We start from the raw sequence: 57,671 nt of genomic DNA, 5'->3' as shown, positions 1-57,671 counted from the left end.
TTACATATTCAGGAGCAAAATAATCGACATCAGGATAGCGGTATGGGTTTTCGCCAGAGGCATGATGGTAGATATCTTCTTCGCTATAAAGTGGTTCCAGTCCATCGTTAACTCTGGCTTCGTTGTATAGTGTCATGTATTCGGCTGAGCCCAAATATTTAGGGTAGCTTTTAGGAGTGTAAATCCCGGTATTAGCTCTTACTCTTACCTGCTGTTTCTGAACCTTGCCATGCTTGGTGGTAATAGAAACCACCCCCTTGGCACCACGACTACCATATAAAGCTACTGCAGCAACACCTTTTAAAATGGTAATTTGGTCTATTTCTGTAGGCATGATGCTGCCAATGTCTCTTGGCACACCGTCTATAAGAATAAGGTTATCATCCATACCCCAAATATTGTCACTGGTGTATCCACCAGCGAAAGCTTCAATACCATCTAAGGGGGCGGTCATGTAATTTTCCTGCATAATGGAAGAGAGGTCTACTACAGATACACCTCCAGACAGTTCATCGTCATCAACATTTCTATAGGCGATTTGAACGGGTTTTGCATTAAGATCTAATTCCATGGTGATTTCCTGCATGCTAGCCGAAGCGATGATGGTCTGGGTTTTAAAACCAAAGGCCTTAATGGTGATCTCACTACCAGTGGAAGCCGGTAAGCTAAATGAGCCCTGACTATCAGTGAGCGTTTGCGTACTATCAGTGGCACTAGCTATAACGGCACCCGGAACAGCTTCACCATCAGCACCTTCTACCCTGCCTTTTACAGTGAATTTTTCAGTATTCTGGGCCAAAAGTATCATGGGGAAAATCATGAGCAGCACAGCGATACCTATCTTTATATTTATTTTTGTCATTGTTTTTGCGTTTATCATTGTACTGTTTACCACCCTGGGTTTTGAGGAAACTCGGGATACAGGTTGACGTCAGAATTTTTCAGCGGCAGCCAGTAATGTTTGCTACTGAAATGTCTTTCTAAAATCACCTCTTCTCTAATATTTACCACTCGGTTGAGAGAGGGATCTTCAGTATTGAGATCATCAGCTCTATCGAATTCAATAGATGTTTTAAGTGTATAAGGCTTTTCGATTAATAATAGCCACCTTCTCAAATCGTTGAAGCGATGCCTTTCAAAAGCCAGCTCTACTGCTCGTTCCCTTCGCACCTCGCCCATAAAATCATCTAGAGATCCAAGGAATTTGGCCGCAACATGGCCGACCCCAGCCCTATCTCGCACCACGTTGATAGCGTCTGCGGCAGTACGTGAATACCCCGGAGACTGCCCCGCCGAAGAACCATAACCTTGTGCTGCGGCTTCGGCATACATCAGGTAAACGTCAGACAGGCGCATCCACGGCAAGTGAATGTTCAGGTTGTTACCCCAGCCATAGCCATCATCATATTTATTGGCAGTAATAGGAATAAACTTGTAGAGTAAATAACCTGTACGGCTTCCTGTGCCAATGTTTCTGTAGCTTCCGCCAGAGTAAAGGTTAGCATAACGATCTTGTGCTACATCATCAGGCATAGAGCCTTTTACACATTTCACACCATCGAATACTATGTCGTTATAAAACCTTGGGTCTCTATTTTTCCATGGGTACTCTGGGTCGTAGCCAGATTCTGCATCTGCCTGGGTGATATCTTTTATGGGTAAGCCATTGGCCATGCCGTAATAATCGACATAGTTGGCAGTAGGTAAAAATTTCACATCGCCATCGGCTAGTACAGGTGCAGGCTGGTATTGCTTACTTGTGCCCCAGTTAGAGCCATTGGCACCGTAGTACGGGCCTCTGAATATCGCTTCAGTTCCTCCAGGTATTTGCCAATTCTGACCAGTGGTGTAGAAGTTTTCATGATAATCTTCAAAAGGTAAAAGCGAGTAACGTGCTTCACCGCTCTCACATAGCTGAAGTAGCTCCGCAAATGCATCCGCCGCTCTTTTACAGAAATCGGCATTATAAGTAGGGCTGCCTGTAGATTCTTCATTCATGAGCGGGCTGCCAGCCCATAACAGATTCTTACCCAGATAACCCAGCGCCATGATTTTATTTATTCTCAGGTCATTCTTACCGAGTGTACTCTTACCCACAACGGTGAGGTCCCAATCAGTAGGAAGCAGGTCTGCGGCTTCTCTAAAGTCCTGTGCGGCCTTTTCTGCACAGGCCTGATAGCTGAGCCTTTCCATGGCCATGCTCTCTCCTGAGCTGGGGATTACCATATCTATATAGGGTAAACCTCCAAAATACTGCATGAATTGAAAGTGAAACCATCCTCTAAAAAACAAAAGCTGACCTTTTATCAGGTTCTTTTCCTCTGGAGTGGCATCAATTAGTTTTTCCATGTTTTCCAAACCCAGATTAGCTTTTCTTATGCCATACCAGCCCAGGGTCCATAGGTCTTTGTGAAAGCGATCATCATCTGTAGCGGCATCCGGTTGATTCATCCACCCTGCGTCCCAGCCATCAAACTCATTCTGCCAGCCCCAGAAGTTACCATCGTCTATTTTGCATACAAAATGAAAATTGCGTGCGGTAGATTGGATCTCATCGTCACCCCAATTCCAAGAGTTAGTCCAGTAGGCATTAGTAAAATCAGGAATGCAATGGTATAGCTCTTCAGTATAGCCTTGAAAGTTTCTGAAATTCTTAAAAGCCTCATCTTCAGAGATAATGCTCTCATCAGTTTTATCTAAATAATCTTCGCATGCCGTAATGATGAAAAGTGAGCATAAAACAATACTGCATTTTTGTATAGTTGCTATAAGTTTATTCATGATTAATCAGGTTTAGAAAGTGAGGTTAAGGCCCAAGTTGTACCTTTTTACCGTGGGGTATGCTCCTTGTGAGGCCCAGCCGGTACCCGCAAAGTTAGATTCTCGGTCATCTGGCATATCTGTCCATAGCCATAGGTTATTTCCATTCATGTAGACCCTTAATGATTCAAAACCAATCTTACCTATCCAAGGAGATGATATTGCGTCAAACGTGTAGGCAAGTTCAGCATTTTTCAGCCTCACATAAGAGCCATCAAACATGTACTGGTTGGCCCTGGTGTATTCACTGGGTGTGGATAGCCACCTAGGCATAGGAGCATCAGGATTGGTGTTATATTTAGACCAGTAGCTACCTTCCTCATATACTACATGGTTTTGGGAGCTCAAGCTGGTGAGTACCACCTGGCGAGTAACATTATTAGAACCATAAAATTGCACAAAGCCACTAAGTCCCTTCCATTGAAAGCCCAAAGTGGCGTTATAAGTATTTTGTGGGGCACCAGAGAAGCCATAAGGAATGTTATCATAAGAGTCTATAACCCCATCTCCATTGTAGTCGATAATGTTATAATTACCGGGAAGTTTCTGATTATCATTGGTATTATGTTGAGTGCTGGCATATACCTCATCCCAGGTGTTATAATATCCATGACTTACGTGAGAATATACTTGACCAATTTGCTTGCCGGCCCTTTTTTGATAGTCAGGCAGCAGCTGAGCATCATCGGCAGCCAATATCTTGTTTTTAGCGTGAGTAAGGTTGAAGTTAGACCATAACTTTAGGTTTTGACCAATCTGATGATTTAAACGTACCTCAATCTCATAGCCTTTATTTTCTATTTTACCCAAATTGGCCACTGGTGCAGTGGTGCCGAAATAAGAAGGTATAGCTCTATCTGTAATTAATACATCCGTTCTGGTATCCTTAAAGAAATCAATATTACCTTCTAAGAAGCCATTGAAGAAACCATAGTCAAAGCCAAAGTTTACCTTTTTTACTTTCTCCCATTTTACTTGAGGATTCCCCACTGAGGCTTCTTTGTAATATATGTAAGGACTTTGTGGCGCACCCTCACCTGATAATCCGAGCCTGGCTTGCCCTCCATATGCCCATTGGTCTAAATAGAGCCATCTGCCATTGACATTATCATCACCTATTTCTCCGTATGATGCCCTTAGTTTTAATAGATCCAGATGGGGTATAGACTCCATGAAAGATTCTTTTGAAATTATCCAGCCTAGCCCACCGGAAGAGAAGAAAGCAAAGCGATTATCCCTGCTAAACTTCTCAGAACCATTATAGGCCCCGTTATATTCCAGCATATACTTACTATCAAAAGCATAAGTAGTTCTAAATACCCAGTCTTCTCGGTAGTGTGGTATTTCACTGCCTGTTGCATTCTCGTTTCTGTTGAAAAGTCCCATCAAAGTGACGTCATGGCGGTCAGCCAGAGTAACTTTATAGTTTAACTGTAACTGATAGAATAACTTCCTATAAGAAGCATAGTCCAACACTGTGCCTGGTGCGGCAGACCATTTCACACCTTCCTGAAAGTCAAAACGGTTATTATTATCATAACTATTTTTGAAAGTGGCCAGACCGGTAACAGGATCTATCCATTTTTGCTGATTATCATTATTGAGGTCATTTATACCACGATCTCCTTCCAAAAAGGAGTTATCTAAAGCGATGGTAGCCCTTATATCTAAGCCTTTTAATAACTTATCAAGATCTTGCTCTAAGGTGAAGTTGGTATTCAAACGTGTAGTAGTTCTATACTGAACACCACTGATGGCCAAGGTTCGTACAGAGTTCTCCGCCTTACCCTGGTTGGGAGCATAATAGCCCCAGCTACCATCAGAATATTGAGGAAGGAAAGCATCTGGTGCATTACTATAAGCAGCTATCCACATGCCATATTCTGATCCTATAGCTCCCCAGGGGCTCTTTTTTACGCCATATGATCCGGCCAGGCCTACGCTGAGCTTAGTAGAGCTGGTCAGCTGAAAGTCCAGGTTAGACCGAACATTCAACCTATTGAAACCATAACCGGGGTCATAGCCTCTGTTATTATCAAATTTCCTGAAGAGATCACCTTCTTTTTGGAAATCAGCCCCGGCAAAATACTTGACGAATTCTGTACCACCACTTATGTTTAAGCTGGCGTTATAAGACATGGCATAATCTTTAAATAATGTATTAGCCCAGTCTACATTCGGATACCTTTCTCTTTCTTCCTGATTGGCAGGGTTACGGTACTTATCTATAATGTCCTGAGGCAGGTAATCATTCCAGCTAGAGGGATTCATGGCCAATTCGTATTCTATTACCTCGTTTCGAACCTTCAGGGCATCATAAGCATCATATTTACCGGGTAGTTTGGAGGGGACTTTAACGGTAGTGTTTACACGAGCTCTGATGAACGCCTTTCCTTCTTTACCTCTTTTGGTGGTGATAAGGATAACACCATTGGCACCTCTTACACCATAAACGGCTGTGGCTGAGGCATCTTTGAGTACAGAAATGCTTTCTATGGAGCTGATAGCTACGCTGGACATGGGTCTTTCTACCCCATCTACCAATATCAGTGGTGAGGCATTATTCAGGGTGCTCATACCCCGTATGTAGATCATAGGGTCTTCCTCTCCCGGCATACCTGTACTGGCCGTGGTAATCACACCGGGCACGTTACCTGTGAGGGCTGCTCCTACGCTGGAAACACCTCCTGTACGCTCCAGGGTCTTGCTGCTGGTTTGGGTAATAGCAGCCACCACACTTTCCTTTTTTTGCTCTCCGTAGCCAATAATAACTACTTCATCTAAGGACTTTACATCTTCTTCTAAACTTACATTGATTTCTGATCTGGTGCTTACTGGTATCTCTTGGGTAATGAAGCCAACGAAACTGAAAATCAAAATAGCGTCTTGAGTGTTGATTTTAATGCTGTACCTACCATCTATGTCTGTAGTAGTACCTCTACCTGTTCCTTTTATGAGTACCGTAACTCCTGGAATTCCTTCAGAACCATCGTCTGAAGTTACTTTTCCAGTTACTGTTCTCGCATTTTGATAAAGGGATGTCTTTAAAGTAGCGTTTGAGGTATGGTTGCTGTATTCTGGTGAGTATGTGCTGATTAGGGTTTCTATGCTATGCTTCCCTTGAGTAGTAGTAGTGTGCAGGGTAAAGCATAGCATGCAAATCGTTAGGATACTCACCTTAAAGTATGGCTTAAATAAAAGTTTTTTCATACAAATTGAGTTAATGGTTCAACATTTCATTAAGGTGAAGTTGTACAGCCATTAGCCAGGTCTCAATTGCGGATGGTTTCTGTTGTCTTGTTTAGGATTGTTCATATTTAGCAAGTTTTGTTTTCTGTTTATGCGATTGATTTTCAAAAAACCACTAGCAGATTACATACTGTTAGTAGCATACATGCCTACCGTAGTACCGGTAAAGCCAAATGAATTAGCCGTTGATAAATATTGTGCACTGATATTTTCAGCAATGTTTTCCCACTTCTCGCCATCGGTAGTGCAGTAAAAGTTGAAATGGGTGCCATTAGAAGTGATTTTCAGGTCTACCTGATCATTTGTGGGAGTTATCATTTTGCTACTTATTTCTTCAATTCCTTTATCAGATATCTTTTTAAGAGCTACCTTTCTCTGATTATTTTCTTGCTGAATAGCGAGAAAGTATTGGTGGCGTTCATCCTTATAGAGCAGTAGCCCGGCAGCATCTTTCTCCGTAGCTGGTTTAAAGTATACTGTGGAGTTAATCTCAAATTGATGATGCTGAATTCTCCTGGCGATAAAAGCTAATTCTTTCTTTTCAGTTGAGGCTACCGGAGCACATTGCAAGGCCAGATAGCCCGGGGTTTTGGTTAAAGAATAATACTGAAGAGCCTTTCCTCTCATAGTGAACCACTCTTGGTTAAGTTCTGGGCTTTCAAATGATTCTAATTTGTTGAAGTTGCCAAATGTCGGTTGCTCTGAGCGCTGTAAACCATTCATTTGTACAACCCTAGGCACTTCCTCATTATCATGAGTTAGGTAGGGGTATCCGTCTTCACTCCACTTTACAGGCATCAGAAAAGTTTCTCTACCCAGGTTTTCAAACTCATTATTGATTGGGCGACAGCCTAAAAATACGGACCACCACTCACCATTCGGTTTTTGTACCAAGTCAGCATGTCCAGCACAGGTGATGGGTTTCTTTCTGGATGGGTTAAGATGCTTCTGAGTGAGAATAGGGTTTTTATCCCAGGGCTTAAAGCTGCCCATGGGGCTGTCTCCTTTGAATATTACTTCCCGGTGGTTTACGGAAGTACCACCTTCGGCACACATGAGAAAATATTGGCCTTTGATTTTATAAATATGTGGCCCTTCTATCCAAACGGGCTTTTCAGATATATCTACTCCGCCATTGATGAGTACCTTTCTTGATCCAAAAGTCTTTTCAGTCTCTACATCAAACTGTTGAACTCTAATGGCTCGGTGGCCACTATAAGTAGATCCTTCTTCAGGCTCATCATTATTCACAATATAAGCCTTTCCATCATCATCAAAGAAAAAGGAAGGGTCAATGCCCTTCACCTCTGGTAACCATACCGGCTCTGACCACTCTCCAAACGGATCTTTGGTTTTTACAAAGAAATTACCCTTTCTAATATTGGTGGTAATCATATAATATGTCTGATTATGAGGGTTATAGCTGATGGCAGGAGCGAAAATACCTTCGCTGGTATGCTGTCCTTCCAGGGGGAGCTGAGAAGGTCTGTTGAGTACATGGCCGATCTGCTTCCAATTTACCAGGTCTTGGCTGTGGAAGATAGGAACTCCCGGAAAGTAAGAAAATGAGGATGTGACAAGAAAGTAATCCTTACCATTAGCGCAAATGCTTGGGTCTGAATACCATCCTGGTAAAATAGGGTTATAGAAATAATCCTTACCTGGCAGCGGATTTTCATTATAGAAATTATCGTTGCCTTTGTAATTGAAAGAATCAAAATAGGCAACAGATTTATCCTTCTTCTCTGGGCCTTTCGACTGTTTACCGTCTAGCTTTGAGCTACATGACAATATACAAGGAATAAGAGAACAAGTAAGTAATAGGTTGCGTATACTAGGTAATTTAAACATTTGGAAAAGCTATAAAATAAGTCACATTCAATTTCGAAAGTTAAATGCCGCCTGAAGTGGAGAAGAAGTGAAGATCTCTCGCTTAATACGTACATTTTAGGATTGCAATCGTTTGTAAATGTATATTTTTAAGCTTTTGTCGCTATCCTAATTTGTTACAAATGCTTTATAGCTGGTAACATTTAGGTTTGTTAAGACATAAAAAGGTTTGATTATATGGACTTTATTGCGATTGAATATTTCTTTATTAATATTCAATCATTTGAAGATGGGATTTGGTCTTTCGAATTGATCATTTTCAAAGGATACATGATAATCAGATGCGAAAAGTGTACTTGGCACATAATAATCGGTGGTGATTATCTGAGCTCCTGACTGCTTGGCTGCTTCAAAATCAGAATAGTCATTATTTCTGGCTTGCAGAGTACCTGCATCGGCCCTGGTTCTTATAATGTAGCCTTCTTTTACCAAATCAGGAATTCTGCTATCATGAGGGTCATTAATGATCATGGCCGCTGCTTCAGGCGAGCCTTGAGATGCGTTGATAAACAAAACCCTGTTTTGTAGACTGGGATGTCCTTGTCTGTAAATTTCTTTCTTATCTCCATCATTATCAAGAATAAACATAAACTTACCTTGAGCTTCGACAAGTCCAGGCCAGTTTCCTGCTGATACGGCTTCTTCCAAAGTTTCATAAGGGCCACGAACCATGTCCGGAGTGATGAGGTGCTCCTCTCCCAACCCGTCCCTAATCTCTTTATCCAGATCATCGAAGGCAGTAGAAGTATAGGGCTCTGGTGTGGTGCCCCACCTATTGGGCGGGCCGTCTTTAGGCTCCAGCGTAATAAATACCGGAGAATGATCAGGATGCTGTTCTGACCACGATTTAAGCGCCGAAAGGCAATTATTTAAAGTGTAATAGGAAGTTCTGAAATCAATATCTGCTATGTGCAACATTTTAAATCCAGGTTTCATCATCTTACCTTCCGGATCATAGTTGCTTCCTCCTTCTAACAGTTCAAGGCCCTGAGGGTGAGCATATTTTCCTCCTTCAGAATCTATATAGACATCAATTTCCAGATTCCTGAGGCCCATTCTTAGCTGTTCTGGTATAGGTAGGTGTGTATATTGTAAAGTTTTAATCCCTCCGGTTGTATCTCGCTCTTCCAAAAATTGATATAAATCTGGCTCTATCGCTTGCTTATAACTATTATGAGATCCTATAACCTGCATTTTATTGATTTTAGTCGACGCTGATTTTGAACAAGATAAAATACTGAATATCAAAAAGATATATAGGATTTGCTTCATTTTAGTTTTAGTTGAATACCGAAGAGGGCAAAGTTGTTTCGTTATGAAAAAACAAACACAGTTTTTATGTAATGATTTAATCAATTAAAGATTATCAAGATGTTAAGCGGTGTAATTCTCTATTCTCTAACCGCTTATAAATCATACTAAATGTTTAAATATTTTATGAATTATACCTTGGAAGAAGTGACTTAATATTTCCTTAATGATATTGTAATATTAGTCTTCTGCATGTGTGAGAAAGATTCTATTAGCTTAGCGCCAAAATTACCAGGCTGGCATAACAAACCTTTTGAAATACAACCTGAGATGAATAACTAGTTAAGCTAAAACGTTTTATTGAGCTTACTTGAAAGGAAATCAAGTAAAATTAAAATACAATTTATGATAGAGAATTGATACCACCCCAAGATCAAAAAAAGTAAACCGTAGTTGCGGCAACAACCACGGCTAAGCCTTAAGCTTTACTCACTAACACTTAAATTAATGAACTTTAAAGATACTTATTTAAAGCTAGAAAACATTGCTTTTCTGGCCACTATAGCCTTTTCCTTAACCATGGGACAAGCGCGTGCAGAAGGAATTCTGCACAATGAAAACAGCAGTAAAATTGCTTCATACTTACAGGCTACCCAGCAGACCGTAAAGGGAATAGTAAGAGATGAAAAAGGAGATCCTCTGCCTGGTGCTACAGTGCTGGAACTAGGAACTAATAACGGTGTAATCACTGATTTTGATGGTAAATTCACCATAAAGGTTACATCTGGTGCATCACTGCAAATATCCTATATAGGTTATAAACCTCAACAGATTTCGGCTTCTTCTACCAGTATAGATGTGCAGCTGGAAACAGATGCTTCTCAGCTGAACGAAGTATTAGTCATCGGTTATGGTAACCAGACTAAGGCAGATGTTACCGGATCGTTAACTAAATTAGACAGAGCTGATTTTAAGGAAGGCATTAACATCTCTCCTGATAATTTATTGCAAGGTAAAGTGGCGGGGGTACGCGTGGTTAGTTCAAGCGGTGAGCCTGGTGCCGGAATAGATGTGACCATAAGAGGTGTAGGCTCTATCAGAAGTGGTAGCACTCCCCTATTTGTGGTTGATGGTGTGCCTTTGGCTAATGATAATGTTAGCCCTGGAGGAACGAATGTAGGATTTGGTTCTTCTGGTGCTAAAAACCCTTTAAACTTCCTTAACACCAGTGATATTGAATCTATCAACGTATTGAAAGATGCCTCGGCAGCAGCTATTTACGGAGCCAGAGGTTCTAATGGTGTGGTGATCATCACTACCAAAAAAGGTAAGGTGGGTGAGCCCACTTTAAATTTTGAGTCTTCTGTTGGTTTTTCAAATGTAGCCCACAAGCTTGACATTCTAAATGCTGACGAATACCGAAAGGCGATTAAAGACCCTGCTTTTGATCATGGAGGAAACACTGACTGGCAAGATGAGATTTACCGAACAGGTGTTACTTATAACAATGCTTTGTCTTTTTCTAAGGCTACTGAGTCAGGCAATTACTATGTGTCTTTAAGCAATATAGACCAAGAAGGCATTGTAAAACAAAGTGATTTTAAACGTACTACAGGTAGAATCAACGCTTCTGAATCTTTTTTTGATGATGATAGGCTGAACTTACAGGTAAACCTTACAGCTTCTGAAACCAAAGATAATGGGGTGCCTACCAGTGATGATGGCGGCTCTGATGGTCAGTTGATTATTCATACCCTCATGGCTAACCCTACCTGGCCTTTAAAAGATGCTGATGGTGAGTATACTAACTTTAACATGAATGCTCACTATAACCCAGCTTATTTGCTAAGTATTTATGAAGATCAAACCCGCACGTTAAGGGTATTGGGTAATGCCCAGCTATCATTCAGAATATTTGATAGGCTAACTTATAAGATGAATGTAGGTGTAGATAGGTCTACTTCCGAAAGAAATACCACTATCTACCCTAACCTCACAGACAGAAGCCCTAAGGGTATGTATGTACAGAATAATTTTGAGACTACTAACAGTCTTATAGAGCATTATCTCACTTATAGCTTACTTAATAGTACCCATAAGTTAGATGTATTAGCGGGCTTCTCATATCAGAAATTTGAGCGTTCAGGAACTAACTTTGGTTTTGATAACCTATCGCCAAAAGGTGAAGGTGTAAAACCAGTGAACAATCCTACACCAAGCAATTCATTGATTAATATTTCCGGTTTTGCTCAGGAAAATGAATTGCAGTCTTACTTCGGGAGGATTAACTATGCGTTTGATGGAAAGTATATGGTTACTGCTTCTATGAGAGCGGATGGCTCTACCAGGTTTGGAACTAATAACAAGTATGGTTACTTCCCCTCATTTGCCTTAGGCTGGAACCTTACCAACGAAGATTTCTTAAGCAACAACAATACCTTCAATAACCTGAAGTTAAGAGCCAGCTGGGGACAAACCGGTAATCAGGAAGTGCAAAATAAAATCACCCAAGAGAGCTATTCTCTTTCAGGGTCTGAAGGCTATTATTTGTATGATAACCTCGAATTAGTAAACGGAGTAACTATCTTAAGAACACCTAATCCTGATTTGAAATGGGAGGTAGTAACTCAGTTTAACGTAGGTTTAGACTTTACCCTCTTCAATGAGAAGTTGTATGGTACTTTCGACTTCTTTAACAAATCTACCACAGATGCCATTCTCAACATTCCTTCTAGAGTGCTTAACCCCACTACAGATGTTTGGGTAAATATGGATGGTAAGATAGTGAACACAGGTTTTGAACTCATGTTAGGATCTACCCTGATGAAAACAGATAACTTCTCCTGGAATTTAGATGTGAATGGTGCTGCTATTCATAATGAGATAAAGGATCTGCCTGTTTCTTATATTCTTTCTGGCAATGTTTCTGGTCCGGGTATGTCTGGTGTACAGGCTAATATCTTTACTAACGGACATTCTGCAGGCTCATTCTATCTGTATGAGCATGCTGGTTTTGATGAAAATGGCTTTGATGTTTTTACAGATCAAAATAATGATGGCAGTATAAACATTCAGGATAAAGTAATCTATGATGGTGCTTTGCCTAAAGTTACCTATGGTTTAAACAGCCAGATGAAGTATAAGAACTTAAACCTTTCATTATCATTCATCGGGCAAGCAGGAGGCTATTTATTCAATAATACGGCTCTCAATGCTTTGAATATTAATAACTTGGCCTCTGATCGTAATGTGGCTACAGACTACTATGAGTCAGGCGCTAACCCTGCTAACTCTCCTTCGGCAAGCTCTTATTACCTAGAAAAATCAGACTTTTTCAGGTTGAATACAGCCAGGCTAGGTTATAACTTTAATACCACTAAAATCGATTGGGTGCAAGGTGTGAACTTGTTTGTAACAGGCACTAACCTGTTTACCATTACCAATTACAGTGGTTATGATCCTTTAATTAACAGTCCTAAGTCTTCCGGTGGTAACCAATCGATAGGTATAGATTATACCAGCTACCCTACTGCCAGAACCTTCATTTTAGGCGTAAATGTTAAATTCTAATCAACAATGAAAACTAACAATATATTTAAAAAGACCACTGCTGCCCTGATGGCTGCTGGTATGTTTTTCTCTAGCTGTACAGATTTGAATGAAGACGTACTGGATGAAGTACTAATAGACAACAGCGTTACTAATCCAGAAAGAACGCTGGCGGCTGCTTATGACAGACTTGGTGACGGTACTTTCGTAGATAACAGTGGCATGATCGCCATGCAAGAGTATACTTCTGATATTGCCCTTTTGCCTACCCGTGGTAGCGACTGGGGTGATGGAGGTAAATGGAGGGCTTTTCATGAGTTTACTTGGTCTCCTTATAACGAAGTAGTTTTAAATAACTGGAATAGACTCAATAATGGTATTGCCAGGTCGATCACGGCCATAGAAACTACTGAGAAGAGTGATTTTGCTGATAAGGCTTTATTTGTAGCAGAAGCCAAAGCCCTGAAAGCGTTCTACACCTACACCATGCTAGACCTGTTTAATCAGGCCCCGGCTATGGAAGGTGATGAAATAGTGGCTTTAAATGGTGCGGATGACATAGACAAACTCATCAAGGAAGTAGAATCATTAGTTCCTGATTTAGCTTCACTAGGAGAAAAGTCAACCCACAGTGGGCGTTTTACTAAAGAGGCTGCTTATGGCTTTTTGGCTCAGATGTATCTGAACCGTGCTGTTTTTAAGGATAGATTTAATGCTGCTTCTCAGTTTAACTTCAACGAAAACTCCTTAACTACTGGTAAGTCAGACATGGATATGGTGATTGAATATACTTCAAAGCTTATTGACTCTGGAAAATTCAATCTGGCAAGCAATTTCTTTGAAAACTTCTCTATCAATAATTCTGGTGGATCAGAAATGATTTTTACCGTGGTGCAGCAAATAGACGGAGCAAGATCAGGAGACAATGATTTAGGCTATGTAAATATGGCAAGAAATCAGCGACCCTCACCAGCGAATAGAGGAACCAATGCTACATGTACCACGCCTGAATTTTTCCATAGCTGGGATGGTAATCACGACGACCCTCGCTTCTCGAGAAAATATCAATACAGAGATGGCACCTGGTTTATGAACGATGGCACCGATATAAGCGTGCCCGCAGAAGATGTGGTACCTAACACCAGTGATGTTTGGTTTCACTTTAACAGCGGCATCTTATTCGGGCAGCAATATGGCCCTGTTTTAGAAAAAGGCAATTTTATGATGACCGATGAGGGAAGAATAAAAGTGTTGCCTTTAGTGATGGAAAAAAGCTCTGGCACCCCTATGGACTTTACTCCTGAGCTTAACTTTGATAACCCAAGTGAGTCTGTTTTTGCTCAAAATCAGATCAACAGAGGGGCTAGGATATTCAAGTTTGAACATGACCCGATGAACGGTAACGGTAGCAGCCGGGTAGATGTGCCTATTTACCGACTAGGTGGAATCTATATTATGAGAGCGGAAGCTTACTTCAGAAAAGGTGATGAAGTTAATGCACTGGCTGATGTGAACATGCTCCGTACCAGCAGAACCAGAGAAGCCCTTTATGGCAGCGTACCTGGTGAAGCTTTAACTACTTTGGATGAAGCCCAGCTTTATAAAGAATTAGGTTTTGAGTTATACTGGGAAATGCAAAGAAGACCTCAGATGATCCGTTTTGGTAAATTTGATGAGGCCTACACTGCCAAGCCGAAAACTCAGCCTTTCAGAAGAGTATTCTGTATTCCTCAAGCAACACTTGATGTAAACGGAACACTTTTTAAGCAAAATAATGGGTACTAACCTCCCTTGGTTTGAAAATAGAAGCCTGCTAGAGATAGTGGGCTTTTTTATGGAGAAAAAGTGGTAGTTATTCTTTATGGGTTGTAAATCATCGATCATAGTCCTGTTATTTAATTGGTTAAACTTATATCGCACAGGAGTAGAATGTCTTATGGCAGTACTTTTTTTAATTAAGTAAAGATCACTGCGGGTTGCTTGATGAAGACCTAATATATAAAGTTTTGGAATCACTCAAATTCCTTATTTTTTTTAGGAATCAAAATTGATCTCAATCTTTTGGTAAGCTAAGATCACCAACTGGTCGTAGTATCCATTTCGATTCATGTATAGCTTGAGCGTCCGCTCAAATTCCTTTAGTTAAGAAGGAACTGGTATTCATGAAATACTGCCTGTGCAAAGTAGTTATAGACATCTGCCAGTTCCCCATTCTGTTAAGATGCTATCCGCTTCTTCAATGGTCAAGTTTTGTCTTTCTGAATTATAATAATTTTTGTAATCACTATTATTATTTAAATATTCTTTTGCGGTAAGTTTTAAAGATCTTTCATCAACCGTATCATAATATATATTTGTGAATTGATGTTTTTTTAAGTTACCATGAGTCAAAATTGCTATAAACACAAAGGTGGAATCATTGATTCGTTTCCTGAAAATATCATCTTCCTGAAGAATTGAATCATGATGGATGTAAAAACCTTTTCCTGCATGAAAACCAATAGAAATTGTATCATGCATTGTTTGTGGTGCTCTCCAATTCTCGAAATCTGTATCGGCTATTCTAAGTCTCATGTAATCATGAATTACGGGAGATCCGTATTCCATTCGAATAGCATTGTATTGTTTTCCAAATTGAGTGTCATTGGTGTATTTGCAACTCAATAAGGCTAAAAGCATTAAATAAATTAACATTCTACATTTCATTTTTATCAATAATAGGTGTGAGAATTAGGATATTTAATCAATAATGCATCTTTATTTATAAATTTAATATTAATTATTTCAATGTCATGTGTGGTGCTATTCTAAAAATTATAGGGAATAGAGATTAGGCTACCAATAAACTTGGATTGAAGGGCGAGCGCTGTTGAGATCCTGCTAACAGAACAGTAACATTTACTTTGAGTTAATTCTATTGCTAAAGGCCCAATGAATTTTTATGCGATTAAAGAACCCATTTGCAATGAAACTATCTCATTAAAAGGGAACTTCAATCGCATAGCTTTAAGAGGAGCTTGCCTGAACTAAAACTGTGCCTGGTTTAGTCTTTTGCCGCTATGAAAGATATTTCTACCCTGGCATTTTTATACAACTGGCTCACAGCCACACATGCTCGTGATGGGTATGGAGAGCTAAAATATTCGATGTAAATACTATTGAATTCTTCAAAATTGTCCATATCATTCAGGTACACAGTTACCTGAACCACCTCCTTAAATTTCAGTTTGTTTTGCTTTAATAAATCAGCAATTCTATTCATGCATTGGCGCACCTCGGTGTTAAAATCTATATCTGCCGGGCCTTCGTCTTTAGATAATCCTAGTTGGCCTGAGAAATAATAGGTCTTATTGTTTACCCTAAAATCACTAAAAGGCTTTTGGTTTAATGTTTTGTTTTGGGCATAAACTTGTGATGCTGAAAGTAGGCAAAACACTGCCACAGCCATGTATTTTAAATATTTTTTCATCTTTTATAATCCGTATTTTGATATTAAGTAAACTAATGAAGTCATAGCGCCAGTACCAAGGTTAATTTCACGCTTGTTTAATTTATCCATGGTATCTAATGCGCTATGATGAATGTTGAAAAAACGATGGTCGCTACAATCCAGACTAATAATAGCCTTAGCCTGCTCTCTCATGGGAGCGATGTCTACACCGCGAGGATCATGTTCTATTCCACTACAGTTATAGGGGGCAAATAGGCCCATCATATCTTTGAGAGATGCAAGTGCTGCTGAGTCTCCACTCATGCGAAAACCAACGGGAACAAAACCGCCTGCATCTGATTCTATACAGGCTATATGCCTCTCTTTAAGCCTTTTGGCTTCTTCAGCATAGGTAAGACCGCCAGTGGCACTTTGTTCTTCATCGGTATAAATTACGGCTCTAATGGTTCTCAGAGGTTTAGTTTTCATGTGACTCAGTATTCTAATGGCTTCAATAGCCTGAACTACGCCAGAGCCATTATCACTTGCACTTTCTGATAAGTCCCAAGAATCAATATGAGCCCCTACGGTTATGATTTCATCAGAGTATTGAGAACCACTTATTTCACCAATTACATTGTAAGAAACCGTATCAGGAAATGTTGCACAGGTCATTTTAAGTCCTATTTCTAAATCGGGCGAGGATTTTAACAGGCTACTCAATAGATCTGCACTGTTGGTACTAAGTGCTGCTGAAGGTATTTTATTTACCTTATCGTTATACTGCATGGCTCCGGTATGAGGATAATCATGTATACTTAAGGTTAAAGATCTTATCAAGGCTCCTATTGCCCCCTTTTTGGCTGCTTCTATTGCTCCAATGGCCCGCTGATCAACGGCTTTTAAATAAGCATTAAAACTTTCCGCGTCTGTAGGATCCATGGCTCTGTTGAAGAAAACATATTTTCCGCTTACTTCTTTTTTAGATAAGGCTTTTAATTCTTCCCATGACTTAATCTCTACTACTTTAGCTTTTAGATATCCATTGGTGGCAACCGATCCTCCCAATGCACATACTGATAATGAAAGCGTACTGTCTTTAACATGAATGGCAGCATATTCCTTGCCTCCTCGCTCCCAATGGGGTACCATCACCGGCTGTAAATATACCTTTTCTAGCTGCATGTGACTAAGTTCTGCCTTTGCCCATTCTATGGCCCTTTGTAGTTGTGGAGATCCATTGATTCTCGCTCCTATATTCTTAGATAAATAGCGGAGGTTCTCCCAGCCTTTCTGGTCATCTAATGACTTAGAAAAAATGCTCTTTACTGCTACTGAATCTTCTTTTGTTGGCTGAGCATTAGCCGATGATGTACACAGCATGAGTAAAATCAAGATTATACATTCAAGCGGTCTCCCTGCAATTTTCAAATTCTTATTGTAAATCATCTTTTGAGTCTTAAGTATGATATGCAACTCTGTCTATTGTCCTGAAGAATAGGTGCTGTAGTTAATCGGCACCCAGACATAATTTTTCTTTTCAGCTTTTACGTGGCCTATACCTGGAAATGAGATGTGATCTGAAGCCACCCAATATCCTTCATTAGCAGCCTCATGGTAGGCTTTCTTTCTGGCTATGGCAGCCTTTTCAGAGTCTACATCAAATGCTATGGTTACCGATGGATTAGCAAACTGTACGGATTCAACGTGCATGAGATCTCCCCAAAACAAGATTTTTTCTCCATGGTTTTCCAGAGCATAAAATGTATGGCCAGGCGTATGACCAGGGCTAGGAATGGGCTTAATACCTGGAAATAACTCTTTGTTAGAATCAAACGCCTTTACTTTTCCAGCTTTCAAATAAGGCCCCACTTTGGCTTGAGCATCTGCAAAAGATTTTTTCAAATCGGGTCTTTTACTCGCTCCTTGAGGATCTAGCCAGAAATCTATCTCACCTTTGCTTATATAAATATCAGCATTAGGAAAAACCATTTTACCCTCTGAGACTAACCCTCCTGTATGATCTGCATGAATGTGAGTAATCAGTATAGCGTCTATTTGCTCTGGCGTATAGCCTGCTCGTTTTAAGCTGGTACTGATATTTCCTAACGTGGGGCCATATAATTCTGCGGCGCCACAATCAACCAGTATTAGCTTATCTTGCAGCTTGATGAGGTAAGCATTTACTGATACAGCTACTGGATTGCTTTGAAAATTATCAGCAAGCAGTTCATTAACTTCTTTTGGAGTTGTGTTAGTTAAAACCTGCAATAGATCAATGGGCAACGTTCCATCAGATACCGCAATCACTTCAATCTCTCCGATAGCCAAGCGGTAATATCCTGGTTGGTCCAATTTCACTCCGTTTGCTTGCCCGTATACCGATATGCTAACGATCGCTGTAAGTAAAAAGACCGTACCGGCTGACAAAAACCAATGAATTACACTATTTTTTAAATTTTTCATATCATTCAAATTATTGCATAGCTTTCATGCAGGCGTGCAGAGATTCACTCTTGAGCAACCTTACAAAAGCTATTATATTATTCTGTTACTATTAGTGGGTATGGCCTACCGCTTACGATCTGATCTTCTGCAAAAATTGGATAGAATGATTATTATTGCAATAACGCACTTTCGGAACACATAGGAACAAATTTGTCCCTACTGGACGTTTTGAACGTATCGGTGTTTTTTCTTTTTAAAAAAAATTGTGAAATGAATAATGCAGAGGTACCCGAATCAGTGGATTGCGGAATTACAAAGTGTTTGGAGATTATCGGGGGCAAATGGAAACCTTGCCTTATTCTTAATATCAATAGAGGTTATATAAGACCTAGCCAACTTCAGAAGAGCATTCCTAATGCTTCAAGAAGAGTACTTAATCAGCAGCTGAAAGAATTGCAAGAGCATGGGATGATTACCAGAAAAGTATACCATGAGCTGCCTCCCAAAGTAGAGTATTACCTTACCGATTTGGGTAAATCACTGCTCCCGATTATATCGGTGATGGACGAATGGGGCGATCAATTTTTTGCAAAATCCGAAGTCTATTCCGACGATTGGATGAATACAAGTTGCAGTGACGGAATCTCAAATCTTTTCCTGTTTTTAATGCAATTCTAATACAATATTCTTTAATCGATTATCTTTAATTATTGTCACCCGATAGATATGTTGTTTGTTGATTTATTTAAGAGGTTGACAGTTAGAAGTATAATAGCGGCTAAGCTATATGCAATGTTATTGCATTAGTGAGCTGCGCGTGTTAATATTGCAACTTTATTGCATTTACAAACATAACTTATGACTGACAAAAAAATATTATCTGGGCTGATGCTTATTTGGTTTTTGATGGCTGGTGTATACGGACAAGCGCAGGTAAAAAGTTTTGATTTTGCCGGAGAGGCTGTATCTCCTGGTAGTAAGAAATCCTTTATGCTGCCTATTATTAGTGGGCAAGACAGTACTTTTATTCCGGTAACGGTATTTCATGGCGCGGATAAGGGACCGGTGCTGACGATCACTGCGGGAGTCCACGGCTATGAATACCCTCCTATAATGGCAGGACAACGGCTTATTAAGCAACTTGACCCTAAACAAATGAGTGGTACTGTGCTTATTGTGCAGGTAGCAAATGTGGCAGGTTTTTTAGGGAGAAGTATCAATATTAATCCCCTAGATGGAAAAAACCTTAATCGTGAATTTCCGGGTAAAAAAGACGGTACCCTTACAGAGCAGCTGGCATGGACGATCGCTAATCAGATTATTGCACGTAGCGATTATATGATTGACGTGCATGCCGGAGACGCTTATCAAGATCTAAGATCTTATGTGGGCTATTATAATTACTACAAGACACCAGAATTATCTGAAAAAGCAAGGCAAATGGCAGTAAATATGGGCTTTGATTATGTTGTGCAGTTTGGTAATACGGAGAGCATCGATGCACCTTCTATATACTGCTCTCGTGAGGCTATAAAACGAGGTATTCCTGCTGTTGACATAGAATGTGGGCGCATGGGGTTGGCGGAAGAGAAGTATATCCAAAAGATAGTTTCTGGACTTTTGAGCCTAACCCGACATTTGGGTATTATGCCTGGAGCACCAGACAAAGTTGAAAATCCTGTGATGATTGCGCAGCGTACAAGTATTGATGCTCCTGAAACAGGTATTTTCTATACAGAAGTAAGCGCCGGAGATTATGTAAAGAAAGGAATGAAGCTTGGTTATCTCACAGACCTGTTTGGTGAGCACATCACTGACATCATTTGCCCGGTAGATGGTTTTATTCTTTATAACACCACTACCCCTCCCACCTATAAAGACGATGAGTTATTTAGTATCGGGCATATTAAAGAATAGTTTTAATGAGTGACTTGGCCCTAGCCAAGTCACTCATGCTTTAGGAGCATGCAAGAAATTGAAAAACCTTGATCTAATTTAAAATGAGAATCCCATGGATAATTCGGTTTAAATTAGGCCTGTCTAGTTTAGGTGTAACGGGCTGCTAGCCATTACCTCAATGATTTTATTCTAGATTACTTATTATTTTAAATGTCAAATGATGACTTCAGGTTCCTCTTCTACTATCTTAATTATCCAGCTCATATTCTACCGATACATAGTTTTTATCATATCTGGTCACCCCATAATAGCCAGATTCTGAATGGGATATAAATTCTAATATTTCATAATAGTCATTAAACTGGTCATAATCTTCAAAATTTATTGAGCTACTGTGCTCTGATTTGAGAATATTTAAAAACTCTAAATTTTCAGGTAGTTCTATCTCTGGTACTATGCGTTCGGTAGCTTGAGGTAATGTTACAGTCCAATAGATTACCTTTTCATTGATATCACCCCAGATATCATAAAAAGCTACGTCGAAATCACCAGTAGCGGAATAGGAAAAACCTTTGTCTTTAAAATGAAAGTCAAAATCATGATTAATCTCCTTTAATTCAAGGTGATCAAGGCCATATATGTATTGACTATAATTATAATTATCTTTAGACCAGTTAAATTCTAATCGATAGTTCTCAAAGGATTCTCCAGCATATGATATTTTTGTAGTTGTAACACCAGCTTCAGAATTTGACTCATAATCGACCTCAAAATCCTTTGCTGATTTCCCCTCACCATCAATTCCATATAGGAAGTAATTATAAAGATCATAATCAGGTAATTTAATTTCTATTTCATCAAAGGTTTTGTTCACCTGGCTTAGATCTACAATATTTTCGCCTTCATGAATACCCTTGAAGAGATTATAGCTGATTGGCTGATGTGCGTCATCAAATTTGACAGTATATAAGTAACTAGGGCTACGACTCAAACTAAGAGATTCTTGGTGTCCTAAATCACCAATTATGTATGCACTATCATCTCCATTGGAGTACGCTCTGAAATAACCATTTTCAGAGACGTTTGTAAAAGTTATATCAGCTTTTAGAGTATTACTGCTAAATTTTCCTGTATTGCTTATATTCCAGTGGCTGCCTCTTTTTACATCAGAAAAAGTTTGTATGAGGGCATATTCCCTGGATTGACTATCGTATAACTCCGTTAGGAAAAAGATAGAATCCTGGAAGTTATTATTTTTTAGGGTTATCTCTTTGCCAGCTATAAGTGGTTCGCTAGCTATTAGCTTGCCATTTCTATCCGACAAAAAAATATATCCTTCTTCCCCATAACGTAACTCATAGTCAGGTACTTGAAGTGTTATTAAGTTATTCTTCACCATTACTGTTATTTCTTTTTCAGTAGAATTTTGGGAAGCATTAGTTGCTATCACTTTTAAAGTATGCTTACCATCCTCTGTATTACTGGTGTTCCAATCGCTACTTATGACTGCTTTGTTGCTTTCAGAAGCTAAAAGCTGGTCATCTACAAAGAGCTGAAGAGATGTTATGGAAATTCCATCTTTAGCGGAAGCCTGTATATTTACTGTATTCCAAAGTTCTTCCCCTTCTTTTAAGTTGGTGAATTCTAGTTCTGATGTCACATTGTCTAACCCATCAGAATCATCTGAACAAGACTGTAATAAAAAGGGAGTTAAAAAAATTAATAGCTTAAGGCTATTCAAAAAATAATTATTCATACTTTAATTAAATGAGATATATAAATTTATAGGCCTCTTATCGTTATTTAATGCAGCATAATTTGTAAGAGTCTTCAAGTTTACAAATTTTATGGATTTATCTAGTGTTCATGCTGGGTGATTTAAATTTAAGGCTTATTGATTGTTGGCCATATACCCCTTTGAGTTATACCGAAAAAATTACAATTAACATCAGCAGAAGGGCCACGAGAGCAGGTAATGACTGTACAAAAAATATTTTCTTATCGGCTGTAATGGCTCCAAATATGCCTGCAGTTGCCACGCACAATAGGAAAAATATCCTAACATTGATCGCCCAGTTAATGTCAGAAATAAGGAAAGACCAAATCAATCCCGCAGAGAGGAAGCCGTTATAAAGCCCCAGGTTAGCAGCTATACCTTTTGTTTTAGGAAATATATCTTTAGGAATAGTTTTAAAAGTCTTTTTCCCTTTTGTTTCCCAAGCAAACATTTCAATCCATAAGATGTACAAATGCTCTAGAGCCACTAATGCTGTTAATATATGTGCTATAATCTTTATCATAGAATAGGTACGTTACAGTATAGGTGTACATGAAATTGAAATTCATTTATACAGCTTGAAGATAGCCGAATAATTAAATTTATATCTACAACGAGATAGTCTATTACTAATTAAACGCATTTACGGATATAAATTGGAATATCAATTCTCAAATTTTTCTTTAGCTATTTTGGTGAGAACTTGCTCATTGATTCTCATTTCTCTTGTTATTAGGTATATACCCACTGTGAGAATAAGTATGCAACTAATGAATATGCCAGGACTTAGCCATTTGCCTAATACCCCTGAAACTAGATATTGAACTGAAAACATCCAAAGACCGATAACTGTGAATGTGCTCAAGCGATGTTTGATCTTTAGCTCTACATGTTCTCCTTGTTGGTCAATTTGCCATTTAGAGTAAATCTTAGGAAATAGTTTAAATATGGCATTTCTGTATCGGGCAACAGTGACAGTTCCGTCATCATTTTCTTTCCCTACAAATAGTCGGTCAGGAAAGATTACCCATGAGGCCGTATTTGTTAATGATAAGCTGTGTTTTTTGGAGATTCTACTTCTTATATTCGATTCGGCGGTTTGCTTCTGAATTGACTCAATGGGTATGATTGATTCTTTTAATGGTATCATTAATTATTTAGATTCTAAGCTATCAGAAATTTGTGCTGTTTAATGAACAATGATCATGTTTAATTATTGATGACTTGATAACCATTATTCAGATCTATTAATTGTGATACTGGGCAAGACCAAAGTTATGCTAACATTATGATTTCTCATGCTACCTGATCACTGTAGATTAAGGCGGTAGCTCTGTGAGTTTTGGCTTTACAGAGCTTACCATCCATTCAAATGTTTATGAACGCTTTAATTGCAAATATTGATTATATCCAATGGATACGAAGTATAGAGGATATAGGAAACAAAATCCTGCGATTACTAAAAAAATGAAACTTTTAGTGAGCATAAATAGCGCTGCAAGCATCATAATTACAGCTTTCGCTACATTTTCATACTTAAAACTAGCTAGGGTGAACTCACAAATTTCGTCGCTAGTAATATTTATTGTTAGTTTTTCACTTCTACACCAAGCGGTTCTTGCGTAGATAATGTGCTGGCCAGGCTCTAATTCATATTCCTTTGTTTCCTTTTTGATAATACCAACGTTTTTTTCGTCAATATAGACTTTAGCAGCGTAATTACTTACGATTTTGATTTTTCCCATTTCTTAATTCTTTTCTGTTTTCATGGCTTACATCTTATAAGATGCATTTGGCGGCCGGGCTAAAAATTATTCCTTTAATCGAGGATAGCCATTGATTATTACCGCCTTTATTAGATTTAATTATTGATTACTCGTTTTAAAAAAATTCTCTCCGGTCGATAAGCTACGCCTACATTCTATGCCTTTTTTTATCATTGATGTCACCATCTAACTGATTAGAGTTAGGGTAATCAGAACAGCTATTGAGGCTAAAAATGATTATTCCTATAATTAGATTCAATTTGGTCATTCCAGTTGACACTAATCGCCGAATATACTCATGGTGGCAAATCCGGTGATTAATAAATTTTTAGTTTAAAAAATTGACCTCCAGCGGAAGAAGTTAAAAAAAGTTATTATCTCTTATAAATTGAAAAGATTCATTTTTAATCAGATCTCAAAAGTAATAATTTTAATAAAAAATAGTTTAAATAATCGAAAAAGTTCTCAAAGTGATGGAAAATTCATTCTCTTTATCATCTCACGGAGTAAGAAAACTATAAATTGGAGAGGCTCTCCTACCCCATTTTTCCATAGAATATGAACAGAGTGGCTCTTTTCGCCTATCTTTAGACAAATTTTGTGAGCATGAGTAATAACAGCAATAACGATCTGAAATTGGTAAAATCATTCGCTATGATTGCTATATTGGAAGCAATCTCTTATCTGGCTTTACTTTTTGTAGCAATGCCTTTGAAATATTTTATGGATATGCCTGAAGCTGTAAAGTATACCGGGTGGGCTCATGGACTGTTATTTGTTCTTTATGTAGGCATGCTTCTGGCCTGTTGGATAACCTACCGATGGGGTTTTTTAAGAGTAGTGATGTTCTTTGTAGGATCTCTCCTTCCTATAGTTCCTTTCTTAGTAGAAAAGAGACTAAAGAAGGAGTATAACCTCTAAGTTAAGGTACTGTTAATGCCCAAGTGGCAGTACTGTATTCACAAAGGTGATCAGCATCTTACCAGGCTCTTCCACAGGGATTAAATGAGCTGAATTTTCAAACCAAACTATCTTTTTTTTCGGAGCATTTAGCTTTTTCATCCATTGTATGGTAGGTAACGTTGGTGTAGTATAATCATGTCTACCACAAAGCATAATCACGGGAATAGGTATTCTTCGAATATTAGATAAATCCACCGTAGCTAATTCTTTCATGACACAGCCGAGGGTGAAAAAGGTACCGTTATCTATGGCCATTACATCCTGCTCAGAATAATCAGGAGACAATAAGGCGGCATTAAAATAGTAATCATTATTGGCTCTATAGGCACTTAATCCTCCGTAGTATTGCGCCCACTTTCTGGCTACAATTATATGCTCTACGGGTAAATCATGCCCATTGGGGTATGGAGCTATTGATTTTAAGGCCTTCATGGCTTGAACGTTATGGTCTTCAGAAGCTTTTTGAAGGGCATATTCATAACTTATTTTTTCATTTTCAAGCACATTAATTACTTGCCCTATACCCACATAGGCATGGAACAGTTCTGGATGTTTTATAATGGCTTTAGTAGCTATTACTGTTCCCCAACTGTGCCCTACTATAACTACTTTTTCTTTCTTATACTTTTTGCATAATAACCTGGTGATGTCTATCACATCATTCACAAAATCCTCTATTTTCATGTTTTCCCTAAGGTTAAGCGTACCGTTAGCGGCAAAGGTTTTTCCCGTGCCTCTCTGATCATAATTTACTACCGTAAAATACTCCTCTAAAGGCTTCTGATAGATCCAGCTTACAGGGTTTAAGGGAGAGCCCGGTCCACCATGTACAAAAAGTAATATGGGCTTGCCCTTATCTTGTCCTTTAACAGATATCCATTGCTTCAGCCCTCCTATTTCTGCATAAAAACGTTCATCTATACCATTGGGCGTAACTACCGTGTCAATACTAGAGATGATGCTTCTTGCAGCTACATAGTTAGGATCCAAATGGTCATCTTGTGAATAACCAATATGGAAGATAAATATTAAAAAAAGTGATAGGTATAATTTCATGGTTGTATTGAGGTTAAAAGTTATAGCTGATACCAATAGATGCATATAATGAGGTGTTGAAATAGTAATAGTCATGATCTGTAGAAAACAGCGATTTTAATGATCTGTCGCTGTAAAAAACGGGTCTGTAGGCACTTATACCGAGAGTGAAGGGAATTGATAAGGCCAATTTAGGGATGTTGATCTCTGGATGTATACCGGTGATAATATATTGATGGTAGAATATTTTGTCTTCCCCATTTTTATTGACAAAAGCAATTTGACCATTCAACTCTGCCAGTAATGAGGTGCTGAAATAATCACTGAAATTATAGCCAACCTGTAGCTTCACTCCTTCTCCTATGGCAGCGTTCACCTTTATCTTTTTCTCTATGTTCCAGTCGAGATAAACGGATGGCAAAGCCATTACATGTTTGAAGATATTATTCACTGACAGGCCTATCCCAAGGTCTAGGTTAGGCTTTATATGCCTTATGAATGTAGTGCTAATACTACCAATAACCTGCTTGTTAGAAATTTCAGAAGGCTTTGCTGATGGGGAAAACACACCGCCACCAGCCGTAGCCAATAAAGACCATTTTTCACTCAGGGGTTTTAAGTAATAAAAACCAGCTTGCACATTCAGTATTTCTTTTTCAAGAGCAGCTGGTGTGGCTGTATCTTTGAGTTTATGATCTAAGGATGCGTATGCACCACTTATACTTACACCATAGCTGATTGGTAAGCTGTTAGTGTCTAATTGTTGGTAAAAAGGTATAGTGAGGTCTCCACTGTATACCATGGTATAGCCTTTACCTTCTCCCACCTTTTTGGGAACTTCGCTATCATTGACCTCTTCTATATAAGAAGATTTACCAAAATATTCTGTCTTTAGGTTCACTTGCGCCTTTGCCTCAAAGGTTATGATACCAGCTAAAAATAATAGCTTATAAACTACTGCTTTCATGTTTTTTAATGTTCATATTGTTTTAATTCGGAGGTAAATATCTGTTGAAATAAGAGGGGCAAAAATCTTATTTGGTCAATGGTAGAAAAGCATTGACGGCATGTTATAAACTGTCCACCAAAAACAAACGCTGAATAGAAATAATATGAGGAGATAAGGTACCTTTGATGGTACAAATCACACTTTTTTAAGAGGAGCTGATCATATTCATTTTTTCATTAAACTAATTGATAATAGCGCTGATCAGGTCAATTTTTAGCGAGCATGAAAAATTCAGTTTTGAAATATTACCAATTATTCATTGTGGGCATGTGGATTGTTTTTGCGTTAATGATCTATACCCAGTTTTTACATGTTAGCGCTCCTTTAGAAGCACTGCTATTTGTTATAGCAGTACTCATGATTACCTATCCTCTCACTACCTATGTTAGTGGAGTAGTATTACCTAAAGCCATTGAAAAGAAGGAGTTTGCTTTTTTTATAGTCCAATTCATATTGTTTACCCTTTTATTGTCGTTTTTATACACTATACTTATCAAAGGTTTTGTAAAACTGGAAAACAATGAGGTGTTCCCTGCCTCTACTATGTTCATGGGAATCGATAGGCCTTTTTACATCGATTTTTTAGGAAATATATTGCCTGCCTTTGTGCCTAATATTGTATTCTGTGCAACTCGTTTCTTTAAAGAGCATTATTACGTTCTTCAAGAACAGGCGAGGTTACGGCAAACTCACTTAGAGGATCAGCTTTACCTACTGAGAGATCAAATTAATCCTCATGTGATGTTCAATGTACTCAATCACATTCATATTCTGCTTAAAAAGGATGTGGCTCTGGCAGATGAGTTATTATTGAAATATTCAGATGTATTGCGCTATCAACTCTACGAGTGTAACCTTGAAAAGGTACCACTGGGTAAAGAGATTAACTACCTTAAGGATGTGGTGGAAGTGGAGAAAAAAAGGTGGAGCCATGAGCTGGAGGTAAATTGTTCTTGGCATATAGAAAATCCTGAAAAGGTGATCAGCCCTCTTTTACTTATTCCTTTTGTAGAAAATGCCTTTAAGCATGTCGCCAGACTTCCTTCTCAGGTAGGGTTTGTGCATATAGATGTCTCTCAGAAGAGAGATGAACTCACGTTAAATGTAGAGAATAGCAAAGCCAATTTTACGTCTAGAATGAATGTTTCTGGCATAGGACTAGAAAATGTAAAGAAACGACTGAATATACTTTATCCTGATAGGTATGAACTAGCAGTTAAAAATACCGAGGCTATTTATAAGGTAACACTATGTATTAATCTATAATTATGATAGTAACTAAAGACTCCATTCGGCCTTTACATTGCCTTGTAGTAGATGATGAGCCTATTGCCAGAGATGGTATAGTTGATTTAATTGAGGGAACAGATTTTTTGAGTGTTACGGCCACTTGTAGTTCTGCTATGGAAGCCATTGCATTTATTAAAAACAATCCCATTGACCTGCTTTTTTTAGATGTAAATATGCCGTATCTGTCCGGCATGGATATGTTAGAAACTTTAGATACTCCTCCTTTAACTATACTCACTACGGCCTATTCTGAGTATGCTGTAGAAAGCTACCGTTTGCAGGTGGTAGATTACTTATTAAAGCCTATTTCTTTTAAACGTTTTTATCAGGCTGCGTTAAAAGCCAAAGATCTATTTAATTTAAAGAATACTCCGTCTACTGAAAATAAACTCAGTAACCAACCTTATGTGTTTGTAAAACAAAATGATGGCTTCGTTAAAGTAGACATGAAAGAAATTTGTTACATTGAGGCTATGGAAAATTATGTAAAAGTAATCACCAGTAACAAGAGCTTTATTGCACATCAAACCATGCAATCTATGGAGGAATTACTGTCAAGTGACCTGTTTTTTAGAATCCATCGATCATATTTGGTCAATCTGAATCATATACATTCCATCACGGCCGGCCACGTAGTCATTAACAATTGTCAGTTGCCGATAGCTCGTAATCGCAAAAAGGAATTGATGGAATCTATAGTATACAGAAATTTATTAGGCAAATGAAAAAATCTCTATAGTAAGGAAGAGCCGGACACCCCGGCTACTAAAACAACTTTACTTCCTCTCCTAAATTCTTGAAATACCATCGCATTAAAGCAGAAAAAATCACTCCTTACCATGTACTCTGTCATAGAAAAAATCAGCAAGTCTATGGTTTCCATAAGGAGTGGCAATGTTATCCATTCCCATTATAGTTAAGAAAAATTCTATTGGTCCGTAAGTTTTAGAAGAAGTAAAAGTTCTAAGTAAGAAGATAATGGCCTTTCGTATACAGTCACTCAAATACATGATTTTAACCGGTTTTTTCCAAGCTTTTAGAGCTAGCGTAGCTAATTCATTATGACTAAAAATCTCTGGTCCGCCCACGGTCTCTTCCATCACTTTATTCTCCATATTATCTACACATACTTTTGCTAAATCCTCACCATGAATGGGGTTCAATGCTAGTGTGCCATCACCAAACAGAAACATACGTCCTTCTTTGGCCATCTTTAAAAAGTCTTCCATATCAGAAAAAAAACCATTTGGTCTAACAATGGAATAGTTTAGACTTGAGCTTTTTAACTCATCTACGAACTTTTCCTTGGCTTCAAAAATTTTCAAATGGCGAAGTCGGTCTCCATTGATAGCAGAGATATATTGAAAAACTTCCACTCCCGTTTTTAAAGCCTCTTTTAGTAAATTGAGGTTTCCTTGGTAATCAACATCTTGATAGGTGAGTCCATCTTTTTGCCTAGTAATCCCTATTGATGAGAAAACCCAATCTATATTTTCAGTTATTCCTACAATGGTTTCTGGTTTTACTATTTCACCAATAAAAAACTCATCTACTGATTGGAACACTTGCTTTTGAGATGGCTTCCTTATTAAGACTCTAACCCAATAGCCTCTCTTTTTAAGCTCCTTAACCACATAGCCTCCTAAATAACCTGTAGCTCCTGCTACTAAAACCCTTTTTTGTATCATTAACTTTTTTTGACAAACATAGGCCTGTGGGTATTCAGGAGTCGTTGACGATCGTCAAGATTTCAATTTCTTATATACTCTGGCTTTTATTCTGCTTAAAGTTTCTGGAGATACCCCAAGAAATGAAGCAATGTAGCGCTGAGGTACCCTTAAGAATAAATCGGAGTGTGTATCTAATAAATCTACATATCGCTCTTCTGGTGATTTTGTAACAAAAGAAGCTATCACTTTCTGACTTGTAATTAGCTCATTTTCTACAGCCACGCGAGCAATAAGCTCAAATTTAGGAGACTTGTTGAGTAGGTATTCAATTTCATTTTTTCCGAAAACCAGTATTTTAGAAGGCTCAATAGCTTGATAATTTTCCCTAGCCTCAATATTATAAGTGTAGCTCTCTCCTGCGCAAATAAATTGACCTTCTGTATAAAAAAAGGCAGTCTTGTCTACCACATCAACGTTGTAAAACAGCCTTACACAGCCCTCGAGTACGTAGTAAATTTCATCTGAAATATGACCTTCTTCAAAAAAGATTTCATTCTTATTGATCTCACGAACCTGAACTATTTCTTTTAAAATCTTTTTGTCTTCTTCTGTGAGTGGAAGATATGCTTTAAGGCTATTATAAAAAATGTCCATTTTCATAATTTAAAAACGGTAAAATAAGCAAGTTAATGTTATAATGAATGATTTGCGGTAAGCTATGTTTTCAAAGGTAAGACGATTATATTACTTTATTTTCTCTTTGAAACATTTTCAATGAGTAGAATTCGGTACATAAGAAATGCGCACCCTCAATGCAGAAAATTGATAGTGCTGGTGACTATAACCGCATATGTAATCAGGCTTCAGCTAAAACCTTAGCAGCAAATAGATTATGTTTATTTAGACTAAAAATTATAGTTTTTTATATTGTTAAATAGAATAACCTCTAAAAATCTTATTATGAATTATTTATATCTCCAAATTCATATCACATTTATTTGTAGTCAAGAATTATAATATGATCATGACTGTTATTTTTTATAGATTTAATTAAATTCAAAGCGTCAACCTAAACTAAATGCAAAATAACTACCTATTAAAAGGAAAATGTTGTCTATTAATTTTGCTTTTTCTTCAATCGTTTGCAATTCGATGCATAGGGCAAAAGGCCCGACTTTTTTCTTCTGATCGTGAATTATCCAGCAGTTTGATAGAGGATATACTACAGGATCATAAAGGAATTATATGGATTGCAAATGACAATGGTATTACCAAATATGATGGGGCCAAATTCACTCATTACAATGAGCAAGATGGCATACTGAATACTTATGTACGTACTGCTTATGAAGACAGTAAGAAAAACCTGTATTTTGGATTTTTTAACGGTCTGCAGATCTATAACCGCTCCACAGATTCTTTTACAGAAATACCTTTAATACTTGCCCATGAGGAAGTATTCGCGGCGCATGTTCTGTGTATGCTAGAAAGGAAAGACGGATCTCTTTTGGTGGGAACCTCAGGCCATGGACTATTTAAAATTTACAATGAAAAGGGTCGGCTTGTGGCCAGGCAGCAGCTGGATTTAATACCTAGCTTTTTCACCAGCTCTCTGCATGAAGATAAAAGAGGAAACCTTTGGGTTACTACCCAGGATAAAGGCATTTTTTGTCTCAGAAGAAACGGCAAAATTAATCAATACTTTAACCCTAAGGAAAACATAGGTATTAATGTAAATAGTATCTGCGAAGATGATTTAGGAAATATATATGTAGGAAGTTTGAGTCAAGGGCTATTAAAGTATAATAAAGATCAAAATAGATTTGATATTATTAAACATAAAGCGGTATCCCCTCCTCCCGTTAAAGCCTTGATGTTTCATCAGGATCAGATTTTAATAGGTACAGATGGACAGGGAATGAAAGCCTATGACCCTGCCAATGATGAAATCAGTGATCTTAATTTCCAGGTATTTAATTTTGATTTTTCGAAGGCAAAAATTCACACTATTATAGTTGATAGAGATAATAGTATATGGCTGGGGCTTTTTCAAAAAGGAGTAGCGGTTATTCCTTCTAACGGGAATAACTTTCAATACATTGGTTATCAATCTGTTAATAAAAACATTATCGGTTCAAATTACATCATGTCATTGTACAAAGATAGTCAGGATGTTTTATGGGTAGGAACAGATAGTGATGGATTATACGCCATAAAGCAATTTGGAGAGCAGGTGAAGCATTACCAGGGTAATGGAAAAGTAAACTCTACTCCCAATACTATTCTAACTATGTTTGAAGATAGCCAGAATACACTTTGGTTAGGCTCGTTCCTTACAGGCCTCTATAGATTTGATCGTAATTCTCAATCTTTTTCTCATGTATCTCATATTCTGGATGAAAATAAGAGTCCAATTCAAAGGGTGTTTGATATCGCTGAAGATAATAATAAGAATGTTTGGATAGGTACTTTGGGGTTTGGTCTGTATTCTATGAATTTGGAAACCGGAAAAGTTATGAACTACGGCAAGCCTGACAACCCATGGCACCCTAATGATGCTACTAACTTCTTGCATAATTCATGGATAACCTGTTTGCTTTATTCTTCTACTGATGATTTATATATAGGCACTACAGATGGAGTGAGTCGTCTGGATTTAGAATCTAAGACTTTTTACTCTCTGAATGACTTATACCCAGAGCTGGCTCGTCAGAATATACAATGCTTATTTCAAATAAATACCGATGAGTTGTGGATAGGAACGTCTCAGGGTCTTTTTCATATAGGATTGGAGGAAAACTACATCAAAAATTATACGCAAAAAGAAGGCTTATCTGGTAATATTGTATGTGCTATAGAAAAGGACAATTATAACAATCTATGGATTAGTACGAACCATGGTATAACCGAGCTGAATCGGCAAGACACTACTTTTGTTAAGTATAACTATAACGATGGCTTGCAAGGGAATGAATTTAGCCCCAGGTGTAGTTTCAAAGATAGCAATGGCACTTTGATCTTTGGAGGCATAAACGGAATCACTTATTTTGAGCCCAATAAAATAAAGTATGCCTCTAAAGAAATAGCAGTAACTATTACAGACTTTTACATTCATGATACTCCCATAAAGAAAGGAATGATGTCTGGAGGATATAATATAGTAGACACGTCCATAATGCAGGCTGAGCACCTTGATATAGCGGTGAAAGATAACTCATTCACTATTGAATTCTCCGCTATGGAGTTCATTAATCCTGAAAGAATAAGTTACCAGTATTCGCTCAATAACGGTGAGTGGATTAGCTTACAACAAGGTATAAATAATGTTACTTTTAATGATTTAGACCCAGGCACTTACCAATTCAGGGTTAAAGCGAAGGATTTTAATATTTACTCTCCCGAAAAGAAAATCTCCATTACTATTCATCCGCTTTGGTATTTTTCTTTATGGGCAAAAGTAATATATGTCTTAGTTGCGGTTGGCATCATTTCATTGCTGACTTACTATATAAGACAATGGTACCGGAATAGAAAGGAGATACAGGATCACCTATATGTGGAAAAAATTAATAAGGCTAAGCTGGAGTTTGTATCTGATATAGCACATGAAATTAAAACACCTATTTCTTTAATTATTAATCCTTTAAAGAAGCTTATCGCTACTGATTCTGAGACTTCCAGGCAAAAAACTTATTCTGTTATAAGAAGAAATACTGAAATCATTTCTTATCTCATCAATCAGCTCATGGATCTATGGAAAATAGACCAAGGAAAAATCTCTTTGCTTTTCCAAAAGACTGATATCTCAAACTTTATACGTTCTACTAGTGAGATATTTGAGGAACAGATTCACGCCAAGCACATTAGTTTTCAGGTGAAGAGCAATCATGATCTCCCCTCTTTGTGGATAGACCAGAGATTCTTTGATAAGATTATGCACAACCTACTTTCTAATGCCATTAAGTTTACCCCGGATAATGGAGAGATAACAATATTTCTATCATTAGAAAAAAATGATGATAAAGAATATCTTAAAATTATCTGTTATGATACAGGCATCGGTTTGGCAGAATCTGAAACTGTAAAAATATTTGACCGTTTTTATCAAGGCACCAATAACCACCTCTCTACCGGTACAGGGATAGGTCTTCATTTAACAAAGAAAATAGTGGAATTGCACCACGGATCTATTATTGCAGAGAATAATGCTAATCATATTGGATGCCGATTTACCATCACTTTACCAACCGGTAATGGCCATCTACTCCCTCAACAAATCATTGAAGATAATAGAAGGGAAGAGAAAGTTACTACACAACCAGAGAACCCTGCTCCTCCTCTTCCTCCAGATTTAAATCCTGAGGGTAAGGTAAAGCCTAAAACAAAAAAGAGAGTTCTGGTAGTTGATGATAACGATGAATTTAGACGGTATGTATGTGATGAATTGGCCTCTGAATATCACATCAAAAACTGTTCTAACGGTAAAGAGGCTCTAAACATTACTTTAACTGAAAAACCAGACCTGATTATTAGTGATGTGGTTATGGATGAAATGGATGGAATCACTTTTTGCAAAAAAGTAAAGCAAAATATAAACACTAATCATATACCTGTTATTCTGCTTACGGCTAAGTCTCATGTAAAAGATAACCTTGAAGGTCTCGGTATTGGAGCTGATGTATATATTTCAAAGCCTTTTAACATGGAAATATTGAAAAAGACAGCCGAAAGTATCTTAAAAAACAGAGAACTTCTTAAGAATAATTTTAGTGGGATGCAGCTTCAAGGGGATAAACTAGAAAACGTGGTTCTCCATTCTCCTGATGAAAAATTAATGCAAAAGGTGATGAACGCCATCAATAATAATCTGGATAACCCTAATTTGAATGTTGAAATGATTGCTGCTGAAGTGGGCATCAGTCGTGTACACTTATACAGGAAGATCAAAGAAATAACCAACCAATCTGTACGAGAGTTTGTGCGTAATGTAAGATTAAAACAGGCCTCAGAACTTTTGAATACTAAAAATATTAATGTTTCGGAGGTGGCTTATGCTACTGGTTTTTCAAGTCCTTCCAAATTTTCAACCAGTTTTAAAGACCTGTACGGAGTATCTCCATCCGCATATATTCAAACACGAAAAAATGAAGAATAAATAAACGGAAATAGTCATTTAAATAGTAGCTCAATTTGTAACAATTACTTTTCCTAATGTTACATTATGCTATTTAAGTTTTTTTTGTGCTTATAAGTGCTATCTAAAATAGATATCTTAGAATAGGCTCTTTAGTCTATTCAACCTAAATTAATGAAGATAGATAGTATCACATTTATCTTTAACTAAACCTATAATTAAAATCTTCTGAAGAGGTGAATAATGCTATTGAGGCTGTCAACTAATTCAGAAAATTATGAAAATATTAGTTTGGTTATTGATATTTAATTGTTGGAATTACTTATCAGTTTTCGGCCAACAACTTCATAGAGTAATACCCGCTTCACTAGATAGGCCAATGCCTGTATTAGCATGGAAAGCAATTACGCCTGCATCAGTTCATCATGTAAGCTTGCAAGATAAAGGTGCATTCGCCCATTTGGAAGAAGTGGATTTCAGTTCAGAAGAAGATGGAGAATGGACAAAAGTAGACGATGTAAGAATATGGAGGTTAGGAATTCAATCGACTGGAGCAAGTTCTCTTTATCTTACTTTTTCCTCCAAGTTAGGCACAGAAGCAAGTATCTATTTATATGGTCCTGGTTATAAAAATCTTTTAGCAAAACATAATCTGACTCTGAATAGGAGATTTTCCTTATCTCCTATTTTTAACGATTCTTTGATCATAGAAATTAATGTGCCAGCATCGGCTCCTCATAAAGGGGCGCTTCATATTCATAAAATATATTCAGGTTTTGCTAAGCTTAATCAGGCCAATAGAATGGCTACGTGCAGTGAAAATATAAACTGTGAAAACGGAGATTTATGGCAAACGGAGAAGAGATCAGTCTGTAAAATTATATCTAATGGACAGGTAAGTACAGGAACCCTCATAGGTAATACTAACAGGTCTGATACTCCTTATTTAATCACCTCGAACCACAGTATTTATAATGAAAATATAGCTTCAGAAGCACTTTTCATATTTAATTATGAAGCTAATGATTGTAATGATGATACAGAGACACCCTCCTACTCCATTAGTGGAGGAGCGCTCGTATCAACCAATAAGAACCTGGATGTAAGCCTTATCAGGCTTTATGAAATACCTCCAAAAGACATTGCTCCGTATTATGCCGGTTGGTCTATTGCGAGCTCTCCTCCCAAACGGTCTGCATGTATTCACCATCCATACGGAAAAAAGAAAGAGGTGGCCATAGAGTACCATTCGGCATCTTCAAGCCAATATAGTAATGACTATGATTCAGAGTCAGCTTGGAAAATAGATCATTGGGAAATAGGCACTACAGAGCCTGGTTCTTCAGGTGCTGGTCTTTTCAATCAAGATCACCAACTCACCGGAACTCTTACTGGAGGCAGAGCCTCCTGCTCTAGCCCTACGGACGATTACTTTTCTAAACTAAGTTTGGCCTGGGATAAGTATCAGGTTGCTGACCAGCAGCTAAAGCATTGGCTGGATGAGAGCAATACAGGTATCACTGCTATGCAAGGGTACGATCCATATGGCTTTAATCCGATATTTTGTGATACTGTCTATAATTCTGATAGGGAGTTAACCACAACTATAGCCGCTTACAATTATCCCGTGGCAGAAAAATTCTATATCAACAGCCCTTTGCAGATTCAAGGTTGCTATTTGGATATAGATATGGTAAGTACAGACTCTCCTCCCTCTACTGTCACTTTACATATATGGGAAGGAAGTAAACAGCCAGAAAAAGAGATTTATACTCAAAGCATTTCAACCTCTCATCTTACACCTAATATGATTAAATACATCAATTTTGACTCAGCCCTTACCATCAATACTAACTTCTTTATAGGATATGATAGTGACGATATAAAGTTTCGATTAAAAGAAGCTGCAAGTGCAGTTTCTACTATATATACCTATACGGGTGGTTGGACGCTTAAGCAGAACAATCAATCTTTAAGAATTGGATTATCAGAATGTTATGGATCTATTGTAACTCCAAGTCCAACTCAATTATATATCTACCCTAACCCCTCACAAGATTACTTTTACCTTAGAATACCTCAGGGAGAAGTTGTCTATGAGTTGTATTGCTATAACAGTAAGGGAGATGTGGTGAAACTGCGGCCTTTATGGAGCGAGAAAGAAATGAAGATATCTTTTGAATTACCAGAAGGCTATTATGTTCTCAAATTAGTAACAGAGAATAATGAATATGCTCAAAAATTTTTGGTATTACCTTAGAATATAAGCTCAAATACCTCCTCATTTTCAACCACTTTACTCATGAATTGCAAAAAATATCTGTTATTGTCTAGGCCTTTATTACTCTCATGTAGCTGTCTTTCATTTGCTATTGCTTTGTTACAATACCCCTTTCTTTATGCTTTTATCATATTCCCACTGCTGTTATACAAGGGGTATACAAAATTGCTCAGTGAAATAGAGCAAAACCATGCAAGGAAACTCACACAGCCTAAGACCACGCCAATAAGTAAAACCTCTAATGATATTCCTCTCCCTTCGGCCGAAATAATGGATCAACTGAAAGAGGCTATTAGCAATAGGTCATTATCTGATAGTAGTAAAAATAAATTAAATCAGGCCTATACTGTGCTGGATAGCTTGCTTCACTCTATCCAAAGGCTTCTAGATAGCGAAGAAAACCAAGATTGCATAGACGAGAAAGTGATAGACCTATTGCAAGAGCATAATCAAATAATTCAGCATATAATTAATGATGACCAAAAGACGGCAAAAAACAAGCTAATAAATAATGATGCTGATAATGTGAGTATGGAGGATAAGAAGTTCATCGATAAAACCATTGATTTAATTAATGAAGCCATGATATCAGGAGATGTAAGCGTAAATCGATTAGCAAAGAAGCTGGATATGAACAGGACTCAGTTATATCGTAACATCAAAAGGATTACTGGTGAAACGGCCACACAGTTTATTAAGAATGTAAAGTTGACCAAAGCACTCACCTATCTCAAAGATAAAAGTCTCAATGTTTCAGAAGTAGCCTACATGACAGGCTTCGAGTCTCCTTGGTATTTCAGTAAATGTTTTAAAGATAAATACGGTCGCTCTCCTTCTGTTTACCAAACAGAACAAAATAAAAATATCAAAGAATATGATCGTGTAGCTTCCCGCAAACGATACAAAAAACTGTAAGATGATCATTTGTTGTATAAAAAGTCTCATTTCTTTAGTCTTTTTGAGCTAATTGATGCTAAATTCGAAATAGTTCAACCTAAACCCAGTTTTATGAAATGCAAATCATATCATTTGATTTCGCTTCTTTCTGCCCTAAGTAAAGGAGCTGTTTTAGCCTGTTGCCTTCGTCAAGATACCACGATAAAGGTAACTTAGGATTCATCCTCCATCCTTATCTGAGCTGCTTATACTAAAACATACATTTATTATTTAATCACCTAAATCCTAAACCAATGAAAAACTACAGTTATTTTATCATGTTCTGCAGTCTTCTCCTAGCTATGGGCTGTGAGAATGATAATACACTCGAAGAACCGTCAATTAAAGACGAGTTAAAACTTAAAGCGGCTACCCCCTATCGGCTTAGAGCCAGAAGTACCGATGGTCAAGCTCATGTTAATTTTAAAATAGGAAATCAAACCGTAGCAAACACTACCATAAACTCTACCACTATGGCAGATTATTGGTTTTCTAGTGAGCTACAAGGAGATATTGTAGTTCAATTTGACAATGATACTGATGGTAGAGATGTACAAATCGATTACCTGTCGGTGAATGGAGATTGGAGACAAGCAGAAGAAAGAAGTTATAACACAGGTGTATGGCAAAACGATAATTGCGGTGGATCGTATAGTGAATGGCTTCATTGTAATGGTAGCATTAGCTTTGGTGATGCTCCAGGTTCTGGTGGTGGCGGCGGTGGCGGCGAAGCCGTAAATCCCAATCCTTCTTGGAATGTAGAATCAAGAATATTCTTTGATGGCCCTGCCGGTGCTTTTGATGATATCGCTGTAAAAGATCCTAGCATAGTGTATGTAGATGGCAGATATCACCTATTCTTTACAGGAAGAGATTATAATTATTGGAGAACTGGTTATGCTTCTGCTACTACCCTGGGCGGACTTGCCAATGCTAATCATAACTTCTTAAGCTCTCTTAATGGAGGTGGCTATTTCTGTGCACCTCAGGTGTTTTATTTTGGAGCTAAGGGCAAATGGTTCCTCATTTATCAAAGCGGTGTAGGTGCTTCATTCTCTACTAATACTGATGTGGGCAACCCTTCTGGCTGGTCTCCAGTGAGAACCATGGGCTTCACGGATGGTATTGACTTTTGGGTAATATCTGACGGCAGTAGAGTATATTGCTTCTATTCTGCACAAGATGGTAGCAGAAGTATTAAAAGAAGAAGTACCAGTATTAATGACTTTCCATATAACTGGACTGGTCCTACTACGGTGGCTACCAATACTTTTGAAGCACCTCACGTGTATAAAAATCTGGCCGATGGTCAATTCTACATGATTGTAGAGGATATAGCCAGACATCAAGAGCTTTGGAGAGCCAGTAGCCTTGGTGGTAACTGGACTAAAGTGTCGGAAGAATGGGCACATAGAAATGACCTGAACTATCTGGCAGATAGATGGACCGACCAGGTTTCTCATATTGAAGTAATAAGAGCAGGTTACAATGAATTACTAGAGGTAGACAATCTTAACCGTTGTCAAATGCTGATTCAGGGTGTTCCTAGCGGTAATTACGGAGATTATTATAGAATCCCTTATGACCTTGGTGTGATTCGTAATTATTAAAAATATTGAGACTGGATCAATCCGTGAACTGAAGTATAAAAGTCACCTTGATTCAGTCTCATTTCTATACTAATCAATTTCAACTTAAATCTTTTTTATGAAACCAATTAAACCAAACCCAATTACAGCATTCAAAGGTCTTTTTTCGGCCTGTTTGCTACTCACCTTTATGTTCTCTCATGAAATAAAGGCTCAAAAATTTTTAGGCAATATTTATCAAAGTAGTGCCCCTTCCAATTACACCCAATTCTGGAATCAGGTTACTCCAGAAAACTCAGGAAAATGGGGTAGCGCAGAGCCCAGTAGAGATAATTATAACTGGGGAGGCTTAGACAATGCTTATAATTTTGCCAAGAGGAATAACATGCCATTTAAAGGACACACACTAGTTTGGGGAAATCAGGCTCCCAACTGGATAGGAAACTTATCACAGAGTGATCAGAGAGCTGAAGTAGAAGAATGGATACGTGATTATTTCGCAAGATATCCTGATACAGATTATATAGATGTGGTAAATGAACCACTTCACGCACCTGCAGGATACAGAAATGCTCTTGGCGGTAATGGATCAACAGGCTGGGATTGGGTAGTAACATCATTTGAAATTGCTCGTAGATATGCCCCCAGCGGTTGTAAGCTATTACTCAACGAGTACGGCATCATCAGCGATCCCAATGCGGCTAATAGATACATGCAAATAGTAAACATATTGAATGCCAGAGGCTTAATTGATGGTATTGGTATTCAGTGTCATTCTTTTAACATGGACAATGTTTCTACGGGTACTATGAATCAGGTGTTAGGTATTTTAGATAACGCCGGATTACCTATTTATGTATCTGAGCTTGATATGCGTGGAAACGACAGCCAGCAGCTTCAAAGATATCAGCAGAAATTCCCTATCTTCTGGGAAAATCCTAATGTAGCTGGTGTTACTCTTTGGGGATATATTCAAGGTACTATGTGGGAGTCTGAAGCTTGGTTAGTAACTCAGGGCGGAGGTCAGCGTCCTGCTATGCAGTGGTTAATGAATTATGTTGATAACAACGACGGAGGTGGTGATGGCGGAGGTGATGGCGCTAACACCATCGTGGTTAGAGCCAGAGGAACGGCTGGTAGTGAGCATATCAATGTAAGAGTAAACAATACAATTGTCGGCTCTTATACGCTTGGAACTTCTATGCAAAACTATACTACCAATACCGATGCTAGTGGTACTGTTTCGGTACAATTTGATAATGATGCTGATGGTAGAGATGTACAGGTAGATTACATACAATTTAATGGCACCACCAGACAATCGGAAGATCAAGAGTCTAATACCGGAGTGTATCAAAACAGCGCTTGTGGTGGTAGCTACAGCGAATGGTTACATTGTAACGGAGCTATTACCTATAGTGGTGGTTCTGGCGGTGGTGGCACCAGCATAAGTGTAAGAGCACTAGGTACTGCAGGGTCAGAGCACATCAACCTATTAGTAAATAATCAGGTAGTAGCTGACTGGACTTTGTCTACTTCTTATCAAACGTATACCACTAGTACTACAGCATCAGGTGAAGTTAGAGTGCAATTTGATAATGATGCTGACGGAAGAGATGTTCAGGTAGATTACATTCAGGTAAACAGTACTGTATTACAGGCAGAAAACCAAGCTACAAATACAGGTGTATATCAAAATAGTTCATGCGGAGGAAGCAACAGCGAGTGGCTTCATTGCAATGGTTACATCAGCTTTGGCGCCAGCGCGGCATCTGCAAGAACTGCGGCTTCAGACATAGTGAAAGAAGATAATCTTGTAACTAAAATATATCCTAATCCAGCCAATGACATTCTACATGTTCAATTCGCCAATAAGGATGGAGAAAAAGGTCAGCTAACCATTGTTGACTTGAACGGAAGTGTATTAAAAGTTATACCAGTAATTAGTGGAGATAATGCGATTGATATTTCTTCATTTAAACCGGGAAGCTACATCTTGAAACTTACCAGTAAGGATGAAATTACTTCCTGGAAACTGTTAAAAGATTAATTCCCCCCATTTTAATAAGGTCTCTGATTTATTTCAGAGGCCTTATTATTTATACCCTACCCAGCTTACCTGAATACCCGTCGTATTACTTCTCCCCTTTTAGTATATAAGTTTTTCCTGCCGAGGTGTTGAGATCATATTCATACACTTTTCTCAAATCAGGTTTTAATAAGGATGTACCTGACGCTTTTAGAGCTTCTTTTGTATCAGGTATTTGATAAAAATTATTTTCATTTTTACCGGAAGCTGGCTTTAACCCTTTTCCTGATAAAGGATAATAAGATCGTATTCGACAATTACCACCTAATTCTGATCTAAGAATTATCTCGTTAGGTTTATTCTGATCCCAATGAATGTCCAGGCCAAATCCACCTCTGGCTCTTAAGCCATTTATTCCGCCTTTCTCCCAGTCACCTGGAAGAGCAGGTAAAATATGTATGGCACCATCATGGCTCTGCATTAACATTTCTGCAATACCTGCGGTACAGCCAAAATTGCCATCAATTTGAAATGGAGGGTGGGCATCAAACAAATTCGGGTAGGTGCCGCCTTTTTCACCCACATTTTCCTTTATGGCTGGGGTAAGCTGATCCTTAATTAACTTTAGAGCATGATCACCCTCCAGTAGACGTGCCCACAGGTTTACTTTCCAGCCCATAGACCATCCGGTAGACTCATCGCCTCTGGCCAGAAGTGATGTCTTGGCTGCCTGGAATAACTCTGGAGTATGGTAAGGTGATATTTGATTAGAAGGATACAAACCATATAAATGAGAAACATGCCTATGATGATCACCCTGCTGGTCCCAGTCATACATCCATTCCTGAAGCTGGCCCCACTGCCCTATTTGCATAGGAGGCAGATGAGCTATGGCTTGCTGTAAAGATTTTATAAAATAAGGGTCTTTATCCAAAACCCCGGCTACCTCCGCGGTATGGGTGAAAAGATCGAATACCAACTGGTTATCCATGGTGGTGCCCGCAGCTATAGAAGTACCTGTGGCAGCCGGAGCATTTTCCGGTGATATGGAAGGACTCACCACTAGCCAATGATGTTCAGTATCTTCTATCAGAAAATCGAGATAAAACTCACAAGCTCCTTTCAGCACAGGATAAACAGCACTCAAATATTGCTTATCACCAGAGTATTGATATTTATAAATGAGATGCTGAGAAAACCATGCACCACCCATGGGCCACATACCCCAGAAAGCACCATCTACCGGCCCATTGATTCTCCAAATATCCGTGTTATGATGCAATACCCAGCCCTTAGCACCATACATATCCTCAGCTGTCTTTCTGCCCGATTCTGATAGCTCGGTCACCATTTTTATAAGTGGCTCATTGGTTTCTGAAAGGTTGGTTACTTCAGAGGGCCAATAATTCATTTCAGTGTTAATATTAACCGTATATTTACTATCCCATGGCGGGTTGAGTTGGTGTGCCCAGATGCCCTGCAGGTTGGCTGGCTGCCCACCCGTACGCGAAGAGGAGATCAGCAGGTATCTGCCAAACTGAAAATATAAAGCCACCAATTGTGGGTCATTACCAGCTGCAAAGTCCGCGATGCGCTGATCAGTTGGCTTTTTAATGGCATTAGTAGTACCTAAATCTAGCGTTACCCGATTAAAGTACTTTTGATAATCCGCTATATGAGCCTTTCTAATCTGATCATAACTTTTATTTAAGGCGGCTTGCAATGGTTTAACTGCTCTTTCATCTGCGTTACCACTAATGTCTTTATAATTTATAAAGTTAGTACCAGCAGAAATATATAGAGTCACTGCGTCAGCATTTGAAACCTGCAATGCGCCATTTTTAGGTCTTACCTGACCATTTTCAGTAATAATTTTAACTATCGTCGTAAACTTCACCCCTCCTACTACGCCTTCGTGATCACTGGTAGTGCCTGTCATAATTAATTCCTGGTTGGACGTAGCTGTTACCTGTACTTCTGCTGGTCTATCGAGGTTGGCTGAGAAATTAATGGCTCCTTTTTTATCAGCTGTAATACGCATTGCAATCACCTGATCAGGAAATGATGAAAAGACTTCGGTTTTATACTTTACTCCATTGGCCTCATAGCTACTCGTTGTAATGGCCCTGCTGATGTCTAGCTCACGTTTGTAATCTTTGTAGCTATCATGATTTTCAAAATTCAGCTTCAGGTTACCCAGCACTTGATAAGGCATACCATGAGATTTTTTAGTGATAAACTTCTCATTAATAATAGCTTCGGCCTCTTTAAATTTTTTCTCAAAGATCAATTGTCTTACCTCTGGCAATGCCTCTTTAGCCAGTGGGTTGTCATTTCTATTGGGCTGACCAGCATAGACGGTATTTTCATTAAGCTGAATAACCTCATGCGCAGGGTCACCAAACACCATGGCTCCTAGTCTGCCGTTGCCCACTGGAAGCGCTTCTTCCCACCTATTCGCAGGGTTTTGATACCAGAGTTTCAAAAGGGAGTCTTGCGAGGCTTTAGTACTCTGAGCTTGTGCCCATAGAGGAAGTGCTAACAACAGTAGAACTAGTTTTTTCATAAGTATCGAGTCTGAGTTGAAATAGATTTTAAAGTATCTTGTATAAATCAGAGTTAACTAGAGCTAATGAAAATCATTACCGTGAAAACATCCAGTAATCAAAGTACATCAGTATGCCAGGCTTCTTACCTCTAAACACAAAGTAAAGGTCATGAATACCAGAGGTTTTGGATATGGATTTCTCCAACAAAGCCCATCTGTCACTACCTTTAGTCATAGGCACAGGGAAAGTTGTTAGTAAGGGGCCATCCTTTGTGTCCAGGCGCACTTCCATGTTTACATCATTGTAATGAGTTGTTCCTAATCTGGCCCTGAATTTATTGGCTCCTTCTTTGAAATCGACTGATTTCACTTGGATATAAGCATTGTCCTGAGTGGCTTTCACAAACACTCCTACTGCTTCATTTTGATCAGCTTTAACACCTTCTGACCAGGCTATAGTTTCTGCCTCATTTTTTTGATAAGGATTCAGTGTTTGAAGGGCTTTGTTTATGGCCGCCCCATTCATAGTTAAAGGTTGTATTTCCCCATTCTTTTGAAATTGCACCTCTTGTACACAAACTGATCTGTTAAAACCACTACCTCCTGGCAAGGCGCCATTGTGGTAGAACAAATAGGTCTTGCCCTTAAAATCTATAAGACCCGGATGATTGGTAAAGCTTCTACCTTCTGCAGGCATGAGGACATCACCATATGTCCAGGGCCCTTCAGGACTTTGAGATAAGGAATAGCCCAAATGTTCTGGCAACGGACCGCCTGCCCATAGTAGATAATAATTTTCTTTCCTCTTATACAACCAAGGTCCTTCTTCGTAAAGGGTTGGTCTATCTTTAACCTGCCCTTCTCTCTTACCGAATGCATCCACAGTCATAGGTACTTTGTTGATGTCCCCATTATAACTGATCATGTCTTCGTTCAGCTTCATAAAATAACAAAACGGATTCCCCCAGTATAAATAAGCTTGTCCATCATCATCGATAAAAACGGCAGGATCTATATCGCCTTTTCCTGTTTGCACCAGAGGCTTTCCTAAAGGATCAATGAAAGGGCCATACGGACTATCTGAAATCGCTACCCCTATAGCTGGAGAATTGGTTTCTCTTGAAATAACAGGAGCATATAGATAAAATTTTCCATTTTTTTCAGTCACTTGCATAGCCCAGGCATCCCCGCTGGCCCAATCAAAAATTTTGTAAGATGCCACAGCTCCGTGATCTGTCCAGTTCACCATGTCTTCTGTGGTATACAGTTTCCAGTTATTCATCACAAACCAGGTAGACTCATCTTCATCATGGCCTGTGTAGAGATAAAGTTTGTCATTATATACCATGGGGGCAGGATCTGCGGTATACATGGTCTGGATAATAGGATTTTGACCAAATGAATAATGGGATAATAAAATAAGAAATGCAAAATGGAAAAATCTTGAGCTTTTCATGGAATAGGGAATTTTCAAATTCAATCTTTTAGACATTGTAGCCAATCTACTTCAACATTACCTGACTTGATAATCACGAATAAATTATGGACTCCAGGTTTGTACTTTGAAAGTTTAGCTTCACTCGAGGTCCAGTCAGTGCTGGAGTCAATGTCAATTTTTGCTAGTAATGGTCCACTCTTATCGTCCATGCGAACTTCCAACACGGCTTTTTTATCTGCCTTTGATTGAATCTTTATATTATTCAGGTTTTTTGTGAAATCTACAGCGTTAAACTGCACCCATTGTTCGGGTTCTGTGAATGTCAAATGCCACCCTTCGAAAGTATTATCTGGATTATTAAAAGCAATGGCTAAGTCATCACTCTTATTGCTATACCTATCTAGCTGTATTTTGTCTGTTGCCTGGGTTATGCCCACTCCTCTTAGCGTAGGTATCACTTTTTGAATGCTGCCATCCTGATCAAAGAAAAGGCTATCCATACGAATAGACCTGTTTTTGTCAAAATCTGGAGAAAGATCATTATGATGATAAAATAAGTACCATTGATTTTTATAATTAACGATGGAATGATGGTTAGTCCAGCAGCCGTTAGCCCATTCATCCATAATCACACCTCTGAATTTAAATGGCCCTAAAGGGTTGTCTCCAGTGGCATATTCCAACCGTTCTGTTTTGTTTTCCACATGAGGATAGGTCATGTAGTAAATGCCGTTTCTCTCAAAAACGAAAGGGCCTTCCTTTAGTCCTTTTTGTGGTAGGTCTTCCAGTATTACCGGTTCTGTGGCTAAATCAAGCATATTTTCTTTCAATTTAGCGCCATAAATATGCCCTTGAGACCAATACAAGTAAGGCTGACCGTTCTTATCAATAAAAACATTGGGATCTATTCCTTTAACCCCAGCAATAGGCGCTGATTCTGGAGTATACGGGCCGGATGGCTTATCTGCAATAGCTACCCCGATAGAAAAACCCTGTCCATTGAGCGTGGTATCTTGAGCTCTGGTAGGAAAATAGAAATAATATTTCCCATTTCTTTCAACCGCATCTGGAGCCCACATGCTATAAGCATCATGGACTGCCCACGGTACAGTTTTCTGGTCTACGATCATGCCATGGTCTGTCCAGTCAGTAAGGTTGGAACATGAGAATACATGATAATCTTCCATGGCAAACCATCCTGGCCTACCTTTTCCTTCGGTAGCAAAAATATCATGGGAAGGAAATACATAGATCTTACCATTAAAAACCCTCGCTGTCGGGTCAGCCGTGTATTGATCCTGTATAATAGGATTTTGGCTAAAAGAGGTAAGTGACAATAGTAACAAACCTGTGAATACCAATGACTTAAAGCTTTTCATAAATGAATTATTGTTCTTTTGACAATTCTCCTGTGGCGGCACCTAACAAAATATAATCTGCACAAATACCCACTGTTACTTCATTCTCACCCCAGAAGAAAGGCCAGTCCTCTTTATTTTCAGGAAAATCTGGTTTTAATAAAAGCAAGCCTGGTACTACTCCACCGGCAATAAAAGTGAAATCAGCCCGGTTATTACCATAGGTAACTTTCTTAGATTTTGTACCCACAGCCGATACAAAAGAAATATTAGAATATGGGTGGCAGCCAAAGATATAGTTAAGCCCTTTGTACACATATTCGGCACTGATGATTTCCGGGAATAATTTATGGGCGTAATAGTTTGTAGTGGCCCATCCTATAATTCGGTCATTTCCTCCCCAGCCATCTCCAGAGATAGGTACACCATAGGGATTTTCTTTGGCTAATTCATCTAATGACTTTTTATAATCAGACATTTTGGTTTTCAGCTTCTTTTGAAAACCCTTGTCCATAAACGGATAAGCCTGCAGCGCCATTGACATGCCTCCCATCCTAGGTTCATCAATAATGGACCAAATGATTTTTTCGAAATAATCGGCATATTTTTTTTCTTTAGTAGTAATATATAGCTCAAGAGAAGCCGCGGCCTCCATACGTTTGCCGAAACGCTGCACCCATTTAGTAGTATCTTCTTTCACTTGGTCTTTTTCTTCCCATAAACGCACAGCATACTTAAGGCTTTGATTAGAAAGCGTGTCATTAAAGCCTTTTAGTGCACGGTGTGCAGCGGCTAGTGCCGCGGTGGTGAAATTATCCAGGAAGCGTGTTCTGGTAGTAAAGGCCCATCTATCATCTAAGGTGCCGCTGTAGGTGCCGTCTGTTTCATAAGGCTTTAGTTCTGCATTGTATGGCATATTATCTGTTTCCGTCATGGCATCACCCAAATGATGATATTGATGCAAGTTGGGTACTACTATTCCTCTCACAGGGTGGCCAATATTAATGACTTGTGCTACTATGTTTAAAGTGCCATGTTCTATCTGTTGTAAAATGTCTGCTTTACCATCAGGGCGATGAATGTCTACATATCGATTCTTCTGGTCAATGAAAGTTTCATCTCTGTCTAGTTTAAAGTTTTCATAGGCTTCCACTAAGCTTAAAATGGTATGGCAATGTGAGCCTGTCTGAATATCAAAATCACCAGCATCAAACCAGCCCCCTATAGTAAGGTTAGGAATTCTTTCCAAAGGCTTATATTTAGTATCAGTGCTATTGCCCATACTATAACCATCAAAATGTTCATGATTTAATGGCGCTTGAAGTGCGTCATCCATAAAAGGCTCACCATGCCATACACGATATCCCTCATTCACTTCCATGTGATCCATCTGTACCGGGAACCATACATCAGAGGTAGCATGCCAGATGTTATCATATACATTGGCCGCAATAGAAAAAACATTGGTTTGCTGATCACCATATTTTATATAATAAAGTCCGGGAGATTTTATTTGGGTGAAATCAAATTTCAGATAATTATAGCGCATATAGGCTCCCCAATTATTCACCTCTGTTTTGAGCACTTCCTTATCAGTACCATTGGGCATTACCTGGTATAAAGAAGCCGTTTTCAGCGGCGTATCATACTGATCTAATTCAATGACCGCGACCTTCTCCTGTTCTGGCAGGTAGCCTACCTGTGAAAAAGCAATTACCGGATCTCTCTTCCAATTGGGCACCGCATTAGGCTCCATATACCAGGTTAGCACTTTGCCTGTTTTGTTTGAAGGCAGAATGCTGCGTATTATGAACCATCCGTTTTGAGCTAACAAGCGTCCATCAAACAGCATTATTTCAGACTCAGAAGTAATTTTAATACGGCTTTCAGGATCTTCAGGAGAGAGAATCAAGGTCTTACCAGTGGCCATTGGAGAAGGAACTATAAATTCATCCTTACCCCGGTCATCAAAAGTGGTATGTCCGGCAAACTGCTGTATTTTTTCACTTTTAGGAACTATGGAAGTTTTGCCCGCTGGGTATAACGGAAATATTCCCGGCTTTCCGTCTGCCAGGTAGCTCTTTTCAAAGTAGGCCGCTGGTATCAACTCAAAATTAAATCCTGCTCGGCCGAGCAGCTTTTCTGGTAAAGGCTCATCCAGGTACACATTGATCTCTACTCCCTGGTCTTTGGAAGTCACTTTTACTCGAGAGTAAAAATCCAATTCTTTATAGTGTAAGGTCACCTCAATGCTGTTGTTGTCTTTATCCACCTTTCTATCGGTAAGAGTGGGAACCAGGTCCCACTGCTCCGGGGTGTTTTGCAAACGCACGGCCCCTCCTGTGGCCGTGCGCACACCATGATGAATAAGTTCTATGCCGGCCGTTTTCTCATCGAAGAACATGCCGTTATACTGGTTACTGAAAACCAGAATGTTTACACCTGGCTTCTCGAAATACTCCTTATCGTTCAAAGTCAATTGCTGACTCCACCCTGAGCTAATAAGAAGCAAATTCAAACACCATACGATGGCTATGAATAACGATTTTGTGTTAATTTTTAAAGGTAGATTAAGGTAAAGATTCATGGTTAGGTTAGTTATAGTCTATTCTTTTATTACCACTCCGCCATTTGGTTGGATGGTAATTTTTATAATTCCATTTTTATTAATCTTAGCATTTTTTGAAAAACTCTGACCATCTTGGCTATCACCATATAGCTGCACCGACTTTCCGGAAAGCATGGGTAAGGATAACTTCAGGTCTATACTCTTTTTCTGAGCATTTACACCCGCTATATACCATCTACCGCCACTTTTTCTAGCCAGTACACAGTATTTTCCAGGGTATCCATCAATAAATCGCGTTTCTTCCCAGGTCGTAGGCACTTCCTTCATGAAATCAATGGCAAAGTCTGGCGCATCTTCCAGATTATTAGGAGTTAAGGCAAAGAATTGAACTGGGTTTTGATATAAAACTGCTATAGCTAGCTGAAAGGCATCAGTAGTTCTTCGATGATTGCCACCATCATTAGTGCGGTTGTATCTTTTATTCAATACTACACCCCCAAACTCCATACTGGCCACGGTGTTTCTTATGAATGGATATAGCGTAGCGTTCAGGGCTTCAATATCATTAAATCCCTGGCTGAACATCAGGTTTTCTGAAGCTAATATAGCCTCACTACCTACAAAATTAGGATACATTCTTTCCCAACCTCTTGGCAACGTAGTACCATGAAAAACTAACATCAGACCGTAGTCGTTAGCATCAGAAAGGATATTTTCATATAACCTCATGGTTTCCTGCTTGTCGCCTCCAAAGAAGTCAACTTTTATACCCTTCACTCCGTGCTCTTGCATCCACTTCATTTCTTTCTTACGAGCTATGGCGGTATTCATCTTATTTCTAGGCGATTGAGGAGCATCGTTCCAGGCTCCATTGGAGTTGTACCATAAGAAAACCCCCACCTTTTTAGATGATGCATATTGAATAAGCTCTTCCATGCGATGGTATCCAATGTTTTTATCCCATAAAGCATCTATTAGAATGAATTCATAGCCAAGTGTTGAGGCCAGATCAATATAGGTTTTCTGATCCTCATAATTCATACTGTTGTCTTGCCACATGATCCAGCTCCAGGTGCCTTTGCCATATTCATATTTCTGTGAAGGTTCATACAATGGTTCCACTACATCGTAAGGTACAGTGGTTTCTATGATAGGCTTAAGGCTGTTGCCTACGGTAATGGTGCGCCAAGGCGTTGCAGCAGGTAAGCCAATGGCTGCACCTGTACTTCCGAAACCATTATTCTCCTCCTCATTAGGAAAGGCAATTTGATAATTTCCTTCATCATCCGGATCGCTGAGGTGAGAACTGCAATACAAAGCGCTAACACCAGTCTCAGAAATTAGCACCCACTCTTCGCCTGACTTAAACAGCCCGGGAAATGTGAAGCCCATTCCTGTAGATGATTTGGTGGTAATGGCCTTATCAATCTCATACCTTTCTTCATAACTGGGTTTGGTTCTCTCCCAGCCGACCATTGGCTTAGACTGTGGTGTGAGATAACTTCTGGCGTTCTCTATAAAATTAAATCCGGTAAGCTCCTCTTTTACTACTAATGCTAATGGAGATTTCGTTTCTGGAACCTCATACCTGAAAGCCACATCATGATTACTCACTCTGAAAACAAGTCTTAATGGCCGTTCATCGCGGTTGCTGAGCATACAGGTAAGTTCATTGCCTTGGTAATGCACTTTAGCCTGCTTTATTTTTTCTTGTTCATAGGTAAAATTTAATGGATTGATCTCACTGCCCTCCCAAGAAAGACTTTCAGAATAGTCTATCAGATTAGTAATAAATCCTAAACGAGATTCTTCTAGAACGGTGTGGTCAGCATAAGTCAGTGTATAAAACAGTTTTCCTTCTTTCAGGCTTACTGTTACCTGGAGTTGTTCATCGGGACTGCTTACCACTGCTTGCTGCGAGAAAACGTCTCTAGAGAATATGAAGAGTATAAGAATAGATAGTTTAATGTATTTATTCATGTTTATTGTTTTGCGATTTTAATGATTGAATCTACCACTGGCTTGGGGTTATTATCCCTGTCAAAAAGAAGTGGATAGTCTGTTCTGCCTCGAATGGGCCAGTTGTTTCTCCAGGAGTGTCCATCGTTTATTCCCCAAAAAGTGACTCTGGAAATTTTATCCTGGTGCTTTACAAATAGCTTGAAAAAATCAGTATATCGTTCTGTAAAGGTTTTCTCTACCTCCTGAGGTAATCCGTGAGGGTAAGGATTCATCTTTTTATCATATTCATAATTATCCGAAACATTGGCCCCTGTTTGGTTCCAAGGAGATGGCAAAACCGTAAGATCCAGTTCAGTAATCATCACCTGCACGCCTAGCTGGGAATAGGCAAGAATACTTTGCTCAAATTCCTCAATAGCAGGATAGTCCATGCCAATATGGCCTTGCATACCGATACCATCTATTTTAAGGCCTTTTTCTTGCAGTTTTTTTACCATGGCTACCACACCAGCTCTTTTTTCTGGGATAGCCATAGAATAGTCGTTGTAATATAATTCTGCTTCTGGATCGGCCTCATGGGCAAACTGAAAGGCCAACGAGATAAACTCTTCTCCTATAATTTCATAAAATTTGCTTTTACGATACGAACCGTCATCCAACACGGCTTCATTGACCACATCCCAGGTATGAACACGTCCTTTGTACCTGCCCACCAACTTATAAATATGGTCTTTCATTCGCTGGATCAGTACCTCTCTAGATACATCTTTTCCTTCTTTGTCTGTAAAAAACCATTGAGGAGCTTGAGAATGCCAGATCAAAGTATGCCCATTGATCAACATGTCGTTCTTCTCTCCAAATTCTACAAACTGATCTGCCAGTTTAAAATCGAATTCACCTTCTTTAGGTTGTATTCTGCCACTTTTCATGCAATTCTCTGCCACTATAGCATTGAAATGCCTTTTTACCACTTTCATGGCTGCTGTATCTCTCCCTATGATTTGGAAAGCATTTAAAGCGGTGCCAATATGAAATTGATCAGAAAAGGCCTCTTTTAATGATGGAACAGGCGACTTACCTATGGTTACTACTTTGAATGCTGTTGACACGATAATGAGAGTTAAAACACTCATTATCACGATTATATTTCTTATTTTCATAGCTGTTTATTTAAGTAATTCTCCTTTACTTGGAATATACCCGATGGAAGGATCTACCCTGAACCAGTCAAAGTCAACGTAGCCTCCCAATGACTTAGTAGCGAAGTTGAAAAGCATGTATTTATTGCCTGTGAAAATGTCTAGCTTAAATTGCATGTTCAGCTCATTGCCTAATTTCTTGAAATGCTTGTTATCTGTGCTATAGGCAAAAGAAGCTTTGCTACTGCCAAAATCAGGCTGAGCCATAAGGTAGATGGTCTTCGATTTTAAAGGTATAGTTTCTATGGTTTTACCATCATTGACCATGATCAGTTCGTACTTTCCATTGTTCTTTTTGACTCCTATATAAGCATAAGGATTTTGAAAAATGGCTATTCCCGCTACATCACCCTCTTGCATTTTACTCACATCCAGCTTAGTGATAGCTGTAGATGGAATAGTGTCTGAATAATAGGCCCAGGTTCTTTGCGTTAAGCTATTTCTGGCCATTTTAAGATCATTGGAAACACTGGCGGTGTGTAATCTTAAACTACCTTTTTTCTCTTTTAGCGACCATTTTTGGGGATCGGGGTTATGGTTCCAGCCCCACTGCATACCTAATTCTTGCTCATCGAACTCCGAGGAAGTGGGAAAATTTTTGACGGGATAGGTTTTACCCACATCTGGCTTTTTATGAGTGATCACCCCCCTACCATTTTCCCCTACCATTGGCCAGCCATCTACCCAGGTAACAGGTTGTAATGACGGAAATCTGCCAAAAGGTCCGCTATCTACGAAAAGCATGGTCCACCATTCTCCAGTTTGTGTTTGGATTAAAGCTCCCTGATGAATACCGAAAGTAGGGCCTTCATTTAAGTCTCTGATCACCACCTTTTGTTCATAGGGCCCCCAGATGCTCTTAGAGCGCAAGGCCACCTGAATACCATCTCGGCCTCCGTAAGTAGAATACAAGTAATAATATCCGTTAATCTTATAGACATGTGAGCCTTCCAAGCCGCCGCGGATGTCTCCCTCATATACCAAAGAATCTCCGCTGATGGGTGCCAGGTTCTCATCTACCTCAGTAATCTTCACCTGTCCATAGCCATGTGCTACATAAATTTTTCCATTATCATCATAGAATAAACCCGGATCATAAAAGCCTTTGGGTAATTTTTCCATTTCCCATGGACCCTCAGCTTTATCGGCCGTCAGATGATAGCCGCCTTCGTCCAAGGTAATAAACAGCAAATGAAATTTGTTATTGTGATATTTCAAGCTGGTAGCCCACTGTCCGTGAGCGTAACGGCTGCAGGTGTCCAGATTATAACAAGGGCTTTCATTGAATCGAGGTACAGCATTGCTGCAATACTCCCAGTTGACTAAGTCTTTTGATTTGATGATGCTAACACCTGGAAAAATGAACATGGTAGTAGAAACCATATAGTAGGTATCTCCTACCCTGATTACGTCAGGATCTGGAAAGTCTGAAGCTATGACCGGGTTGGTAAAGGTGCCATCTCCATTGTCACTCTGCAGCTTTTGGGCATGTGTTTGTAAAATGGACAGAAACAGTAATAAGCCCACAAAAGTCTTGGTCCATTGGTTTTTAGTAGGGTAAATCATCTTTGAGTAGTAGCGTTAAAAATTTAAGGTTTAGCCTTTATAATATGGATCAAACATATTTGAAAATATGTTGATGTCTTACCAAAATTGAAAAGTATAAGGTTGCCTGTTGCCATTAGAAGCTGGCTCATTTTGAGGTGAGTGTCCCTCTCCTGTCTTATCACTAATCAATAAATAAGAATCCGCACAGGTTCCAATCTTCGGTTCTATAGTCCCTCCATGTCCCAGCTTGTTTTTGCATGCTGAAGGATAAGGTTGAACAGTGTATATTTTGGTGAATGAATGAATTAACGAGTGGATGATAAACCTAAGTAGGGTGTCTATATTAGGTGTTTGCCTGTACGTGAAGTGGGCATGTAGTAAATTTGTCTTCGCGGATGAAGAAGGACTTACTGCTAACGTTTGATGAAGATCAAACTTAGAATGGAATAAGGCTATTCTGGCCTTATTGGTAAAGTATGGAAGCGGGTTCATGAAGTAGTAACGTTTATTATTGTTAATATAAATAAAGTGTAGCAACTACACTTTATTTATATTAACTAATTTTGATTTATCTATTAATATTCTTAGATAAACTAAAATATTTACTACTGAGTGGGCGCTTCTTTCTAGTTAACTTGTATTTTTTTAGTTAAAATTCCATTTTCTCCTTTAACCTGAAGAATATATACGCCTTCTGCGAGACCAGTATTTAACCTGCCGGCATCGCTTTTTACTCCTGTTTGTTCAAATAGCACTTTACCTACAGTACTGAATATGGTTACGTCATAGTTATCCATATCCTTCACTACCAGGTTAAATTCACCGCTATGGGACGGGTTGGGGTAAACCATCAATTCCTGCTGGGTATCAGCTTCTTCAGCTAGTAAGGTTGCGGCACCGGACACTCTTGCAGATGAAGTACTGATGTAGTTGAACTTAAATAACTGGCATGAAGTACCATAATAGTCCCATAACTGAAGAGGAACAGAACCATCCATAACACAGTTGGCAACATCCCAGCTGCGGCTGGTATTTAAAGAAGATAGAACTCTGTAATATCCATTGCTTACTGGCTCTACCTTCCAGGCTTGGGCGCTATTGGTTAAATTCTCCCATAAGCGGATAGAGGTGCCAATTTCAGTAGTGCCATTGGCAAGATCAATTACCCTATCTGAAGCACTGGCTTTGGAAACAAATCTCCAGTTACCATTACCTGCGTCAATAGCAATCCACTGCTGAGCTGTTTCACCGTTACGCTCCCATGGTCTCAGAACGGCTCCATTTACGTCTTCTCCGTTTCTTAAGTCTAAGACTTTACCAGGGTCAGTTTGAAATTCTATTTCGTAAATACCATTATTCACAAGTCCTGTGCTACCGCCGCCATCGTCCCCACAATTATTGGCAGGTGAACCACTACCTGTAGGCGTTTGACCGGTATTGGTTATGTATAATTTATCTAATAGCGTTCCGTCTTCTCTGTAACCTATGGTCAAAGTATGATTGCCTGAGCTCAGATCGTAACTCGACACGTCATCCCAAGTCCAGCTGGTAGCACCAGGTGCTATGCCATTCCAGTTCAGCCAGTCACCACCATCTATCTGTACCCAAAAAGAGTCATCATCCGCATTAGGTGCTATTACTCTAGCCCATAGCGTATAAGAACCAGATTCACCAACATTAAATGAATAGGTTATACGACCTGTAGTGCCAGGTGCGGAAGAAAGGCTGTTATTTCCTGATTCCACTGATACATAGCCATTATTAGATGAAGAATTACCAGTTTGCTCTTGGAATAAAGAACCTACCTCACCACATTCTGCCTCTAGCCATACGGAAGTGCTGCCACCGGGAGAAGTGCCTAATGTCCCCCTGAAGGTAGTGATACTATTTCCTGCTAAACTGTTGGTGAAAGTGCCACCTCCGGCATAAGTATTTACCTGAGCTACGTTAGCACTGGCAGTAGTTTCCCATTTAGTAATATTGCTTACATTATTTCCTGAGAAATTGAAAGTGACATTTCTTGATGAAGAGTTTTGATTTATAGCAATAAAAACTAAAGTGTTACCGTCTTGATAGGCACTTACGCTCACACCTGAAGTAGGGGTAGCATCGGCTCTCACTCTTGTAAAGCCAGGCCTCACAAACTTAGAGAAATGACTCATTACATATCCACGTTTAGATACATTGCCATCTTCTGTAAGCAGACCATAACTCCTTCTGATATACCACCAGATGTAGGCGCTATAGCCATTCACCATGAAGTCATGAACTTCTTTACCTACCAGTAAGGCATCTGGCCATAAGTTAGCACTTCTATCACTGCTGGTATAATGCTCTGTCATCCACTGTTCTTTTCCTGATGGATCACGAGTGGGTAGGCCACCATAATTGTGGTTGGCAATAACATCTACTTGAGATGATGGAGCTACAGTGTTCATATAGCTACTGTTATAATGGACTACTTCCGGAGCCATCACTCTGGTAGGGATCACGGAAGCGTTGTTATCCAAGAAAGTTCTTATTTGAGAAGGGTTCCAACCGCATGACTCATAATCTGGAAGAAAATCTGGTTCATTTTGTACTGACACTGCAAATAAAGGAACACCATTGGTATTCATATAATTGGCAAAGTCTCTTAGGTAATTAGCATAAGCACCATATTGATCTGTTCTTAGCTGTCCTTTTATGGTACTGCCGTTGGTTTTCATAGAAGCAGGTGGAGACCAAGGGGTTCCAAAAACTATGGCCCCATGGCTTCTGGCTCTTTGTGCAGTGGGAACTTCCAGTGCCCAATCTGATCGGTTAGGTGATACACTAATCCTTAGTATAGACAAACCTATTTGGCCCGCACCAGTACCAAAGGCTTTATCTGCTTGGGATGTAGATAGGTCAGATATCCAACGAGGGAAGTTCATTCCTCCAAAGCCACGGATATTCTGATCTGTGCTGCCTATATATATATTTGAGGTTTGAGCCAATGAAAACAAGGGAATGAGTAGCATTAACGCTACTATTATCCTTGATAATGCTTTTT

The 57,671-nt window shown here is 38.9% G+C and carries 38 protein-coding genes (2 of these 38 cut by a window edge); 12 read left to right on the top strand and 26 right to left on the bottom strand.

Annotation, left to right across the window (positions count from 1 at the left end):
* The 5 genes from JL102_RS13865 to JL102_RS13845 all read right to left on the bottom strand — a co-directional run.
* Positions 1 to 862, bottom strand: the beginning of a protein-coding gene (locus JL102_RS13865; protein WP_202245015.1) for a SusC/RagA family TonB-linked outer membrane protein. 2,162 nt of this gene lie to the left of the window's left edge; the window shows 862 of its 3,024 coding nt (coding positions 1–862); its start codon is at positions 860 to 862; the stop codon falls past the left edge of the window.
* A 26-nt stretch (positions 863 to 888) separates the two neighbouring features.
* Positions 889 to 2,781: a RagB/SusD family nutrient uptake outer membrane protein gene (locus JL102_RS13860; protein WP_202245014.1), complete on the bottom strand. Its 1,893-nt coding sequence runs from the start codon at positions 2,779 to 2,781 to the stop codon at positions 889 to 891.
* Between the two features lie 12 nt (positions 2,782 to 2,793).
* A complete protein-coding gene (locus JL102_RS13855; protein WP_237390592.1) occupies positions 2,794 to 6,030 on the bottom strand; it encodes a SusC/RagA family TonB-linked outer membrane protein in 3,237 nt (1,078 codons plus the stop codon).
* A 162-nt stretch (positions 6,031 to 6,192) separates the two neighbouring features.
* The gene (locus JL102_RS13850) at positions 6,193 to 7,920 is read right to left on the bottom strand and encodes a glycoside hydrolase family 43 protein (RefSeq protein ID WP_202245013.1); all 1,728 of its coding nucleotides are present in this window, start codon (positions 7,918 to 7,920) and stop codon (positions 6,193 to 6,195) included.
* 258 nt (positions 7,921 to 8,178) lie between these two features.
* Positions 8,179 to 9,153, bottom strand: coding sequence for a phosphatidylinositol-specific phospholipase C1-like protein (locus tag JL102_RS13845; protein WP_202245012.1), 975 nt, complete (start codon positions 9,151 to 9,153; stop codon positions 8,179 to 8,181).
* A gap of 564 nt (positions 9,154 to 9,717) precedes the next feature.
* Here JL102_RS13845 and JL102_RS13840 point away from each other — a divergent pair.
* Both JL102_RS13840 and JL102_RS13835 read left to right on the top strand, forming a co-directional pair.
* Positions 9,718 to 12,780, top strand: a complete 3,063-nt coding sequence (locus JL102_RS13840) for a SusC/RagA family TonB-linked outer membrane protein (protein WP_202245011.1) — start codon at positions 9,718 to 9,720, stop codon at positions 12,778 to 12,780.
* A gap of 6 nt (positions 12,781 to 12,786) precedes the next feature.
* Positions 12,787 to 14,544, top strand: a complete 1,758-nt coding sequence (locus tag JL102_RS13835; RefSeq protein WP_202245010.1) for a RagB/SusD family nutrient uptake outer membrane protein — start codon at positions 12,787 to 12,789, stop codon at positions 14,542 to 14,544.
* A 402-nt stretch (positions 14,545 to 14,946) separates the two neighbouring features.
* Here the strand turns inward: JL102_RS13835 and JL102_RS13830 are convergent, their stop codons facing one another.
* The 4 genes from JL102_RS13830 to JL102_RS13815 form a co-directional block, all read right to left on the bottom strand.
* Positions 14,947 to 15,453, bottom strand: coding sequence for a hypothetical protein (locus JL102_RS13830; protein ID WP_202245009.1), 507 nt, complete (start codon positions 15,451 to 15,453; stop codon positions 14,947 to 14,949).
* 349 nt (positions 15,454 to 15,802) lie between these two features.
* Positions 15,803 to 16,228 carry a RidA family protein gene (locus JL102_RS13825; protein WP_202245008.1) on the bottom strand — a complete coding sequence of 142 codons (426 nt, stop codon included), beginning with the start codon at positions 16,226 to 16,228 and terminating at the stop codon, positions 15,803 to 15,805.
* Positions 16,229 to 16,231: 3 nt separating this feature from the next.
* Positions 16,232 to 17,572, bottom strand: a complete 1,341-nt coding sequence (locus tag JL102_RS13820) for a M28 family peptidase (protein ID WP_202245007.1) — start codon at positions 17,570 to 17,572, stop codon at positions 16,232 to 16,234.
* 99 nt (positions 17,573 to 17,671) lie between these two features.
* A complete protein-coding gene (locus tag JL102_RS13815) occupies positions 17,672 to 18,655 on the bottom strand; it encodes an MBL fold metallo-hydrolase (RefSeq protein ID WP_202245006.1) in 984 nt (327 codons plus the stop codon).
* Positions 18,656 to 18,907: 252 nt separating this feature from the next.
* Between JL102_RS13815 and JL102_RS13810 the strand changes: the two genes are divergently transcribed.
* Together JL102_RS13810 and JL102_RS13805 are read left to right on the top strand one after the other, a co-directional pair.
* Positions 18,908 to 19,315 carry a winged helix-turn-helix transcriptional regulator gene (locus JL102_RS13810; RefSeq protein ID WP_202245005.1) on the top strand — a complete coding sequence of 136 codons (408 nt, stop codon included), beginning with the start codon at positions 18,908 to 18,910 and terminating at the stop codon, positions 19,313 to 19,315.
* Between the two features lie 180 nt (positions 19,316 to 19,495).
* Positions 19,496 to 20,554, top strand: coding sequence for a succinylglutamate desuccinylase/aspartoacylase family protein (locus tag JL102_RS13805; protein ID WP_202245004.1), 1,059 nt, complete (start codon positions 19,496 to 19,498; stop codon positions 20,552 to 20,554).
* Between the two features lie 229 nt (positions 20,555 to 20,783).
* Here the strand turns inward: JL102_RS13805 and JL102_RS13800 are convergent, their stop codons facing one another.
* The 4 genes from JL102_RS13800 to JL102_RS13785 form a co-directional block, all read right to left on the bottom strand.
* On the bottom strand, positions 20,784 to 22,292 hold the full coding sequence (locus JL102_RS13800) for an Ig-like domain-containing protein (protein WP_202245003.1): 1,509 nt from the start codon (positions 22,290 to 22,292) through the stop codon (positions 20,784 to 20,786).
* Between the two features lie 166 nt (positions 22,293 to 22,458).
* The gene (locus tag JL102_RS13795; protein WP_202245190.1) at positions 22,459 to 22,833 is read right to left on the bottom strand and encodes a DUF1304 domain-containing protein; all 375 of its coding nucleotides are present in this window, start codon (positions 22,831 to 22,833) and stop codon (positions 22,459 to 22,461) included.
* 144 nt (positions 22,834 to 22,977) lie between these two features.
* Entirely contained in the window at positions 22,978 to 23,463 is a 486-nt protein-coding gene (locus JL102_RS13790) for a hypothetical protein (RefSeq protein ID WP_202245002.1), read from the bottom strand.
* A gap of 226 nt (positions 23,464 to 23,689) precedes the next feature.
* A complete protein-coding gene (locus tag JL102_RS13785; RefSeq protein ID WP_202245001.1) occupies positions 23,690 to 24,058 on the bottom strand; it encodes a hypothetical protein in 369 nt (122 codons plus the stop codon).
* A 627-nt stretch (positions 24,059 to 24,685) separates the two neighbouring features.
* Between JL102_RS13785 and JL102_RS13780 the strand changes: the two genes are divergently transcribed.
* Positions 24,686 to 25,000 carry a DUF3817 domain-containing protein gene (locus JL102_RS13780; RefSeq protein WP_237390590.1) on the top strand — a complete coding sequence of 105 codons (315 nt, stop codon included), beginning with the start codon at positions 24,686 to 24,688 and terminating at the stop codon, positions 24,998 to 25,000.
* Positions 25,001 to 25,012: 12 nt separating this feature from the next.
* On the opposite strand, the gene JL102_RS13775 is transcribed toward JL102_RS13780, so the two are convergent.
* Together JL102_RS13775 and JL102_RS13770 are read right to left on the bottom strand one after the other, a co-directional pair.
* A complete protein-coding gene (locus JL102_RS13775) occupies positions 25,013 to 26,098 on the bottom strand; it encodes an alpha/beta fold hydrolase (protein ID WP_202245000.1) in 1,086 nt (361 codons plus the stop codon).
* Positions 26,099 to 26,111: 13 nt separating this feature from the next.
* Positions 26,112 to 27,044, bottom strand: a complete 933-nt coding sequence (locus JL102_RS13770; protein ID WP_202244999.1) for a DUF6268 family outer membrane beta-barrel protein — start codon at positions 27,042 to 27,044, stop codon at positions 26,112 to 26,114.
* A gap of 264 nt (positions 27,045 to 27,308) precedes the next feature.
* Between JL102_RS13770 and JL102_RS13765 the strand changes: the two genes are divergently transcribed.
* Both JL102_RS13765 and JL102_RS13760 read left to right on the top strand, forming a co-directional pair.
* Complete coding sequence (locus JL102_RS13765) at positions 27,309 to 28,352, top strand: sensor histidine kinase (protein WP_202244998.1); 1,044 nt, start codon at positions 27,309 to 27,311, stop codon at positions 28,350 to 28,352.
* Between the two features lie 2 nt (positions 28,353 to 28,354).
* The gene (locus JL102_RS13760) at positions 28,355 to 29,101 is read left to right on the top strand and encodes a LytR/AlgR family response regulator transcription factor (RefSeq protein ID WP_202244997.1); all 747 of its coding nucleotides are present in this window, start codon (positions 28,355 to 28,357) and stop codon (positions 29,099 to 29,101) included.
* Positions 29,102 to 29,203: 102 nt separating this feature from the next.
* Here JL102_RS13760 and JL102_RS13755 read toward each other — a convergent pair whose 3' ends face one another.
* A complete protein-coding gene (locus JL102_RS13755) occupies positions 29,204 to 30,064 on the bottom strand; it encodes an SDR family oxidoreductase (RefSeq protein WP_202244996.1) in 861 nt (286 codons plus the stop codon).
* Between the two features lie 54 nt (positions 30,065 to 30,118).
* The gene (locus JL102_RS13750) at positions 30,119 to 30,706 is read right to left on the bottom strand and encodes a Crp/Fnr family transcriptional regulator (RefSeq protein WP_237390589.1); all 588 of its coding nucleotides are present in this window, start codon (positions 30,704 to 30,706) and stop codon (positions 30,119 to 30,121) included.
* 418 nt (positions 30,707 to 31,124) lie between these two features.
* Between JL102_RS13750 and JL102_RS13745 the strand changes: the two genes are divergently transcribed.
* The 5 genes from JL102_RS13745 (at position 31,125) to JL102_RS13725 (ending at position 42,036) form a co-directional block, all read left to right on the top strand.
* Entirely contained in the window at positions 31,125 to 35,201 is a 4,077-nt protein-coding gene (locus tag JL102_RS13745) for a hybrid sensor histidine kinase/response regulator transcription factor (protein ID WP_202244995.1), read from the top strand.
* Positions 35,202 to 35,457: 256 nt separating this feature from the next.
* On the top strand, positions 35,458 to 37,440 hold the full coding sequence (locus JL102_RS13740) for a T9SS type A sorting domain-containing protein (RefSeq protein ID WP_202244994.1): 1,983 nt from the start codon (positions 35,458 to 35,460) through the stop codon (positions 37,438 to 37,440).
* Between the two features lie 42 nt (positions 37,441 to 37,482).
* Positions 37,483 to 38,376 carry a helix-turn-helix domain-containing protein gene (locus JL102_RS13735; RefSeq protein WP_202244993.1) on the top strand — a complete coding sequence of 298 codons (894 nt, stop codon included), beginning with the start codon at positions 37,483 to 37,485 and terminating at the stop codon, positions 38,374 to 38,376.
* 275 nt (positions 38,377 to 38,651) lie between these two features.
* Positions 38,652 to 40,007, top strand: coding sequence for a non-reducing end alpha-L-arabinofuranosidase family hydrolase (locus JL102_RS13730; RefSeq protein ID WP_202244992.1), 1,356 nt, complete (start codon positions 38,652 to 38,654; stop codon positions 40,005 to 40,007).
* 97 nt (positions 40,008 to 40,104) lie between these two features.
* Entirely contained in the window at positions 40,105 to 42,036 is a 1,932-nt protein-coding gene (locus tag JL102_RS13725) for an endo-1,4-beta-xylanase (RefSeq protein WP_202244991.1), read from the top strand.
* An 85-nt stretch (positions 42,037 to 42,121) separates the two neighbouring features.
* Here JL102_RS13725 and JL102_RS13720 read toward each other — a convergent pair whose 3' ends face one another.
* The 9 genes from JL102_RS13720 to JL102_RS13680 form a co-directional block, all read right to left on the bottom strand.
* A complete protein-coding gene (locus tag JL102_RS13720; RefSeq protein WP_202244990.1) occupies positions 42,122 to 44,581 on the bottom strand; it encodes a glycoside hydrolase family 95 protein in 2,460 nt (819 codons plus the stop codon).
* A 76-nt stretch (positions 44,582 to 44,657) separates the two neighbouring features.
* Positions 44,658 to 46,019 (bottom strand): glycoside hydrolase family 43 protein, encoded by a 1,362-nt coding sequence (locus tag JL102_RS13715; protein ID WP_202244989.1) that lies wholly within the window; start codon positions 46,017 to 46,019, stop codon positions 44,658 to 44,660.
* 20 nt (positions 46,020 to 46,039) lie between these two features.
* Positions 46,040 to 47,380, bottom strand: coding sequence for a family 43 glycosylhydrolase (locus tag JL102_RS13710; RefSeq protein WP_202244988.1), 1,341 nt, complete (start codon positions 47,378 to 47,380; stop codon positions 46,040 to 46,042).
* 7 nt (positions 47,381 to 47,387) lie between these two features.
* Positions 47,388 to 49,946: a glycoside hydrolase family 9 protein gene (locus tag JL102_RS13705; protein WP_202244987.1), complete on the bottom strand. Its 2,559-nt coding sequence runs from the start codon at positions 49,944 to 49,946 to the stop codon at positions 47,388 to 47,390.
* Positions 49,947 to 49,964: 18 nt separating this feature from the next.
* Positions 49,965 to 51,908 (bottom strand): glycoside hydrolase family 97 protein, encoded by a 1,944-nt coding sequence (locus JL102_RS13700; RefSeq protein WP_202244986.1) that lies wholly within the window; start codon positions 51,906 to 51,908, stop codon positions 49,965 to 49,967.
* Between the two features lie 2 nt (positions 51,909 to 51,910).
* Positions 51,911 to 52,999, bottom strand: coding sequence for an endo-1,4-beta-xylanase (locus JL102_RS13695; RefSeq protein WP_317191640.1), 1,089 nt, complete (start codon positions 52,997 to 52,999; stop codon positions 51,911 to 51,913).
* 57 nt (positions 53,000 to 53,056) lie between these two features.
* Positions 53,057 to 54,655, bottom strand: coding sequence for a glycoside hydrolase family 43 protein (locus JL102_RS13690; RefSeq protein WP_202244984.1), 1,599 nt, complete (start codon positions 54,653 to 54,655; stop codon positions 53,057 to 53,059).
* Between the two features lie 78 nt (positions 54,656 to 54,733).
* Complete coding sequence (locus JL102_RS13685) at positions 54,734 to 55,129, bottom strand: hypothetical protein (RefSeq protein ID WP_202244983.1); 396 nt, start codon at positions 55,127 to 55,129, stop codon at positions 54,734 to 54,736.
* 134 nt (positions 55,130 to 55,263) lie between these two features.
* Positions 55,264 to 57,671, bottom strand: the 3' portion of a protein-coding gene (locus JL102_RS13680) for an RICIN domain-containing protein (protein ID WP_202244982.1). It continues 10 nt past the right edge of the window; only the last 2,408 of its 2,418 coding nucleotides appear in the window; its start codon lies off the right edge, out of view — the gene reads right to left on this strand; it ends in the stop codon at positions 55,264 to 55,266.

The sequence above is a fragment of the Fulvivirga sediminis genome, assembly GCF_016757215.1.
Taxonomy (GTDB): Bacteria; Bacteroidota; Bacteroidia; order Cytophagales; family Cyclobacteriaceae; genus Fulvivirga; species Fulvivirga sediminis.
Note: the sequence above shows the minus strand (reverse complement) of the source record. Positions and strands in the feature narration are given on the sequence as shown.

Excerpts from the sequence above, each read along its gene's own strand:
- JL102_RS13765 (WP_202244998.1), top strand. The coding sequence starts at position 27,309 with ATGAAAAATTCAGTTTTGAAATATTACCAATTATTCATTGTGGGCATG.
- JL102_RS13745 (WP_202244995.1), top strand. The coding sequence starts at position 31,125 with ATGCAAAATAACTACCTATTAAAAGGAAAATGTTGTCTATTAATTTTG.
- JL102_RS13825 (WP_202245008.1), bottom strand. The coding sequence starts at position 16,228 with ATGAAAAAATATTTAAAATACATGGCTGTGGCAGTGTTTTGCCTACTT.
- JL102_RS13780 (WP_237390590.1), top strand. The coding sequence starts at position 24,686 with ATGAGTAATAACAGCAATAACGATCTGAAATTGGTAAAATCATTCGCT.
- JL102_RS13815 (WP_202245006.1), bottom strand. The coding sequence starts at position 18,655 with ATGAAAAATTTAAAAAATAGTGTAATTCATTGGTTTTTGTCAGCCGGT.
- JL102_RS13690 (WP_202244984.1), bottom strand. The coding sequence starts at position 54,655 with ATGATTTACCCTACTAAAAACCAATGGACCAAGACTTTTGTGGGCTTA.
- JL102_RS13730 (WP_202244992.1), top strand. The coding sequence starts at position 38,652 with ATGAAAAACTACAGTTATTTTATCATGTTCTGCAGTCTTCTCCTAGCT.
- JL102_RS13775 (WP_202245000.1), bottom strand. The coding sequence starts at position 26,098 with ATGAAATTATACCTATCACTTTTTTTAATATTTATCTTCCATATTGGT.
- JL102_RS13805 (WP_202245004.1), top strand. The coding sequence starts at position 19,496 with ATGACTGACAAAAAAATATTATCTGGGCTGATGCTTATTTGGTTTTTG.
- JL102_RS13755 (WP_202244996.1), bottom strand. The coding sequence starts at position 30,064 with ATGATACAAAAAAGGGTTTTAGTAGCAGGAGCTACAGGTTATTTAGGA.
- JL102_RS13725 (WP_202244991.1), top strand. The coding sequence starts at position 40,105 with ATGAAACCAATTAAACCAAACCCAATTACAGCATTCAAAGGTCTTTTT.
- JL102_RS13810 (WP_202245005.1), top strand. The coding sequence starts at position 18,908 with ATGAATAATGCAGAGGTACCCGAATCAGTGGATTGCGGAATTACAAAG.
- JL102_RS13770 (WP_202244999.1), bottom strand. The coding sequence starts at position 27,044 with ATGAAAGCAGTAGTTTATAAGCTATTATTTTTAGCTGGTATCATAACC.
- JL102_RS13850 (WP_202245013.1), bottom strand. The coding sequence starts at position 7,920 with ATGTTTAAATTACCTAGTATACGCAACCTATTACTTACTTGTTCTCTT.
- JL102_RS13860 (WP_202245014.1), bottom strand. The coding sequence starts at position 2,781 with ATGAATAAACTTATAGCAACTATACAAAAATGCAGTATTGTTTTATGC.
- JL102_RS13845 (WP_202245012.1), bottom strand. The coding sequence starts at position 9,153 with ATGCAGGTTATAGGATCTCATAATAGTTATAAGCAAGCGATAGAGCCA.
- JL102_RS13705 (WP_202244987.1), bottom strand. The coding sequence starts at position 49,946 with ATGAATCTTTACCTTAATCTACCTTTAAAAATTAACACAAAATCGTTA.
- JL102_RS13800 (WP_202245003.1), bottom strand. The coding sequence starts at position 22,292 with ATGAATAATTATTTTTTGAATAGCCTTAAGCTATTAATTTTTTTAACT.
- JL102_RS13760 (WP_202244997.1), top strand. The coding sequence starts at position 28,355 with ATGATAGTAACTAAAGACTCCATTCGGCCTTTACATTGCCTTGTAGTA.
- JL102_RS13740 (WP_202244994.1), top strand. The coding sequence starts at position 35,458 with ATGAAAATATTAGTTTGGTTATTGATATTTAATTGTTGGAATTACTTA.
- JL102_RS13735 (WP_202244993.1), top strand. The coding sequence starts at position 37,483 with ATGAATTGCAAAAAATATCTGTTATTGTCTAGGCCTTTATTACTCTCA.
- JL102_RS13820 (WP_202245007.1), bottom strand. The coding sequence starts at position 17,572 with ATGCTGTGTACATCATCGGCTAATGCTCAGCCAACAAAAGAAGATTCA.
- JL102_RS13715 (WP_202244989.1), bottom strand. The coding sequence starts at position 46,019 with ATGAAAAGCTCAAGATTTTTCCATTTTGCATTTCTTATTTTATTATCC.
- JL102_RS13685 (WP_202244983.1), bottom strand. The coding sequence starts at position 55,129 with ATGAACCCGCTTCCATACTTTACCAATAAGGCCAGAATAGCCTTATTC.
- JL102_RS13840 (WP_202245011.1), top strand. The coding sequence starts at position 9,718 with ATGAACTTTAAAGATACTTATTTAAAGCTAGAAAACATTGCTTTTCTG.
- JL102_RS13785 (WP_202245001.1), bottom strand. The coding sequence starts at position 24,058 with ATGGGAAAAATCAAAATCGTAAGTAATTACGCTGCTAAAGTCTATATT.
- JL102_RS13700 (WP_202244986.1), bottom strand. The coding sequence starts at position 51,908 with ATGAATAAATACATTAAACTATCTATTCTTATACTCTTCATATTCTCT.
- JL102_RS13835 (WP_202245010.1), top strand. The coding sequence starts at position 12,787 with ATGAAAACTAACAATATATTTAAAAAGACCACTGCTGCCCTGATGGCT.
- JL102_RS13720 (WP_202244990.1), bottom strand. The coding sequence starts at position 44,581 with ATGAAAAAACTAGTTCTACTGTTGTTAGCACTTCCTCTATGGGCACAA.
- JL102_RS13710 (WP_202244988.1), bottom strand. The coding sequence starts at position 47,380 with ATGAAAAGCTTTAAGTCATTGGTATTCACAGGTTTGTTACTATTGTCA.
- JL102_RS13830 (WP_202245009.1), bottom strand. The coding sequence starts at position 15,453 with ATGTTAATTTATTTAATGCTTTTAGCCTTATTGAGTTGCAAATACACC.
- JL102_RS13790 (WP_202245002.1), bottom strand. The coding sequence starts at position 23,463 with ATGATACCATTAAAAGAATCAATCATACCCATTGAGTCAATTCAGAAG.
- JL102_RS13855 (WP_237390592.1), bottom strand. The coding sequence starts at position 6,030 with ATGAAAAAACTTTTATTTAAGCCATACTTTAAGGTGAGTATCCTAACG.
- JL102_RS13750 (WP_237390589.1), bottom strand. The coding sequence starts at position 30,706 with ATGAAAATGGACATTTTTTATAATAGCCTTAAAGCATATCTTCCACTC.